This window comes from uncultured Marinobacter sp. (assembly GCF_947259545.1).
In the GTDB taxonomy this organism is placed as follows: Bacteria; Pseudomonadota; Gammaproteobacteria; order Pseudomonadales; family Oleiphilaceae; genus Marinobacter.
The window spans coordinates 344401-402071 of sequence record NZ_CAMYMK010000009.1; the positions used below are offsets into that span (position 1 = coordinate 344401).

The 57671-nt window shown below is 59.4% G+C and carries 44 protein-coding genes and 1 riboswitch (2 of these 45 only partly in view); of the genes, 28 read left to right on the forward strand and 16 right to left on the reverse strand.

Annotated elements, in window-relative coordinates; all coding sequences use genetic code 11:
• The 7 genes from surE to Q0Y21_RS16305 all read left to right on the forward strand — a co-directional run.
• Window positions 1–673, forward strand: partial view of a 5'/3'-nucleotidase SurE gene (gene surE, locus Q0Y21_RS16275; RefSeq protein WP_297797717.1) — the 3' portion only. Its footprint begins 107 nt before the window's first position; 673 of the gene's 780 nt are visible here — the last part of the coding sequence; its start codon lies off the left edge, out of view; the stop codon is at window positions 671–673.
• A 22-nt stretch (window positions 674–695) separates the two neighbouring features.
• Window positions 696–2363, forward strand: a complete 1668-nt coding sequence (locus tag Q0Y21_RS16280; protein ID WP_297797719.1) for a long-chain fatty acid--CoA ligase — start codon at window positions 696–698, stop codon at window positions 2361–2363.
• 161 nt (window positions 2364–2524) lie between these two features.
• Window positions 2525–3388 carry a branched-chain amino acid ABC transporter permease gene (locus Q0Y21_RS16285; protein ID WP_297797721.1) on the forward strand — a complete coding sequence of 288 codons (864 nt, stop codon included), beginning with the start codon at window positions 2525–2527 and terminating at the stop codon, window positions 3386–3388.
• A gap of 2 nt (window positions 3389–3390) precedes the next feature.
• On the forward strand, window positions 3391–4422 hold the full coding sequence (locus Q0Y21_RS16290) for a branched-chain amino acid ABC transporter permease (protein ID WP_297797723.1): 1032 nt from the start codon (window positions 3391–3393) through the stop codon (window positions 4420–4422).
• Entirely contained in the window at window positions 4415–5185 is a 771-nt protein-coding gene (locus tag Q0Y21_RS16295) for an ABC transporter ATP-binding protein (protein WP_297797724.1), read from the forward strand. Before Q0Y21_RS16290 ends, Q0Y21_RS16295 begins: the two co-directional genes overlap by 8 nt.
• On the forward strand, window positions 5172–5879 hold the full coding sequence (locus Q0Y21_RS16300; RefSeq protein ID WP_297797726.1) for an ABC transporter ATP-binding protein: 708 nt from the start codon (window positions 5172–5174) through the stop codon (window positions 5877–5879). The genes Q0Y21_RS16295 and Q0Y21_RS16300 overlap by 14 nt, the downstream gene beginning before the upstream one ends.
• A 53-nt stretch (window positions 5880–5932) precedes the next feature.
• Complete coding sequence (locus Q0Y21_RS16305; RefSeq protein ID WP_297797728.1) at window positions 5933–7081, forward strand: ABC transporter substrate-binding protein; 1149 nt, start codon at window positions 5933–5935, stop codon at window positions 7079–7081.
• 70 nt (window positions 7082–7151) lie between these two features.
• Here Q0Y21_RS16305 and Q0Y21_RS16310 read toward each other — a convergent pair whose 3' ends face one another.
• The 4 genes from Q0Y21_RS16310 to Q0Y21_RS16325 form a co-directional block, all read right to left on the reverse strand.
• On the reverse strand, window positions 7152–7607 hold the full coding sequence (locus tag Q0Y21_RS16310; protein WP_297797730.1) for a MaoC family dehydratase: 456 nt from the start codon (window positions 7605–7607) through the stop codon (window positions 7152–7154).
• Window positions 7608–7637: 30 nt separating this feature from the next.
• Window positions 7638–8399 carry a class II aldolase/adducin family protein gene (locus tag Q0Y21_RS16315; protein ID WP_297797732.1) on the reverse strand — a complete coding sequence of 254 codons (762 nt, stop codon included), beginning with the start codon at window positions 8397–8399 and terminating at the stop codon, window positions 7638–7640.
• Window positions 8400–8532: 133 nt separating this feature from the next.
• Entirely contained in the window at window positions 8533–9675 is a 1143-nt protein-coding gene (locus Q0Y21_RS16320) for an acyl-CoA dehydrogenase (protein WP_297797734.1), read from the reverse strand.
• 10 nt (window positions 9676–9685) lie between these two features.
• Window positions 9686–10882 (reverse strand): acyl-CoA dehydrogenase family protein, encoded by a 1197-nt coding sequence (locus Q0Y21_RS16325; protein WP_297797736.1) that lies wholly within the window; start codon window positions 10880–10882, stop codon window positions 9686–9688.
• A gap of 330 nt (window positions 10883–11212) precedes the next feature.
• Here Q0Y21_RS16325 and Q0Y21_RS16330 point away from each other — a divergent pair, with 330 nt between their 5' ends.
• Window positions 11213–12520, forward strand: a complete 1308-nt coding sequence (locus tag Q0Y21_RS16330) for a DcaP family trimeric outer membrane transporter (RefSeq protein WP_297797738.1) — start codon at window positions 11213–11215, stop codon at window positions 12518–12520.
• 130 nt (window positions 12521–12650) lie between these two features.
• Here Q0Y21_RS16330 and Q0Y21_RS16335 read toward each other — a convergent pair whose 3' ends face one another.
• Window positions 12651–13694 (reverse strand): AraC family transcriptional regulator, encoded by a 1044-nt coding sequence (locus tag Q0Y21_RS16335; RefSeq protein WP_297797740.1) that lies wholly within the window; start codon window positions 13692–13694, stop codon window positions 12651–12653.
• Between the two features lie 115 nt (window positions 13695–13809).
• Between Q0Y21_RS16335 and Q0Y21_RS16340 the strand changes: the two genes are divergently transcribed.
• The 3 genes from Q0Y21_RS16340 to Q0Y21_RS16350 are packed head-to-tail and all read left to right on the forward strand — an operon-like array spanning window position 13810 to window position 18571.
• Entirely contained in the window at window positions 13810–15417 is a 1608-nt protein-coding gene (locus Q0Y21_RS16340) for an FAD-binding oxidoreductase (protein WP_297797742.1), read from the forward strand.
• Window positions 15414–17018 (forward strand): glycerol-3-phosphate dehydrogenase/oxidase, encoded by a 1605-nt coding sequence (locus Q0Y21_RS16345; protein ID WP_297797744.1) that lies wholly within the window; start codon window positions 15414–15416, stop codon window positions 17016–17018. Before Q0Y21_RS16340 ends, Q0Y21_RS16345 begins: the two co-directional genes overlap by 4 nt.
• Window positions 17015–18571, forward strand: a complete 1557-nt coding sequence (locus Q0Y21_RS16350; RefSeq protein ID WP_297797746.1) for an FGGY-family carbohydrate kinase — start codon at window positions 17015–17017, stop codon at window positions 18569–18571. The genes Q0Y21_RS16345 and Q0Y21_RS16350 overlap by 4 nt, the downstream gene beginning before the upstream one ends.
• A 73-nt stretch (window positions 18572–18644) precedes the next feature.
• Here Q0Y21_RS16350 and Q0Y21_RS16355 read toward each other — a convergent pair whose 3' ends face one another.
• The 3 genes from Q0Y21_RS16355 to Q0Y21_RS16365 form a co-directional block, all read right to left on the reverse strand.
• Window positions 18645–19718: a peptidoglycan-binding domain-containing protein gene (locus Q0Y21_RS16355; protein WP_297797748.1), complete on the reverse strand. Its 1074-nt coding sequence runs from the start codon at window positions 19716–19718 to the stop codon at window positions 18645–18647.
• A 259-nt stretch (window positions 19719–19977) separates the two neighbouring features.
• Window positions 19978–21147: an acyl-CoA dehydrogenase gene (locus tag Q0Y21_RS16360; RefSeq protein ID WP_297797750.1), complete on the reverse strand. Its 1170-nt coding sequence runs from the start codon at window positions 21145–21147 to the stop codon at window positions 19978–19980.
• A gap of 99 nt (window positions 21148–21246) precedes the next feature.
• Window positions 21247–22452, reverse strand: coding sequence for a 3-oxoadipyl-CoA thiolase (locus tag Q0Y21_RS16365; RefSeq protein WP_297797752.1), 1206 nt, complete (start codon window positions 22450–22452; stop codon window positions 21247–21249).
• Between the two features lie 200 nt (window positions 22453–22652).
• On the opposite strand from Q0Y21_RS16365, the gene Q0Y21_RS16370 reads away from it, so the two are divergent.
• Entirely contained in the window at window positions 22653–24005 is a 1353-nt protein-coding gene (locus tag Q0Y21_RS16370; protein WP_297797754.1) for a hypothetical protein, read from the forward strand.
• Between the two features lie 33 nt (window positions 24006–24038).
• Here the strand turns inward: Q0Y21_RS16370 and Q0Y21_RS16375 are convergent, their stop codons facing one another.
• Window positions 24039–24968, reverse strand: coding sequence for a glyoxylate/hydroxypyruvate reductase A (locus tag Q0Y21_RS16375; protein ID WP_297797756.1), 930 nt, complete (start codon window positions 24966–24968; stop codon window positions 24039–24041).
• A gap of 284 nt (window positions 24969–25252) precedes the next feature.
• Between Q0Y21_RS16375 and Q0Y21_RS16380 the strand changes: the two genes are divergently transcribed.
• The 6 genes from Q0Y21_RS16380 to Q0Y21_RS16405 all read left to right on the forward strand — a co-directional run bounded on the left by Q0Y21_RS16380 (window position 25253) and on the right by Q0Y21_RS16405 (window position 34385).
• Window positions 25253–26077, forward strand: a complete 825-nt coding sequence (locus Q0Y21_RS16380) for an IclR family transcriptional regulator (protein ID WP_297797758.1) — start codon at window positions 25253–25255, stop codon at window positions 26075–26077.
• A gap of 293 nt (window positions 26078–26370) precedes the next feature.
• Window positions 26371–28464, forward strand: coding sequence for a 3-hydroxyacyl-CoA dehydrogenase NAD-binding domain-containing protein (locus Q0Y21_RS16385; protein WP_297797760.1), 2094 nt, complete (start codon window positions 26371–26373; stop codon window positions 28462–28464).
• Between the two features lie 48 nt (window positions 28465–28512).
• Entirely contained in the window at window positions 28513–29697 is a 1185-nt protein-coding gene (locus Q0Y21_RS16390) for an acetyl-CoA C-acyltransferase (protein ID WP_297797762.1), read from the forward strand.
• A gap of 174 nt (window positions 29698–29871) precedes the next feature.
• The gene (locus tag Q0Y21_RS16395; protein WP_297797764.1) at window positions 29872–31674 is read left to right on the forward strand and encodes an acyl-CoA dehydrogenase; all 1803 of its coding nucleotides are present in this window, start codon (window positions 29872–29874) and stop codon (window positions 31672–31674) included.
• Between the two features lie 161 nt (window positions 31675–31835).
• Window positions 31836–32942: a Zn-dependent alcohol dehydrogenase gene (locus Q0Y21_RS16400; protein ID WP_297797766.1), complete on the forward strand. Its 1107-nt coding sequence runs from the start codon at window positions 31836–31838 to the stop codon at window positions 32940–32942.
• Between the two features lie 27 nt (window positions 32943–32969).
• Window positions 32970–34385 (forward strand): aldehyde dehydrogenase family protein, encoded by a 1416-nt coding sequence (locus Q0Y21_RS16405; protein ID WP_297797768.1) that lies wholly within the window; start codon window positions 32970–32972, stop codon window positions 34383–34385.
• 138 nt (window positions 34386–34523) lie between these two features.
• On the opposite strand, the gene Q0Y21_RS16410 is transcribed toward Q0Y21_RS16405, so the two are convergent.
• Window positions 34524–35045, reverse strand: a complete 522-nt coding sequence (locus Q0Y21_RS16410; protein ID WP_297797770.1) for a QsdR family transcriptional regulator — start codon at window positions 35043–35045, stop codon at window positions 34524–34526.
• Between the two features lie 115 nt (window positions 35046–35160).
• Between Q0Y21_RS16410 and Q0Y21_RS16415 the strand changes: the two genes are divergently transcribed.
• The 5 genes from Q0Y21_RS16415 (at window position 35161) to msrB (ending at window position 40114) form a co-directional block, all read left to right on the forward strand.
• Entirely contained in the window at window positions 35161–36141 is a 981-nt protein-coding gene (locus tag Q0Y21_RS16415) for a nitronate monooxygenase family protein (RefSeq protein WP_297797772.1), read from the forward strand.
• Between the two features lie 135 nt (window positions 36142–36276).
• Window positions 36277–36585, forward strand: coding sequence for a hypothetical protein (locus Q0Y21_RS16420; RefSeq protein ID WP_297797775.1), 309 nt, complete (start codon window positions 36277–36279; stop codon window positions 36583–36585).
• A gap of 36 nt (window positions 36586–36621) precedes the next feature.
• Window positions 36622–37335: a response regulator transcription factor gene (locus Q0Y21_RS16425; protein WP_297797777.1), complete on the forward strand. Its 714-nt coding sequence runs from the start codon at window positions 36622–36624 to the stop codon at window positions 37333–37335.
• Window positions 37336–37338: 3 nt separating this feature from the next.
• Window positions 37339–38820 (forward strand): ATP-binding protein, encoded by a 1482-nt coding sequence (locus Q0Y21_RS16430; RefSeq protein ID WP_297797779.1) that lies wholly within the window; start codon window positions 37339–37341, stop codon window positions 38818–38820.
• A 118-nt stretch (window positions 38821–38938) separates the two neighbouring features.
• Window positions 38939–40114 (forward strand): peptide-methionine (R)-S-oxide reductase MsrB, encoded by a 1176-nt coding sequence (gene msrB, locus Q0Y21_RS16435; protein WP_297797781.1) that lies wholly within the window; start codon window positions 38939–38941, stop codon window positions 40112–40114.
• On the opposite strand, the gene Q0Y21_RS16440 is transcribed toward msrB, so the two are convergent.
• The 4 genes from Q0Y21_RS16440 to Q0Y21_RS16455 form a co-directional block, all read right to left on the reverse strand.
• Window positions 40103–40828 carry a 3'-5' exonuclease gene (locus Q0Y21_RS16440; RefSeq protein WP_297797783.1) on the reverse strand — a complete coding sequence of 242 codons (726 nt, stop codon included), beginning with the start codon at window positions 40826–40828 and terminating at the stop codon, window positions 40103–40105. The two genes, msrB and Q0Y21_RS16440, sit on opposite strands and share 12 nt — an antisense overlap.
• Entirely contained in the window at window positions 40818–42695 is a 1878-nt protein-coding gene (locus Q0Y21_RS16445) for a putative nucleotidyltransferase substrate binding domain-containing protein (protein ID WP_297797785.1), read from the reverse strand. Before Q0Y21_RS16445 ends, Q0Y21_RS16440 begins: the two co-directional genes overlap by 11 nt.
• Before the next feature lie 123 nt (window positions 42696–42818).
• The gene (locus tag Q0Y21_RS16450; RefSeq protein ID WP_297797787.1) at window positions 42819–45851 is read right to left on the reverse strand and encodes a parallel beta-helix domain-containing protein; all 3033 of its coding nucleotides are present in this window, start codon (window positions 45849–45851) and stop codon (window positions 42819–42821) included.
• Window positions 45852–45867: 16 nt separating this feature from the next.
• Window positions 45868–48318 carry a membrane dipeptidase gene (locus tag Q0Y21_RS16455; RefSeq protein WP_297797789.1) on the reverse strand — a complete coding sequence of 817 codons (2451 nt, stop codon included), beginning with the start codon at window positions 48316–48318 and terminating at the stop codon, window positions 45868–45870.
• Window positions 48319–48536: 218 nt separating this feature from the next.
• Between Q0Y21_RS16455 and cobU the strand changes: the two genes are divergently transcribed.
• Window positions 48537–49061 carry a bifunctional adenosylcobinamide kinase/adenosylcobinamide-phosphate guanylyltransferase gene (gene cobU, locus Q0Y21_RS16460; RefSeq protein ID WP_297797791.1) on the forward strand — a complete coding sequence of 175 codons (525 nt, stop codon included), beginning with the start codon at window positions 48537–48539 and terminating at the stop codon, window positions 49059–49061.
• A gap of 6 nt (window positions 49062–49067) precedes the next feature.
• On the opposite strand, the gene cobC is transcribed toward cobU, so the two are convergent.
• Entirely contained in the window at window positions 49068–49676 is a 609-nt protein-coding gene (gene cobC, locus Q0Y21_RS16465) for an alpha-ribazole phosphatase family protein (protein WP_366517695.1), read from the reverse strand.
• 6 nt (window positions 49677–49682) lie between these two features.
• Window positions 49683–50747 carry a nicotinate-nucleotide--dimethylbenzimidazole phosphoribosyltransferase gene (gene cobT / locus Q0Y21_RS16470; RefSeq protein ID WP_297797794.1) on the reverse strand — a complete coding sequence of 355 codons (1065 nt, stop codon included), beginning with the start codon at window positions 50745–50747 and terminating at the stop codon, window positions 49683–49685.
• A 276-nt stretch (window positions 50748–51023) separates the two neighbouring features.
• On the opposite strand from cobT, the gene cbiB reads away from it, so the two are divergent.
• The 4 genes from cbiB to Q0Y21_RS16490 form a co-directional block, all read left to right on the forward strand.
• The gene (gene cbiB, locus Q0Y21_RS16475; protein ID WP_297797839.1) at window positions 51024–51965 is read left to right on the forward strand and encodes an adenosylcobinamide-phosphate synthase CbiB; all 942 of its coding nucleotides are present in this window, start codon (window positions 51024–51026) and stop codon (window positions 51963–51965) included.
• Window positions 51962–52987: a threonine-phosphate decarboxylase CobD gene (cobD, locus tag Q0Y21_RS16480; protein WP_297797796.1), complete on the forward strand. Its 1026-nt coding sequence runs from the start codon at window positions 51962–51964 to the stop codon at window positions 52985–52987. The genes cbiB and cobD overlap by 4 nt, the downstream gene beginning before the upstream one ends.
• Before the next feature lie 11 nt (window positions 52988–52998).
• Window positions 52999–53212, forward strand: a riboswitch (cobalamin riboswitch).
• Between the two features lie 150 nt (window positions 53213–53362).
• Window positions 53363–55165, forward strand: a complete 1803-nt coding sequence (locus tag Q0Y21_RS16485; protein ID WP_297797797.1) for a TonB-dependent receptor — start codon at window positions 53363–53365, stop codon at window positions 55163–55165.
• A 22-nt stretch (window positions 55166–55187) separates the two neighbouring features.
• Window positions 55188–57671, forward strand: partial view of a cobaltochelatase subunit CobN gene (locus Q0Y21_RS16490; RefSeq protein ID WP_297797799.1) — the 5' portion only. It continues 1731 nt past the right edge of the window; 2484 of the gene's 4215 nt are visible here — the first part of the coding sequence; it begins with the start codon at window positions 55188–55190; its stop codon lies beyond the right edge, outside the window.

Sequence of the window (57671 nt, forward strand, 5' to 3'; positions counted from 1 at the left end):
CTGGGTGGTGGCGCCGGAGCACGATCGCAGCGGTGCGGGCCAGAGTATTTCCATCCATGACCCGCTGCGGGTGTACGAAAAAGGGGAGAACCGCTACGCCGTGTCCGGCACTCCGGCGGATTGCGTTTTGTATTCGCTGGCCCAGTGGTTTGGGGAAACCCCGCCGGACCTGGTGCTGTCCGGAGTGAACTGCGGCGCCAATATCAGTGACTCGGTGCAGTACTCCGGAACGGTGGGTGCGGTGCTCAGCGCGGAACACATGGGCATACCCGCCATTGCCCTGAGCCAGGCTTTTTTGAGCCGGGAAGGCATTGACTGGTCGCCGGTGTCGGCATTCGGTGAGCAGATTGTCCGCAAGCTCTGGCAACCCGGTGAGAACCGTGCCTGGAATGTGAACTTTCCAGCTTGCGATGCCGGTGTGATCCGGCACGCGCAATGGTGCCATCAATCCACCGGTTCCATTCAGCGGCCGCGGCTGCTGGCGGGGCAGGATGCCCGAAGCCTGCCCTACTGGTGGTTGGGTTTTGATCGCAGTTCCCGCCACATCCTGGCACCGGAGGAAGATGTCACCGTCCTGCGCGAGAAGGCCATTGCCATCACACCATTGCGTCATCGGGCTCTCTTGCCCGGCGATACCGAACGATTTGAGCTGGCCGCCATGGCGGCCCACTGACTTGTATGAGGGGATCACAACAATGACATTTACACGCCATCACAACGTCTGGCCCAAAGAGTTACCGAAGACCATGACGCTGCCTGATACCAGCGTTTTCACCAATCTGGAAATTTCCGCCCTGCGGTATCCGGAGCACACGGCCACCATCTTTTACGACGCGCCCATGAGCTACCGCCAGCTGTTGGCTGAAGTGGAAGCGATGGCTGGCTATCTTCAGGCGCAGGGTGTGAAAAAGGGTGATCGGGTTCTGCTCTACATGCAGAACTCGCCCCAGTATGTGATCGCCTACTACGCCATACTCCGTGCTGACGCGGTGGTGATTCCGGTCAACCCGATGAACCGGGCCGCCGAGCTGGAGCACTACATTGCCGATACTGAGGCGAGCGTGTGTCTGGCCGGGCAGGAGCTGGCAGGTTTTATCGCACCGATGCTGGAAAATACGGGGCTGGAGCAGGTCGTGGTGGCGTCCTACAACACTTACGTTAACAAGGACACCGACCTGGATCTGCCGGCGGAGGTGGCCGCCCCGGCCTGGTCAAAGCACGTTCCGGGCGTTGTGACCTGGGAGCAGGCGCTGGCATCGGAGCACAAGCCGACGGCGCACACTGCCGGTCCGGACGATCTGGCGGTGATTCCCTACAGCTCCGGGACCACCGGCGCGCCCAAGGGCTGCATGCACACTCACCGCAGTGTCATGGCCACGGCCGTGCATCGTGCATTCTGGAATCTGAGCACCGCCAATACCGTCCAGTTGGCAACGCTGCCGTTCTTCCATGTGACCGGTATGACCAGTTCCATGAACAGCCCCATTTTCAGTGGCTCGACCACCGTCATCATGACCCGCTGGGACCGAACCACGGCGGCCCGGTTGATTGAACGCTACCAGATCAGCGGCTGGACCAACATCGTCACCATGGCGGTGGATTTCCTGTCGAACCCCGATATTGCGAAGTACGACCTGAGTAGCCTGAACACCATTGGCGGTGGTGGTGCGGCGATGCCGGAGGCCGTTGCCTCCAAGCTCAAGACGATGACGGGATTGGACTACATTGAGGGCTACGGTCTGTCAGAAACCATGGCTGCCACCCATATCAATCCGCCGGATCACCCCAAGGCCCAATGCCTGGGCATTCCGGTATTCGATGTCGACAGCCGCATAATCGATGTGGACACCCTGGAAGAGAAAGGTCCGGGTGAGGTCGGTGAAATTGTTTCCAACGGCCCTCAGGTGACCCGGGGATACTGGAATCGTCCGGCCGAAACCGAAGCCGCCTTCGTGGAAATCGACGGCAAGCATTTCTTCCGTACCGGCGATCTGGCCTATTACGACGAAGAGGGTTACTTCTTCATGGTGGATAGGGTCAAACGGATGATCAACGCCTCGGGTTTCAAGGTCTGGCCTTCGGAAGTGGAAGGGCTGATGTACCGGCATCCGGCGATCCACGAGGTGTGCATTATTTCCTCGCCGCACCCCAAGCGTGGAGAAACCGTCAAGGCCTGCATTGTGCTGACGCCGGATGCGGATGGAAAGACCACCGAAGCGGACATTGTCAGTTGGTGTAAGGAGCAAATGGCGGCATACAAAGTGCCTGAACTCATTGAGTTTGTGGATGAACTGCCGAAGTCACCCACGGGCAAGCTGATGTGGCGGGCGCTGCAGGAAGAGGAGTGGAAGAGCAAGGCCTGAGGCCAATTTACAGTCTCAATGTTTCGCAGTGCGGAAGCATATTCTAAATATTGACATGCGAGACATTCAGTGCAATTGTTTCATCATGCTGATGCAGGGCCACAAGGCCCTGCCCAGAACCGCATAACTCGCTACAACAACAAAACAGCGGAGGAGCACACTTGAACCTTTTCTTTCAGCAAATCATCAACGGGTTAACCCTGGGGAGTATCTACGGTCTCGTAGCCCTGGGGCTGACCCTGGTCTACGGGATACTCCACATCCCGAACTTCGCACACGGTGCGTTGTATATGGTCGGGGCCTTCATGTCCTACTTCTTCATGGTCGACCTGGGAGCGCATTACTGGGTTGCCATGGCCGGATCGGCCATTGTAGTCGCCGCCCTGGCCGTACTGTGTGAGCGCCTGGTATTCCATCCCCTGAGGCATTCACCGCCGATCCACGACAAGATTGCCGCTATCGGCATCCTGCTGTTCCTGGAAGCGGTGGTGCAGATGTTCTGGGGCTCGGATTTCCGCCGCATGTCTTCGCCGTTCACCGGCATCCTGAACTTCGACGGGCTGATTATTCCTGAACAGCGTCTGCTGATCATTGCCGGCGCATTTGTGCTGGTGGTGGCCCTGCAACTGTTTCTGCGCAAGACCATGACCGGTGCGACCATCATCGCCATGGCCCAGAGCCGCGACGGCGCCTTCCTGGTGGGGATTGATGCCAACCGTGTGGCGATGATGACCTTTGCGATCTCGGGCGTGCTGGCTGCGTTTGCCGCCACCCTTTACGCGCCGATCAACCTGGTGTACCCCGCCATGGGCCACCTGGTCATCATGAAAGCCTTCGTAATCATCATTCTCGGCGGTATGGGCAGCATTCCCGGTGCCATTATCGGCGGCATGATTATCGGCTTCGCCGAGGCCCTCGGTGGGTTCTACATCTCCACTTCCTACAAGGACATCATTGCCTTCGGCCTGCTGGTGCTGATCCTGTCCGTTCGTCCACAGGGCCTGTTCGCGAAGGGGGCGCACTGATCATGTTTAAATTCGCATCCATGTTGATGACGCCAGCCGCCAAGTACCTGATGCTGGCCTTCGCTGTGCTGTTCCCGCTGGTAGCGGCGAACGAATATCAGGTGTACGTGATGGCCACCGCCTTTGTCTGGGCGATAGCGGTCTACGGCCTTAACATCATTACCGGTTTCTGCGGCCAGCTGAACCTGGCCCACGGCGGTTTCTTTGCCATCGGTGCCTACACCCTGGGCCTGCTGACCGCCGACTATGGCTGGAGTTTCTGGCCGGCCTTCCTGGCTGCACTGGTCATGACCGCCGCGCTCGGGTTTCTGGTGGGTATCGTGTCCCTGCGACTGAAAGAGCATTACTTTGCCATCTTTACCCTGTGTGTGGGGTTCATCATCTACCTGTTGATCGACAAGTGGGAAGAGCTGACTCATGGCGCCATTGGCGTTCGTGATATTGCCGCGCCCTATGGCTTCGGTGTGGTGGATTTCACCGACACCACGCCGTTCTACTATCTGGTGCTGGCCTTTCTGGTGTTCGCCATCTGGTTCATGGGGCGGTTGTCGAAGTCGCTGCTGGGGCGGACGTTCATCGCGATTCGCAACGGAGACGAGCTGGCCCAGTCCCTGGGGATCAACCTGATGCGCAACAAGGTCCTGGCGTTTGTACTGTCCACCACCTACGCCGGTCTGGCGGGTGCTCTGTACGCCGGGATGGTGCGTTTCATCGGTCCGGATGAGGCCAACATCCAACATACGTTCGACATGATCACCTATCTGCTGGTGGGCGGCATTGGCACCATCATGGGGCCGCTGCTGGGCACCATCGGTATTGTGTGGATCACCCAGTCCCTGCAGTTCCTGGAAGAGTACCGGATGATCATCTTCGGTCCGCTGCTGGTGCTGCTGGTGATCTTCTTCCCGAGGGGTATTACCGGTTCTTTCCTGACCTGGATGCACCGCAAGTCCCAGGCTCTGGTGCCTGGAAAAAAGCGTGAGGAAAGCAAGGTGAATACGGTTCAACCCAGGGAGGCGGAAAGCAATGCTTAAGGTAGAACATCTGACCAAAATGTTTGGCGGTCTGGCCGCGGTGAACGATGTCTCGGTGGAATTCGAGACGGGCAAGATCAACGCCATTATCGGACCGAACGGGGCCGGGAAAAGTACCTTCTTCAATCTGATCTCCGGTATGCACGAGCCGACGTCCGGCCGCATCCTGCTGGACGGTGTCGATGTCACTACACTGCCCAGCGACAAGGTCGCACGGCTGGGTGTCGGACGGACTTTTCAGACCACCAACCTGTTCGAGCAGGCGACCGTGCTGGATAACCTGATCGTGGGGCATCGGCTGCGGACGCGCTCCGGATTGTGGGATGTGCTGATCAACAGCAAGCGCCTGCAACGGGAAGAAAAATCCGCGCGAGAGAAAGCGATGGAAGCCCTTGAGTTTGTGGGGCTTACCCACGTGGCGGGTCAGTTTATTGCCGACATCACCCAGGAAGAGCGCAAGCGCGTGGCCTTTGCCCTGGCGCTGGCCACCGACCCCAAGATCGTGCTGCTGGACGAACCAGCCGCCGGAATAAACCCGGAGGAAACGGTCGGTTTTGCTGCGCTGATGCGCAAGATGGTCGACGAGAAGGGACTGACCGTCTGCCTGATCGAGCACAAAATGGACATGATCATGAGCCTGGCGGACAAGATCATGGTGCTGGACCACGGCGAAAAGATCGCCGAGGGCACACCGGAGGAAGTGCGTAACAATCCGGTGGTGATCGAGGCCTATCTGGGAGGTGATGAAGATGCTGCAGCTTAATCATGTTGATGTCTGCTACGGCAGCTTCAAAGCCCTGACGGACATTTCGATGTCCGTGGATACCGGAGAGCTGGTGGTGCTGCTTGGGGCCAACGGTGCGGGTAAAACCAGTCTGTTCAACGCCATCAGCGGTCTGGTCAAACCCGCCGCCGGTGACATTCTTTTCGAAGACAAGCAGCTCAACGGAATGAAAGCCAGCGCCATTGTTTCCAACGGTGTGGTGCAGTGTGCCGAGGGGCGCAAGCTGTTCCCCGAGATGAGCGTGATGCAGAACCTGATGATGGGGGCCTATGTGCACCGTCGTGATCGTCAGGGCAACCGGAAACGTCTGAATGAGGTGCTGGAGCTGTTTCCGATCCTCGGAGACAAGGCCAATGAGTCGGCAGGATCGCTGTCCGGCGGCCAGCAACAGATGGTGGCTATCGGTCGCGCCATGATGAGCCGTCCGCGCTTGTTGATGCTGGACGAACCATCCCTGGGCCTGGCCCCGTTGGTGGTCAAGCAGATGTTCGAAACCATCAGGCAGATTAACAGTCTGGGCACAACCGTGCTGCTGGCTGAACAGAATGCTTTCGCGGCCCTCAAGATTGCCAATCGCGCGTACGTCATGGAAAACGGCCACCTGGTGATGGAAGGTGACCGGGAAGCGATGCTTGGCAATGAGCAGGTTCGCAAGGCGTACATCGGGGCCTGATCGGCCTCAAACAACAATTACAGAGACACGCACAACACAACCAGGAGACAACAATGAAAATAGCCAAAAAACTGGGTCAGGCTGTCGCGGCGGTGACCCTGGGCGTGAGCCTGTCCGCCGGTGCCATGGCGGGCGAAGTGAATATTGGGTTCACCGGTCCGCTGAGCGGTGGTGCAGCTCTCTACGGCGAGAACACCCTGTCCGGACTGCGGATGGCCGTGAAGGAGATCAATGCTGCAGGCGGTTTTGATCTGAACGGCGAGAAGACCACGGTCAACCTGGTTTCCCTGGATGACCGGTACTCGCCGGCTCAGGCGGCCACCAACGCCAAGCGACTGAAGCAGGAGTCCAACGTTGCGGCGATCTTCGTGCCCCATTCCGGTGGTATTTTTGCTCTGCAGGACTTTAACGAAAAAGATGATTTCCTGCTGATGGCCTACTCCAGCGTGCCGAGCATCACTGAAAAGGGAAACAGCCTGACCCTGCGCATTCCGCCCACCTTTGATGGCTACGTCAAAGCCTTTACCGACTATGCCCTGGAGCATCAGGGCAAGAAGCTGGGCATGGGTGGAGCCACCCATGAGTACGCCAAGATCTGGAGCTCCATGGTCAAGAAAGAGTGGGAATCCAAGGGCGGTGAAGTCGTTTCGGATACCCCCATGGACTACAACAAGTCGGCGGATTTCTTTACCGGCGTCAGCCGTATCATCTCCGAAGGTCCGGATGTGATGTTTGTGGGCGGTGCCTCCGAGCCGACCGGTCTGGTAGTACAGCAGGCACGCCAGATGGGTTTCCAGGGCGGCTTCATCGTCATGGATCAGGCCAAGATTGATGAAGTGGCCAAGGTCGCTGGCGGCCTGGATATGGTGGAAGGCGCTATCGGTGTGGTGCCGCTGAGCGTGTATGAAACCGATGCAGCGAAAGACTTCATCGAGCGCTACCAGGCCGAGTACGACAAGATGCCCGGGTCCGAAGCAGCTTTCAACTACCTGGCGCTGCACGCTCTGGTGGAAGCTATGGATGCCACTGATTCCACGGATCCGAAAACTCTGCGTGCAGCGGTTGACGGTGCGCTGAAAAACATGGATGCCAGCAAGAACCCGTACGAAGTCATCGGTGTGACCGAAAACGGCGGGTTCATTACTGATCCTACCTTAGCGGTGGTGAAGAACGGCAAGATCGTTGAGGAGGAAATTGACTGATCAGGCGTTCGCGTTTACTGAACGAAAAAGGGGCCTTATGGCCCCTTTTTTCCTTCGTGGCGTCGCCGATCTAGGCGACATACATCACCAGATTCTCCGCCACACAGGCGGGTTTGTCCTCGCCCCGGATCTCCACCGTAGTATTGTAGGCAGCCAGCGTGCGCTGTTCATCCACTTTGGTGACGCTCTGAAGCTCTACCCGGGTGCGGATATCGGAGCCGGACCTGACCGCTGCCGGGAATCTCAGCTTATTCATGCCGTAGTTGATGCTGGCGCTGGTACCGCTCACCGACATTAATTGCTGATTGAGCTGGGGGATCAGGGACACGGTGAGGAATCCATGGGCCACAGGGCTTTTCCAGGGGGCTTCCCGCTTGGCCCGTTCCACGTCCACATGAATCCACTGGTGATCCCCCGTTGCATCGGCGAATGCCTGGATCATATCCTGGCTAATGGTCTTCCAGGGGCTGTGGCCGATAACCACGCCGGTATAGCTGTCCAGATCGTTTAACGCGATGGATACCATCAATTACTCCTCTTGTTTTTGGCAGTGGATTCAAACGGCGTAACCCGGATTCTTGCTGTCCAGCAGTCGCACCAGTGCCGGCCATGTCAGTGCGGACGCGCCACCCAGCGCCTGAGACTGGTCGGCAGTGGTCTGAATAGCTTGTTCCGAGGGCAGGTAGGTCGGGCCACAGCTTTGGGCCTTGACCTGGATCTCGCAGGCTTTCATCAGGAAATACAGGTAGGTAAAGGTTTCCGGTACATCCTTGCCGGCCGTGAGCACGCCGTGGTTGCGCAGCAGCATCATCGACTTGTCGCCCAGATCCCTGATCAACCGCTCCCGCTCGTCGAGATTGAGGGCGACGCCCTCGTAATCGTGGTAGCTCAGGTGATTCAGGCACAGCATGGCGGTCTGGCTCAGAGGGAGTAGACCATCCCGATGGGCGGATACAGCAACACCATCGGAGGCGTGCAGGTGCATCACCGCGCCTGCGTCCTCACGCCCCATGTGTACGGCGCTGTGGATGGTGAAGCCGGCCGGGTTCACGCGGCTGACATTACCGGACTCCACTACCTGCCCGTCCTGATCCACCTTCACCAGCGAGGACGCAGTGATTTCATGGAACAGCAACCCATAGGGGTTGATCAGAAAATGGTGATCCGGGCCCGGTACCCGGGCGGACAAATGGGTGAACACCAGGTCGTCCCAGCCGAACAGGGCGACCAGTCGGTAGGCCGCGGCCAGCTCGGTGCGTACCTTCCATTCGGCGTTTCTCAGGTCCTGTTGCTGTGATTGATCGCTTGTTGTTGTCATCGTGATGTCCTCAGGCTAAGACAGAATGTTTCCTGCAGTGTACTGCATAAAAAAGGGGGGTGGCTGACGCCACCCCCGCAAAAGACCTCTGACTGGATATAGTGAGGCCTCAGGGACACAAGTCCAGAGCGTGTTAGCTGGCTTGCAGCAGGGAGGCGTAACGTTCCAGGTGGAAATCGTCATCGCCCAACTGGTGATTGATGGCGATCAGTCGCTTGGCGTAATGGGCAAAATTGTATTCCCAGGTCATGCCAATACCACCGTGGGACTGGATGCCGGATTCGGAGATAAACTGACCGGCACGACCAATCACATTCTTGGCAGCGGCCAGCACGCGACGACGCTCATCGCTTTGTTCGCTGTCGGCGACGCTGGCGGACAGAATGGCCATGGAGCGTGCCTGCTCCAGTTCGGACATCATGTCTACCATGCGATGCTGCAGCACCTGGAACTTGCCGATAGGCACGCCAAACTGCTTGCGCTGCTTGAGGTAATCCAGGGTCAGCTCGTTGGCCATCTCCATCACACCTACGGCTTCGGCGCACAGTGCGGCAATCGCGCGGCCGGCCTGATATTCGATGACGTCAGCGGCGTTGCCTTCCTCGCCCAGCAGCGCGTCTGCGCCGACCTGAACGTTGTTAAGGGTAATGTCGCAGCCCTTGGCACCGTCGATGGTGGGGTACGTGCGGCGTTCAACACCGGCAGTGTCCGGGGACAGCGCAAACAGGCTGATGCCGTCGGTGTCGCGGGTATCACCAGAAGTGCGGGCGGACACCACGATCAGGTCGGCACAGTGGCCACCGATCACAACCGCCTTGCGCCCGTTCAGGACATAGCCTTCGCCTTTTTTCTCAGCGCGGGTTTCCACGTTGTTCAGGTCATAGAAGCTCTGGGGTTCCTGCAGGCCGACAGCGGCTTTCAGTTCGCCGCTGGCGATGCCGGCCAGCCAGTTTTCTTTCTGGTTGTCGTTGCCGGCCTGATCGATAAGGCCGCCACCCAGAATAACCGACTGCATGTACGGTTCCAGGCACAGGCCGCGCCCCAGTTCCGCCATCAAAGACTGAACTTCCACGCCGCCACCGCCGAAGCCGCCAAGTTCTTCGGAGAACGGCACCGCAGTCAGCCCCAGCTCGCTGAGCTGCTGCCAGAAATCGGCGCTGAAGCCCAGGTCGGTCTCGCTGAATTCCAGGCGCTTTTCAAAACTGTATTCACCGCGCACCAGACGCGCCACGGTGTCCTGCAGCATTTGCTGCTCTTCATTGAGTCGGAAATCCATGGTCGCCTCCTTAAAGCCCGAGAATCATTTTCGACACGATGTTCTTCTGGATCTCGTTGGATCCGCCGAAAATCGACAGCTTGCGGTTATTAAAGTACTGGGCCGACAGTGGGGCGGCGTTTTCGTCCGACAGGAATTCGCCCTCGTAATTCAGATCCAGCTCTTCCTCGACAAATGGCAGGGCGTAGGGGCCAATCGCCCGGCGTGCCAGATCGTTGATGGCCTGGCGGATTTCGGTGCCCTTCACTTTCAGCATCGAGCTTTCCGCGCCGGGTACACCTCCCCCTTCAACTGAGGCGATGATGCGCAGGTTGCTGATTCCTGCGGCCGTGAGATCAATTTCTACCCTGGCGATACGCTGGCTGAACGTCGGATCCTCGATCAACGGTTTGCCATTTTTCAGACGACGGCTCGCCAGTTGCTTGAGGTGCGACAATGCCGCCTTGGACATGCCAATGCCGGCCAGGCCGGTGCGTTCATAGGTCAGCAGGTACTTGGCGTAAGTCCAGCCCTTGTCCTCTTCACCAACGAGGTTTTCAACCGGCACCTTCACGTCCTCGAAGAACACCTCGTTGACCTCGTGCTCGCCATCCAGCGTGATGATGGGGCGCACGGTAATGCCCGGTGTGTCCATGTCGATCAGCAGGAACGAAATACCTTCCTGGTTCTTGACCTCGGTGTTGGTGCGTACCAGGCAGAAGATCATGTTGGCGTGCTGGCCCAGAGTGGTCCAGGTCTTCTGGCCGTTGACAATGTAGTGATCCCCATCGCGTACGGCACGGGTCTTCAGGGACGCCAGGTCGGATCCGGCGCCGGGCTCGGAATAACCCTGGCACCACCAGTCCTCGCCACTGAGGATGCGTGGCAGGTACTTCTGCTTCTGTTCTTCGTTACCGAACTTGATGATCACCGGTGCCACCATGTTCACCCCGAACGGGATGGAGCGGGGAACACCGTAACGGCAGGATTCTTCGTCCCAGATGTGCTTCTGGACCGGAGTCCATTTCACACCGCCGTACTCTTCCGGCCAGTGGGTGGCGTACCAGCCCTGTTCGCTGAGAATTTTCTGCCACCGCTGATGATCCTCTTTGGACAGGCGGCGGAACCCTTTGACTTTGGCGGCGATGTCCGCCGGCAGCTTCTCATCCAGGAACGCCCTTACCTCGTCACGGAAGGCAAGTTCCTCGGCCGTGTAGTTCATGTTCATCGGATAAACCTCATCAGTGCATTACAGCGAAAATATATACCGCATAGCAGAATTACTCAATGATCATTCAAAGCTAGCTTCCCTGTCAATGATAGTGAAACAAGAAAACACACAGTAATTACGACTTTCATCAGAATTTGGTTTCAAAACCTTGTTGATGGCAAATTCATCGTTTATATTCGAAACCACGGAAGCTGGTACTGCTATGCGAAATTAATAATTCACTAAATACCGCACAGTGAAACAGCGTGATTGATTTGGTGTGAGTCTGTACCAGCACCGGAATTTCAATAACAAAGACATGCAATCAACTCCGTCAAGAGGTTTGAGATGACAACAACAACGCGTTTCCATGCACGTCCACTCCCCCGTGCCATTGCCCTGGCCGGCCTCCCGCTGATCGCTCTCGGATCCGGATCTGCCCTGGCGCAGAGCTCCGAACTGGACGAACTGCGTGAGCGGGTACAACTGCTGGAAAGCAAACTGGAGGGTGCCGTATCGACGGCACCTGAGCTGCAGGACGACAACCCCTATCTGCTGCGGGATGGTGACGGGATCAAAATCGGAAATACCACGATCTCATTCGGTGGTTTTATCAAAGCTGATGCTATTTTTGGTTCCAACGGGAACGGCAGCATGAACAGTTACAGTGTAGGCCTGCCACGAACCTTTGCGAAAGCGGCGGCTTCAGGAGAAAGCGACTGGAAGACCGGTTTTTCTGCTCGTGAATCGCGCATCAGTATTGGTACCAAGACTGAGGATGTTGCCGGTCATACGCTGACCACCTATGTGGAGATGGATTTTAACAAGGAGATGAACGACGGTAATGAAGTCGTTTCCAACAGCTATTCTCCGCGTTTGCGCCAGGCCTATGGCTCCTGGAACAACTGGGACTTTGGTCAGACCTACACCACCTTTACCGATCTGGCCGCCATGCCGGAAGTTCTCGATCAGGGTAAGCAGGCCGCATTTATATACGTAACCCAGCCGATGATTCGCTACAACATGGCCGCGCCGGGCGGGAAGCTGATGATGTCCCTGGAGAACCCCGAAGACGGATTCTCCGACAACTCCTATGATGATCAGTCTTACCCGGACCTTGCCATGCGCTACCAGATTCGCGGCAATTACGGGTTCTACTCCATCGCCGGTCTGTTGCGTAGCATTGAAGATGATGCCGCTGACGAAACCAAGATCGATGGCGCGGTCTCTCTGAGTGCTCGAATTCCTACCATTGGCCGTGATGACCTGCGCCTGCAATACAGCTACGGCGCGCTTGGTCGCTACATGGGCCTGTTTACCTACCCGGACGTGGATCTGGCTGCGCAGGCCATGGGCGACGTGGAACCGCTTAAAAGCTATGGTGCAACAGCCGCTTACCGTCATTTCTGGTCGCCCTCATGGCGTAGCAACCTGATCGTTTCCCATACCGAAATTGTTGACGACCTGGCGGCGTCTCCGGCCGGTACGTTGAGTTACTTTGATTCCTCGACGTCGGTTCACGCCAGCCTGCTGTGGTCCGCTCACAGCAATCTGACCCTGGGCCTGGAATACGCCTACTGGAACTTTGGAGAAATTGCCACCAGCAGCAGCGAGCACTACGAGCAGGTTATTGCCTCTGCGAAGCTGAGCTTCTGATCAAAGTGGCAGCGCGATAATGCGATGATTCTCAGGTGCTTTTGCACCCGTTGCTTTGCCCCGGAGTGTTTCCCCCGCTCCGGGGCTTTTTTGTGGCCGGCACTCGGCAATGTGGCGTGAGATACGGCTACTAGGGCGTGGAGTGTTCATGGGCTTTTGTCCGGAAATCGCCAGGTGTGTTGCCAGTCCAGTCCTTGAATCGCCGGTGAAAGGACCGCACCTCGCTGAAGCCCAGACGCACTGCAATGTCCTGAATACTGAGATGGGAATTGGTGAGGTAGTCTCGCGCCAACTCGTGCCGGATGTCATCGAGCAGCCGCTGATAGGACAGGCCTTCCTCGCCCAGTTTGCGCTGCAGCGTCCGCGACGTCATGGCCAGTTGTTCGGCCACCCTATCCTGTCGGGTCACTCCCTGTCGCAGTTGTTGATAGATAGCGTGCCTGACGCGTGTAGCCAAACCATCGCGGTCCCCGAGGCTCTCCATGCGCGTCCGGGCGTGCTCCTCCAGGGTTTGTCTCAGGTCCGGATCCGGTTGACGCAGGGGGGCATTCAACAGTGACTGGTGGAAGCGGATGCGACTGTCCGGTTGGTCAAACAGCACCGGGCAGCCCCAGCGCTCGCGATAGGCGTGCTCCAGCCCGGCACCGGGAGAGGGGTGCTCCAGATCCACCCTCAGTGGTGCCGGTTCGTCATGACCTGCGAGCCAGCGGGCATACTGTATCCAGGAAGCAAATACGTTATCGATCATGTGCGGGCGCACCGCCGGGTCAGTGTAGGCGCAGGCCCAGACCAGGTGTGTTTCATCCCCCTGACGCAACACCCGGGTCACCCCCATGTCGCCCACCAGTTTCTCGTAGGGGGCAATCCGTTCGATCGCCTCTCCCAGAGTTGCACAGCTCATGGTGATGTAGCCCAGCACGTTGTAGGAGCCAGGCTGGACATAGTCGCCACTGTACAGCCCCAGTAACGGGTTGCCGGTCTGATCAGCCATCTCACGGATCAGAGTCTGGAAGCGGTTTCCGGGCACATGGCCCTGGGACAGGGTTGGCAGATCGGCAGGCAGGCCGGCTGCGTGGCACAGGGCTGCAACGTCCAGGCCCTCGTCCTGTGCCAGGCGAAGATACTGTTGTACGGCGGTGACTGAGGCGATGCCAAGACTGTTATCTGTCGTCATTTGTTCATTCAGTTGTCGCTGATCGACCGTGACAGGATTGTGGTAAACGGTAAGACTCTACACCCTGGTGTAACCGTATAAGTGTAACCGCATTAGCGACAACAAGGAGCCAAAAATGCGACGTTGGAACGGCTGGGGTGATGATCAATTCAATCTGGAGCTGCCCGTCAATGGCGCGGCCTTTCTCGCCGAGCGGATCGGCCGCGCGCAGCCGCTTCCCGATGCCAGTCTGGAATCTGTACTGGCCAGAGTGCCCGAAACCCGATTGCCGCATCACGACAAGGTGGCGACAGACGCCGAGACCCGCGTCCGCCATGCCCGGGGGCAGAGTCTGGCGGACTGGCTGGCCATGCGCAGCGGTGAGTTTGGCGTTTTCCCGGACGGGGTCGCCTTCCCGGAGAGCTCGGAGGATGCCCGGGAGCTCCTGGAATGGGCTGCGCATACCGGCGCTATTGTCATTCCCTACGGCGGCGGAACCAGTGTGGCCGGCCATATCAACCCCAACGAATCCGACAAACCGGTCCTTACCATCAGTCTGGCGCGAATGAATCGCTTGCTGGACCTGGATCACCAGAGCCATATTGCCACCTTCGGTGCGGGTACACCGGGGCCGTTGCTGGAAGCCCAGCTCAAGGCGGAGGGATACACCCTGGGGCATTTCCCGCAGTCTTTTGAACTGTCGACGGTCGGTGGCTGGGTGGCGAGCCGGTCCAGTGGCCAGCAGTCCCTGCGCTACGGACGCATTGAGCAGTTGTTTGCCGGCGGGCGCATGGAAACCCCGCGCGGTTCGCTCACCATTCCCACGATTCCGGCCTCTTCGGCAGGACCGGATATCCGCGAGATGATCATGGGCTCGGAAGGGCGTATGGGATTGATCACCGAGGTCAAGGTGCGGGTCACACCGCTGCCGGAGAAGGAAGGCTTCCACGTCGTTTTCTTTCCCAGCTGGGCGGCCGCCCGCGATGCGTCCCGGAGTCTGGTCCAGTCGCGGGTGCAGCTCTCCATGATCCGGGTAAGCAACGCCAGGGAAACCGAAACCCAGCTGGCACTGGCCGGGCATGAGAAGCTGATCGGGACGCTGGAGAAATTCCTGGCTTTCCGTGGCGTGGGCGACGGCAAATGCATGATGACTCTCGGTCTGACCGGCAGCAAAACTCAGTGCCGCGCCGCCCTGCGCGAAGTCCGGCGCATCTGTAAAACTCACCGGGGGGTCTATACCGGTACCCATATGGGCAGCAAGTGGGCCGAAAAACGGTTCACCATGCCATACCTGCGCGAAGCCCTCTGGCAAATGGGCTACGCCGTGGACACCCTGGAAACCGCCACGGACTGGGACAATGTGGACAACATGATCAATCGGGTGGAGGACAACCTTCGGCATGGCCTGTCTGAAGACAATGAGGCGGTGCATGTGTTCACGCACCTGTCCCATTTCTACACCCAGGGCTGCAGTATCTATACCACCTATGTCTTCCGCGCCGCGGATGACTACGCCACGACCCAAGCTCGCTGGCAAAAGCTCAAACAGTCGACGTCGCAATTGATCGTTGAGAATCGCGGCACCATCAGCCACCAGCATGGGGTCGGCAAGGACCACGCGCCATACCTGCCAGTGGAAAAAGGCGAGCTGGGTATGGAAGCGATTCGTTCCCTGTGCGGCCTGTTCGATCCCGATGCGCGTCTTAATCCGGGTACCTTGCTGCAGGAGGACTCCAAGTCATGACGGATGCCAACTTGCCGGCCTGGCCGCGTGAGTCGGTGCTTGATCGGTTGCGTGGAGGCGAGGAACATTATGATCTGGTGGTCGTCGGCGGTGGTATCACCGGGGCGGGTATCATACGGGAAGCGGCCCGGGCTGGTCTCAGGACCCTGTTGATGGAGCAGCGGGATTTTGCCTGGGGCACCTCCAGCCGCTCTTCCAAAATGGTCCATGGCGGTCTGCGTTATCTCGGAAGCGGGCACTTCGGGCTGACCCGGGACGCGGTGCGCGAGCGTCAGCGGCTGTTGCAGGAAGCCCCGGGACTGGTGGACCCATTGCCGTTTGTGATGCCGCATTTCCGTCGGCAGTTCCCCGGTCCACGACTGTTTGGCGCCTTGCTGTCGGTGTATGACTGGATGGCAGGAGGGCGCAATCACGAGTACCTGAAAGGCGACCGGGTTCTTGAGTGGGTGCCTGGCCTTAACCGTGATGGCCTGTATGGTGGCACCCGCTTCGCCGATGCGGTAACCGATGATGCCCGCCTGGTCCTGCGTACGCTGCACGAGGCGGTGGGTGATGGCGCTGAGGTACTCAACTACGTGCGTGTGGAGAAAGTGGAGCGTGACTCTGGCCCGGTGAAACGCCTGCATGTCAGCAACCGGATGAATGGCGAGTCCCTGACAGTCAGCGCCGATCTGGTGGTCAATGCCACCGGTGCCTGGACCGACAACCTGCGGGCCCAATTGGGCGCGGAGAAGACCATTCGCCCCCTGCGCGGCAGCCATCTGGTCTTTCCCTCCTGGCGCTTGCCTGTCGCTTGTACCGTTTCCCTGTTTCATCCGGACGATGGCCGTCCGGTCTTCATTTTCCCCTGGGAAGGGGTGACGGTGGTCGGAACCACCGACCTCGATCACTCGCTGACTCTGGACAGCGATGCCCGGATCACGCCGGAGGAAGTGGATTACCTGCTGGCGGTCGTGGGCCGGGTTTTCCCGGACAACGGTGTCGGCACCGCCGATGTGCTGAGCACCTGGGCGGGTGTCCGTCCGGTGGTGGGAGGAAGCGCCAAGGAACCCTCAAAGGAAAACCGGGAGCATGCCATCTGGGATGATGGCGGCGTGATCAGTGTTGCCGGAGGCAAACTCACCACGTTCCGGCTGATCGCCCAGGATGTCCTCACCAAAGGGCTGCCTTATCTGGACAAACTGGAAACCGCAACGTCTGATGCCCCCATCTTCCGGCGGCAATCGAGGCCCGGGCTGCGACCGGCATCGGTTTCGAGCCGTCAATGGCAGCGCTTGCAGGGCCATTATGGTAATCGGCTGCCAGAGTTACTGGCCGCTGGCCCCCTCGAGCCAGTGGCGAACACTGACACCCTCTGGGCCGAGCTGGTGTGGAGTGCCGCCAATGAAAGCATCCAGCAACTGGACGACCTGCTCCTGCGACGGACCCGGATCGGACTGTTGCTCCCCCGGGGGGGTGAGGCTGTCCTCGATCGTTTGCAGGCGCTTTGCACTCCGGTGCTGAACTGGTCCGCTGAACGCTGGCAGGTGGAGAGGAAACAATACCTTGAGCTTTGGCAGCAGGCCTACAGTCTGCCGGATGAAGGGAAGGGCGCATCATGACGGCTCCATTGATTCTGGCCATCGATAACGGCACGCAGAGTGTGCGGGCGTTGCTGTTCAACCTGGAGGGCGAACTGGTTGGCAAGGGCAAGGAAGAGATTGAGCCTTATTTCTCTGATCAGCCTGGCTGGGCCGAACAACACCCCGACTATTACTGGCAAAGTCTGGGCAAGGCGTGCAACAAGCTCTGGGCGGATACGGACGCCATCCCGGAAGAGGTCAAGGCGGTCACTGTCACCACTCAGCGTGGCACCGTATTGAACCTGGATCGCAACGGTGACGTTCTGCGCCCGGCCATTACCTGGCTGGACCAGCGCCACGCCCGTGTGGATGGCCCGGTGCGCGGGCCATGGGGCTGGTTCTTCCGGCTGCTGGGGTTGCAGGACACCATCCGACGGTTTCGGGAAAATGCACAGGCCAACTGGATTGCCCAGAATCAGCCAGAAATATGGAACCGCACGGACAAGTTTGTCCTGCTTTCCGGTTATCTCAACTGGCGCCTGACCGGCCGGATGGTGGACTCTGTCGGCAGCCAGGTGGGTTATATCCCCTTCGACTACAAGCGTCATACCTGGGCCGGCAAACGGGACTTCAAATGGCAGTTGATGCCGATCAAACCGTCCATGCTGCCGGAACTGGTGCAGCCGGGCGAGAAAATCGGGGTACTGCAGTCAGAAGCGGCCAGTCAACTGGGCCTCCCCGAAGGATTGCCGGTGATGGCCGCAGCGTCGGACAAGGCCTGTGAAATCCTGGGTTCCGGCGGTTATGCGCCGGACATCGGCTGCATGAGCTATGGCACCACGGCCACCATAAACACCAACAGTGCCCGATATGTGGAACCGATTCGCTTCATGCCGCCATACCCGTCAGCAATTCCCTATCATTACTGTACTGAGGTGATGATCTACCGTGGTTTCTGGATGGTGAGCTGGTTCAAACGAGAGTTCGGACAGCGGGAGCAACGCATTGCCGAGGAACGGGGTATCCAGCCGGAAGCCTTGTTCGACGAACTGGTCAATGAAGTGCCACCGGGTTCCATGGGACTCACTCTGCAGCCGTATTGGTCACCGGGCGTTCGTCAGCCGGGGCCGGAAGCCAAGGGGGCGATCATCGGTTTTGGCGATGTGCATACCCGCTCCCATATCTACCGCGCGATTCTTGAAGGGCTGGCCTATGCCCTGCGTGAGGGGAAGGAACGGATCGAGAAGCGTACCGGGGTGCCGATAACGCGTTTGCGAGTGGCCGGCGGCGGCTCCCAGAGTGATGCCGCCATGCAACTGACCGCGGATATCTTTGGCCTGCCGGCGGAGCGTCCTCATACCTATGAAACATCGGGTCTGGGGGCGGCGATCGATGCCGCGGTTGGGTTGGGGTATTACCCGGACTTTGAGACTGCGGTGAAGAAGATGACGCGGGTGGGGCGTGTATTTGAGCCGAACCCGGAAACCAAGCTGCTGTATGACAGGTTGTATCGGGAAGTTTACCAGGGTATGTACGGGCGTTTGCAGCCGTTGTATGCACGTATTCGCGATATCACCGGTTATCCCAGATAGACAAGGCGACGGCCCTGTCGCCCAAAAAAAAACCGCGACCAAGGTCGCGGTTTTTTTCGTCCGGAGTCTGAAATCAGAGTTCAACCCCGAGGTGCTCCAGAGACGCGATAGTGAGGTTGCCGGAAGGCAGGTTATTATCCTTCTGGTAGGCGATCAGAGCTGCGCGGGTCTTGGAGCCGTAGACGCCGTCAATCCATACCGGATCGTAGCCTTTGTCTTCCAGGGCCTGCTGCAGGCGCTGAACCACGCCCTCAGTAACGTTGGTCTCGCACAGGATTTCACGCCACTCCATGTCGGCGTCGGAAACCTTCACGCTCTTGGGAACTTCTGCGTAAACGGCGGGGATGGTGACCTTCTTTTCCTGGGGCGGTTCGACTTGCTGGACCACCTTCACGGTTTTGTACTCGGCGGGAATCGTGACTTTCTCGGTGTGGGCCGGTACATCCACTACACGTTTGGTGACAGTCTCATACTCCGCAGGAATTTCCACGGTTTCGGTGCGCTCCGGGCGAACGAGTTCCTTGCGCTCGACCGTCTTGTATTCTGCAGGTACTTCCACCAGACACATGATTTCCCCGGTGGATTCGTCGATTTTCTCGATCGGGCCCCGGCCTTTCTTCCAGGTGCTGTACGCTGGTTTAATCAGAACTTTCTCGGTGACGGTTTTATATTCCGCGGGCTTGGTGACCAGCTTGCTGGAGGCTTCCTTAACCAGTACCCGCTCGGTCACGGTCTTGTAGGTTGCCGGGATCACCTTGAGCTCTTCGTAGGCTTCGTTAACCAGTACCCTTTTCTCTACGGTTTTGTACTTTGCCGGTGTGGTGGTCACCTTGGTGTCTTCTTCAGAGACCATGACCCGCTGCATTTCCGTTTTGTAGGTTTCCGGAATCACAACGCGGGCATAACAATGACCGGGCTTGGCATTGGGCGGCAACAGCTGCGATTGGGTTTGTGACTCTGGCTCAGATGAAGACGATTGTTGCTGGTTATTCAGCTGCGCGCGTAACTGCTGATTGGTCTGCTCCAGATTTTGTTGCCGGTTCTGGAGCTCCCGGTATTCCGGGGTTTCTTCCACAGATTGGGTGGAAGCGCAGCCAGCGGTTATGGCTGCAATCAGGGCAGTGGTTATCAGTCGGGATTTCTTCACGGGTTTCTCCTTAACCTGAAGAGAATGCTTGAAGTAGAGGCGCCGGCCTCTTGGGGGCGCCGGATATCAGGGATGTAGAGCCATGCCTTTGTTAAGTCGTGTCAAAGAGTAGCATTATCAATTAATCGGAAAAGTGCTTCGGAGGGGGCCAAAAGGGCCAGAATGTTTCTGGTGAGCTGTTTGTGAGACGTTTCGTTGTGTGTGTTTCATAAAAAAGGCAGAGCCGGAGCTCTGCCTTTTGGGGTTCCCTCAATGGGGATCAGCTGAATGCCTGGATCCCGGTTTGGCCGCGGCCCAGAATCAGCGCGTGGACGTCGTGAGTACCTTCGTAGGTGTTCACCGCTTCCAGGTTCATCACGTGGCGAATCACATGGTACTCGTCGGAGATGCCATTGCCGCCGTGCATGTCACGGGCAACGCGGGCAATGTCCAGGGCCTTACCGCAGTTGTTGCGCTTGAGCAGGGACACGGAATCCGGAGTGGCAACGCCATCATCCATCATGCGGCCAAGCTGAAGCACCGCCTGCAGGCCAATAGTGATTTCAGTCTGCATATCCACCAGCTTCTTCTGGATCAGCTGGTTGGCAGCCAGGGGCTTGCCGAACTGCTTGCGCTCCAGGGTATAGTTGCGGGCCGCGTGCCAGCAGAACTCGGCGGCGCCCAGGGAGCCCCAGCTGATGCCATAGCGGGCCTTGGTCAGGCAGCTCAGCGGGCCTTTCAGGCCTTCGACGTCCAGCTTGTTCTCTTCCGGTACAAACACTTCGTCCATAAAGATGGAGCCAGTTTCGGAGGCCCTCAGTGAGAACTTGCCTTCTATCTTCGGTGTTTCCAGGCCTTTGGCGCCTTCACGTTCGATCACGAAACCGGTCACTTTGCCATCAAGCTTGCCCCAGACCACGCAGATGTCGGCAATAGGTGAGTTGGTGATCCACATCTTGGAACCGCTCAACAGGTAGCCGCCGTCGACTTTCTTGGCGCGGGTTTCCATGCCGCCCGGGTCAGAGCCATGGTTGGGCTCGGTCAGGCCAAAGCAGCCCACGTACTCACCGGAGGCCAGTTTGGGCAGGATACGCTTTTTCAGTGCTTCCTGGCCGTAGCTGAAAATAGGGTACATGACCAGTGAAGACTGCACGCTCAGGGCTGAACGGTAGGCCGAATCCACCCGCTCCACTTCACGGGCAATCAGACCGTAACAGACGTGGTTGAGGCCGGGGCCGCCGTATTCTTCCGGCAGGGTAGCGCCGAGCATGCCCAGTTCGCCCATGTCGGTGAAGATGGAGCGGTCGAATTTCTCGTGACGGTTCGCCTCAATAATGCCCGGCATCAGGCGCTGGTCACAGAAGGAACGGATGCTGTCCCGAACCTGCCGCTCGGTTTCATCCAGTTGCTTGTCGAATCGCAGCAGGTCATCCCAGGGTGCGGAAGCCATGGTGGTATCTCCTCAGAAAGTTAGTCAGTAGCTTGTTCAATCGGATGCTTGTTCAATCGGATGCTTGTTCAATTGGGTGCTCTTTCAATCGGATGCTCTTTAAGAGGTAACCCGTTCAATCACAGCAGCAATGCCCTGGCCGACGCCAATGCACATGCTGATCAATGCGTAACGGCCACCGCTGCGCTCGAGCTGTCGGGTGGCGGTCAGTGCAATCCGTGCGCCGGATGCTCCCAGGGGGTGGCCAACAGCTATGGCGCCACCATTGGGATTCAGCCGGGGATCGGTCGGGTCGATGCCCAATTTGGTGGTGCAGCCGAGAACCTGAGCGGCGAAGGCCTCGTTGATCTCGATCACGTCCATATCGTTGATGCCCAGACCCGCCCGGGCGAGGGCTTTCTCGCTGGCCGGGACCGGGCCGTAGCCCATGACCCGCGGTGGAACCCCGGCAATGGCTGCGGAGACGATGCGGGCACGGGGCTGGATGCCCGCTTTTTCGCCGGCCTCGCGAGAGCCAATGATCAGGGCGGCGGCGCCATCGTTAATGCCGGAGGCGTTACCTGCAGTCACCACCCCACCTTCAAACAGGGAGCGCAACCCTGAGAGTGCCTCCACCGTGGACTGGGGACGCGGGTGTTCATCGTTGCTCACGCTGACCGGTGGTTTTTTCCGGCCCTGGGGCACCTCAATGGCAAGTATCTCTTCATTATAGAAGCCATCTTTCAGGGCGGCGTCGTAGCGCGCCTGGCTCTGGGCGGCGAACTGATCCACAGCCTCCCGGCTCAGGTTCAGCTCCCGCGCAATGTTGTCGGCGGTTTCGGGCATGGTGTCCGCGCCGAATTCAGCTTCAATCCGGGGGTTGGGAAAGCGGGCTCCAATGGTGCTGTCGAAGGCACGGAAGTCCCGGCTGAAAGGGCTTTCACTCTTGGCCATGACGAAAGGAGCACGACTCATGCTTTCGGCACCACCGGCCACAAACAGCTCGCCCTCGCTGCAGCGAATCGCCCGTGAAGCGTCGATGATGGCTGCCAAGCCGGAGCCGCACAGGCGGTTGACGGTCAGGCCGCCGGTTTCTACGGGCAGGCCGGCCATCAGTCCGGCGTGGCGGGCCAGATTGCGGGCGTCTTCGCCGGCCTGATTGGTGCAGCCGGCAATAACATCTTCGTAGGCCTCGGCGGCAAACGCGTTGCGCTCGACCAATGCTTTGATAACACTGGCCAGCAAATCATCCGGGCGCACTTTTGCCAGCGCGCCGGCGTGTCGACCGAAGGGGGATCTCAACCCGTCGTAGATGAATGCGCTCATGGCATCTCCCGTTTCATCAGCAGACATGTTTCCCATTGTGGTCTTCCCAGTATAAGGAGGAAAGGGATGGGGGTTGTCATGTCATTAACGTTGATATAGTTTCGTATAGCGGAATTAAGTTTTGTATATTGGTTGCTAAAGACTAATCCGGGTCTGTGTGAAATGCAACCGATACCATCATCGAAGGGCGCTAATCTGTTATGAGCCGTTTTCTGGTTCCTGTTGCGGTTTTGCTGGAACTTGTGGCGCTTTGCTTCTCCAGCGCACATCTCAGCGCATTCGCCGGCGTGTTATTTGTACTTTACTTCATGTGCGCCCTGTGGCGACTGCAGGCTTATTCCCGCTACCTGTTCCTGATTTCCCTGCTGGTCATTGGCTATCTGGGTGTTGTCGGCCAGCTGGGTGCCGGAGATCTTATAAGGGCCGCCTCCAATGCCGCCTTTTACGCCGCGTTTCTGGGAAGCCTGGGAATGATGCAGTGCCTGGTGCGGCGGCTGGAAGTATTGCAAAGAATACATGACGTGTTGTTGGGTGGGCGCCCGGCCATGTTGTACCCAAAGTACGCGGTGGTGAGTTGTGGCATCGCGTCGGTACTGAGTTTCGGGGTGATGAACCTGCTCTGCGGCACCCTGGCGGATACCTTGCGGCAGCGAAGTATTACCGGAGTTTCGCGTCTGCGCTGGCTGCGCAGCGTACTGATCAGTACATTGCGGGGGTTTGCGCTGGTGCCGCTGGTCGCGCCCACCAGTGTTGCGGTCGCCATTATTACCCGGGAAGTACCCACCCTGAGCTGGTCCGGCCTGCTGCCCTATGGTATTGGCAGCGCGGCATTGCTGGTGCTGGTGGGGTGGGTGCTGGAGCACAGGCGCTTTCGCCTGGTCAGCAGCGAGCGTGAACCACTGGAGACCTGGCCGGCCGGAAGTGCGCGATTATTGCTATTGGTGCTGACCATTTTCACGGCCATGGGGGTGCTGGTCCAGTTCACGGAGTTGAAGGTGTCGGTGGCGGCCATGCTGACGGTGACGGTGGTGACCCTTCTTTATATGTTCTGGAACGACCGCTCAGTGACCGCTGTGGCGCGGGAGGCCGCTGACAACATGCTGGGCATGAGCAACGAGATGTCGATTTTCGCCGGGTCCGCCGGCCTAGGTGTGGCGCTGGTGGCGGTCATTCCGGCAGACGCCCTGGCAGGCATGGCATCTGGTGAGCTTGGCGTATTGTTGCTGGCGGTGTGTGGGTTGCTGATGATGCCCATGCTATCGGCCGTAGGGATTATTCCTATCACGGTGCTGAGTGTGCAGGCGGGATTGATGCCCCAACTGGTGGCGGAAGGGGTTGATCCGTTGCCGGTTGCGGTAGCGCTGGTCATCGGGTTCTCCCTGGCCATGATGCTGTCGCCGTTCGGCCCGGCGGTGATGTTGTTGTCACGGTTTGGTCAGGTGTCACGTTGGGTGGTGGCGTTTGGCTGGAATGGAGTCTTCGTCCTGCTGTCCCTTCCGTTGTTGCTGCTAATGTTGTGGGGTGTGTTCGTGGTGGCGCCGGCCATGGGCTGATACCAGAATGACCGGCGCGATTGCCTGACGTTTTCAGTATCCCCGGCTGGTGTCCACGATGCCGGTAATCGACTGACCGTTATGGTGCGCACGGATTTTGCCGGTAATCTGCTCCAGCGTGGCGTGCCGCAGGGTGCGCGCCGAAATGTGTGGCGTGATGGTGATCTCCGGACGCTGCCAGAACGGGTGGTCCGACGGCAGCGGCTCCTGGCGGAACACATCCAGCGAGGCCCGTGCCACATGATGGTCATCGATGGCTCTGAGCAGGTCGTCCTCTACCAGATGCTCCCCCCGACCAACGTTAATCACCACGGCACCAGGCATCAGTTGGCTGAGATGCGTGTAATTGAGGATATCCCGGGTTTCATCGGTCAGCGGCAGGGTATTCACCAGCACCCGGGTTGATTGCAGGAAATTGGGCAGGTGGTCGGCCCCGGCAAAGGTCGTAACCCCTTCAAGGTCATGCTCGCTACGGGCCCAGCCGTTGACGCGGTAATCCAGGTCCGCCAGTGTGCGCGCTACCCGTTTGCCAATGTGACCAAGGCCCATCACCCCGATCGGCCAATCACTGCGCTTGATCGGACGGTGAATTTTCCAGATGCCTTCACGTTGCTGTTCCCGATAGGTTTCCATACCCCGGCTGGCTTCCAGGAGCTGGTGCAGCACATATTCCGCCATCTGCACGGACATGCCGGCATCTTCCAGGCGCACTACGGGCAGGTGGGGCGGCAGGTTGGGCACGGCCAGCAGGCCATCAATGCCGGCGCCCAGGTTAAACACTGCCTTCAGACTCTTCTCGCGCTCAAACAGTTCCGCCGGTGGCTGCCAGACAATGGCGTAGTCGGCGTTAACGGCTGGGCCGTTGGCGTCCCATACATGAATCTCGGCCTCCGGAAGCAGCTCCTTGATGGGTACAGTCCAGCGTTCTGGCTTGGGGTCTCCTGCTACAAATAGTACCTTCATGTGCTCTCCGGGGATCGTCAGGTGCATTAAACTTGTTTGCCATGTTCCGCTTAGCAGAATAATATACCGAAATAGATCCGTAAACCCGGGGGTTCGTATGGAAATCGCGGAAGAAATATGAAACATAAAGGAAGAGTGTTTCATATTTGGCACGGCTTTTGATAATGGTTTCTGGTACTTGATATCTGCAGCGATTAAAATACCGCAACTTTTCTTCTATCTGACTATTATCCGGATATGCCGGGCGCACCGGATCAGGCGCAGCTGTTGGAGGTCGCCAGTTTATGACAAAAGCACAGATCACTTCACCGGAACTGTTGGCGGCATCCGGCGACGGCGAACCGGTAAAGCCGGAAAAGGATCGCAAGTTCGTAGAGGCGCTTTCCCGTGGTCTCGACGTGCTTCGTGCCTTCAGCCAGGGCTCGGTGATTCTGGGTAACCAGGACATCGCGCGTCTGACCGGACTGCCGAAGCCCACCGTTTCGCGCATGACCTACACCCTGACCAAGCTGGGCTATCTCAGCTACAACGCCCAGCTGGAAAAGTATCAGCTCAGCTCCGGCGTGCTGGCTTTGGGTTACGCCTATGTGTCCAATCTCAAGGTGCGCCAGTTGGCCAAGCCCTACATGGATGAGTTTGCACGTCAGACCAACATGTCTGTCGGCCTGACCTGCCGCGACCGCCTGCACATGATCTATGTAGAGAACCGGCTGCCCCCGGAAGCCTCATTGCTGCGCATGGACATCGGCCTGAAACTGCCCATGGCCACCACATCGGCGGGCCGCGCCTACTATTGCGCTATCTCCGACAAGGGGCGCAAAGTCATTGATGATGCCATGGAAGCAAAGTATGGCGATGCCTGGCCGGAGAAGCGGGAAGGTCTTGAGCGTTCAATGGAAGACTATAAGCAGTACGGCTTCTGCCTTTCCCTGGGAGAATGGGATCGCAACATCAATTCCGCGGGCGTGCCGATTCACCTGCAGGACGGCACCATCATGGCGCTGACCTGTGCGGCGCCATCCTATCTGATTCCCGGCGAAAAGCTGCGGGAGTCCATTGCCCACCAGTTGGCGATGCTGGCCAGCGATATTGAATCGCTTGGTGTTTGATTCTATCGGCTAACTGAAGAAGCCTGGGGCCGGACGGGGATCTCCCTCCGAAACCGTGCGGAGCCATGGATGGCGGAGCCGAGCGTACAGGGATGTATTTACAGCGTGTTTCGGAGGGAGATCCCCGTCCGGGCCTCCCCCACAAGCTGATATACCCGAAAACCTCAGGACCCGTCCTGGGGTTTTTTTATGCCTGCATTTTAATCCATGGTTGAAACCTGCCGAAAACTTGTATTAAATCGTACTTATGTTTCGCTTGATAAAACTACATTCCATATAGGCGAGGGGAGATTATGTCTGAGGTCGTAACTTACAACCGGGAAGGCGCCATTGGCGTCATCACAGTGAACTACCCGCCCGTGAACGCGCTGGGTCACGCGGTTCGTGCCGGTCTGGTGGCTGCGCTTGAGCAGGGGCAGAACGACGCAGACGCCAAGGTCCTGTTGCTGGTTTGCGAAGGCCGCACCTTTATTGCCGGCGCCGATATCCGCGAATTCGGCAAGCCGATGCAGGAGCCGGGACTGGCTTCCGTTATAGATCAGTACGAAAACAGCGACAAACCGATTGTTGCCGCCATTCACGGCACCGCCCTCGGTGGTGGTCTGGAGACCGCGCTTGGCTGCCATTACCGGGTGGCCCTGAACAGTGCCAAAGTTGGCCTGCCGGAAGTGAAGCTGGGACTGTTACCCGGTGCTGGCGGTACCCAACGCCTGCCGCGCCTGACCGGTGCCCAGAAAGCCCTGGAAATGATCACCTCCGGTGAGTTCGTGAGCGCCAAAGACGCCCTTGCTCAGGGCATCGTTGATGCGGTTGAAGACGGCAGCGATATCAAGGCCGTTGGTCTGGCATACGCTCAGACAGTTGCCGATGAAGGCAAGCCGGTCCGCCGAGTGCGGGATGTAACTGACAAGGTAGAAGCTGACAAGGGCAGTGAGATTTTTGACCAGTTCCGCGCCGGTCTGCAAAAGAAAGCGCGTGGCCTGTTCTCTCCGTTCAAGTGCGTGGATGCGGTGGAAGCGGCCTTCAGCCTGCCGTTCGATGAAGGCATGAAGCGCGAACGCGAACTGTTTATGGAATGCATGGAATCACCGCAGCGTGCCGGGCTGGTTCATGCCTTCTTTGCCGAGCGCGAAGTTTCCAAGGTAAAAGGCCTGTCCAAGGACGCGCCGGTCCGTGACGTTAACAGTGTGGGCATCATCGGGGCTGGCACCATGGGTGGCGGTATCGCCATGAACTTCGCCAACGCCGGCATCCCCGTGACCATTGTGGAAGTGAAGCAGGAAGCCCTGGACAAGGGGCTCGGCATCATCCGCAAGAACTACGAAAACTCCGCGAAGAAAGGTCGCATCACACAACAGCAGGTTGAGGAGCGCATGGCGCTGATCAGCGGCAGCCTGACCTATGACGACTTCAGGGACGTGGACCTGGTGATTGAAGCCGTGTTCGAGAACATGGCCATCAAGAAGGAGATCTTCGGCAAGCTGGACGAGGTTTGTAAGCCTGGTGCCATCCTGGCGTCCAACACTTCCACTCTGGATATCGACGAAATTGCCTCTGCCACCAAGCGTCCGGAAGACGTGGTGGGCATGCATTTCTTCAGCCCGGCAAACGTCATGAAGCTGCTGGAGAACGTGCGTGGCAGCAAGACCTCCGACGAGGTGAAGGCCACGGTGATGGCCGTTGCCAAGAAGATCAAGAAGGTCGGTGTGCTGGTTGGCAACTGCTACGGATTTGTTGGCAACCGTATGCTGCACAAGCGTGGTGCGGAAGCTATGGCACTGGTGAACGAAGGTGCCAGCCCACAGCAGGTGGACAAGGTGTTGACGGATCTGGGGTATCCCATGGGTCAGTTTGCGATGTCGGATCTGGCCGGTATCGACGTGGGCTATCGTATCCGCGAAGAACGCCGTAATGCAGGTGAAGACGTACCGGCGAGCTGGATGGACAAACTGGTGGAAATGGATCGTCTGGGCCAGAAGACTCAGGCTGGTGTCTATAAGTACGAGGAAGGCAGCCGCAAGCCGATCCCGGATCCGGAAGTGGATCAGTTGATTGCCGAGTTCCGCAAGGAGCAGGGCATCACTCCGCGTGAGATCAGCGATCAGGAGATCCTGGAGCGCTGCATGTATGTGATGATCAACGAAGGCGCCAAGATTCTGGAAGAGGGCATCGCCGATCGTTCGCTGGACATCGATGTGGTGTGGATCTACGGCTACGGCTTCCCGGCCTACCGTGGTGGTCCCATGTTCTGGGCGGACCAGGTTGGTCTGGACACTATCCTCAGCACAGTCAAGAACTTCCACGACTCCCTCGGTGGTGAGCAGTGGAAGCCGGCGGGCCTGCTGGAGAAATTGGTCAGTGAAGGTCGTAGGTTCGGCGATCTTTAGAACTTCGCCTAACCGGATCTACCCGTACTGTTTACGAAGGAAATTATTATGTCTGACGCCGTTATTGTCTCAACTGCGCGTACCGGTCTCGGTAAATCCTACCGTGGCGCCCTGAACAACACCCACAGCGTGGACCTGGCTGGTCACGTTATCCAGCACGCGGTTGAGCGTGCGGGTATCGACCCGAGCATCGTTGAGGACGTGATCCTCGGCGCTACCTTCCACGAAGGCGCCCAGGGCAAGAATATGGCGCGTCTGGCGGCGATCCGCGCTGGTTTGCCGGTGACCACCGCCGGTGTCTCCATCAACCGCTTCTGCAGCTCCGGTTTGCAGGCCATTGCCATGGCGTCCCAGCGCGTGGTGTCCGAGAAGGTACCGGCCATGGTGGCCGGTGGTGTGGAATCCATTTCGCTGGTGCAGAACGACAAGCTCAACAGCTTTCATGCTACCAACGAGTGGCTGATGAAGAACAAGCCCGAGCTGTACCTGTCGATGATTGAAACCGCCGACATCGTTGCCCAGCGTTATGGCGTCAGCCGTGATTCCCAGGACGAATACGCCCTGATTTCCCAGCAGCGCACTGCCGCTGCTCAGGAAGCGGGCAAGTTCGACGACGAAATCGTGCCTTTCGACGCCACCATGATGGTGAAGGACAAGGAAACCGGGGACATCAGCTATAAGGATGTCACGCTGACCCGTGACGAGTGCAACCGCCCCAACACCACGCTGGAGGGTCTGCAGGGGCTGAACCCGGTTCGTGGAGACGATCAGTTCGTCACGGCAGGTAACGCATCCCAGCTCTCAGACGGCGCGTCCGTGTGCACGGTGATGAACAGCACCTACGCGGAGAAAAACAACATCGAACCCATGGGTATCTTCCGTGGCTTCGCTGTTGCTGGCTGCGAACCGGATGAAATGGGTATCGGTCCGGTATTTGCCATCCCGCGTCTGCTGGAGCGCACCGGCCTGAAGATGGATGACATCGATCTGTGGGAACTGAATGAAGCCTTCGCCTCGCAGGTGGTTTACTGCCGTGATCGTCTGGGTATTCCCATGGACAAGCTGAACGTGAACGGTGGTTCTATCGCTGTGGGTCATCCCTACGGTGTCACCGGCTCCCGTTTGACCGGGCACGCCCTGATTGAAGGCAAGCGCCGCGGCGCGAAGTATGTGGTGGTTACCATGTGCATCGGCGGTGGCCAGGGCGCTGCTGGCCTGTTTGAAGTGGTTTAAGCAAGGTATAACGGTGCAGTCAGGCCGGTCATGGGGTGGGGGTACCTTTTCTGACGGGATAAAGGTGTCTGAGCGAAGCGAGTTCTTTTCCCATAAGAAAAGGTACCCCCACCGCAGGACCAGACTTCAGACTGGCAGGCTACCGTGTTAATCCATGCCAAGGGTAACGAGGCCATGCAACAAAAAATCATCAATACCCAGGACCTTGCGTTCCAGTTGTTCGAGCTCCACGACGTCGAACAGACCCTGGGTTATGACCGCTATGCGGAACACAACCGTGAAACCCTGCAGGCGGCCCTGGACCTGGCACTGAAAGTGGCCGCCGAAGAGTTTGCGCCCCATGCCCGCCTGGTTGATGAAGAAGAACCCAGGTTCGAGAACGGCCGGGTAGAAATGCGCCCGGAAGTGAAAAAAGCGCTCGACGTGCTGCGCGACACTGGTCTGATGGCCGCCGGTCAGGATTTTGAACGTGGTGGCATGCAGCTGCCTGCTGCGGTGGCCCAGATGTGCGTGGGGCTGCTCAAGGGCGCGAATGTTGGCACTCAGGGTTACGCTGGCCTGACCATCGCGGCAGCGAACCTGATCAAGGCCCAGGGCAACGAGTACCAGCAGAAGAAATACGCCGAACCGATGATGGCCGGTCGGTTTTTCGGCACCATGTGCCTGACCGAGCCCCATTCCGGCTCTTCCCTCGGTGACCTGCGTACCCGGGCGGAACCGCAAGACGACGGCAGTTATCGCCTGTTTGGCAACAAGATCTTCATATCCGCCGGCGACCATGAGCTGAGTGACAACATCATCCACATGGTGCTCGCCCGCCTGCCGGATGCCCCTCCCGGGGTGAAAGGTATTTCCCTGTTTATCGTGCCCAAGATCCTGGTCAATGAAGACGGCAGCCTTGGCGAACGAAACGACGTTGCGTTGGCGGGGTTGATTCACAAGATGGGGTACCGGGGTACGACCTCCACCATGCTCAACTTTGGTGAGAAGGATGGGGCTGTTGGTTACCTGGTGGGCGAGCCCAACAACGGCCTGGCGGCCATGTTCCACATGATGAACGAAGCCCGCATCGGCGTCGGCCTCGGTTCAGTCATGCTTGGCTACACCGGCTACCTCCACGCCCTCGACTACGCCCGTGATCGCAAACAGGGCCGCCCGGTTGGGGAGAAAGACCCCAACACCCCACAAGTGCCATTGATCCGTCACGCCGATATCCGCCGTATGCTTCTGACCCAGAAAGCCTACGTGGAAGGCGGTCTGGCGTTGTGCCTGCAAGGCGCCATGCTGGTGGACGAGAAAAAACACGGGGCCACCGATAGCGATCGCCAACTCGCGGCCGGTCTGCTGGATCTGCTGACACCAGTCATCAAGTCCTGGCCGTCCCAGTTCTGCCTGGAGGCCAACAGCCTGGCGATCCAGGTGTATGGTGGCTACGGCTACACCCGCGAGTACCCCGTTGAGCAGTTCTATCGAGACAACCGGCTCAACCCGATTCACGAGGGCACTCACGGCATCCAGGGCATCGACCTGCTGGGTCGCAAAGTCTCCATGGCCGGCGGCAGGTATTACGAAGAACTGATGGAACGCATAGCCGCTACCATCGGCGAGTCCCGCGATATCGAACGACTGGCACTGTGTGCCGACCATCTGGACCGGGCCGTGAAATCCCTGGCCACCGCGACGGACGCCATCAACGCCGAGAAAGCCAACGGCAACGTGGAAAAAGCCCTGGCCAACGCTTCGCTCTACCTGGAAGCCTTCGGCCACACCGTCGTCGGCTGGCTCTGGCTGCGACAGGCCATCAAGGCCCTTGCCGGACTGGAAGGAAATGGTGAGCAGACAGCGGAATTCTACGAGGGTAAGGTGAAAGCCTGTGAGTATTTTGCGCGCTATGAATTGCCGAAAGTGCTCAGCCTGTCCGGTTTGCTGAGCGCAGTGGATACAACGGCGCTGGGCATACAGGACTCTGAGTTCTAGCGGATATTGAGTTTGTCAGAACGGTCGTGGGGTGGGGTGCCTTTTCTGGCGGGAAAAAGATGTCTGAGCGCAGCGAGTTATTTTTCCCATAAGAAAAGGCACCCCACCCTGCGGCCAGCCCCAAAACAAGAAGGCTAAGTAAAACCGAGGAGCAAAACAGAATGGACAGAAAGGCAAAGGCAGTCGTCTGCCGCGAATGGGGCCAACCCGTTCAGGTAGAGACCATCACCGTGGAAGGCCCCAAACGGGATGAGATTACCATCAAGATCGGTGCCTGCGGCGTCTGCCACAGCGACCAGTCCGCCACCACCGGAAAAATCCCATACCCCGCGCCCCTCGTCCTTGGTCACGAAGCCGCCGGTGTCGTCATCGAAGTGGGCGAGGGTGTCACCGCCTTCAAGGAAGGTGACCACGTCGTCAGTTCCTTCATCTCCATGTGCGGCAAGTGCCGCCAATGCGTACGTGGCCGCCCTGTACTCTGTGAAAATGCCCGCAAGGCCATGTTTACCCTGCCCGATGGCACCGTTCGCACCAAAGGCGCGGATGGCGAAGACCTCAACGTCTTCGGCGCCTGCGGTGTAATGGCCGAATACGCCACCATGCACGTGGACAACTGCGTCAAGGTGGACGAATCCGTACCGATGCAGAACGCCGCCCTGGTGAGCTGCGCGGTGATAACTGGCGTGGGTGCCGTATTCAACACCGCGAAAGTCGAGCCCGGTTCTCGCACGGCCGTCTTCGGTATTGGCGGTGTCGGCCTGAACGCCATTCAGGGCTGCGTCACCGCTGGCGCGGAAATGATTGTTGCGGTGGACAACAACGAGAAAAAGCTGGAAATGGCCCGTGAGTTCGGCGCCACCCACACCGTCAACATCAGCGAAGTGGAGGACGGCGCCAAGGCCGTGAAGAAACTCACTGGCGGTGTCGACTACGCGTTCGAATGCGTCGGCGCCGGTCCGGTGGTGGAACAGGCCTACAAGTGCCTGGGCCGTGGCGGTACCGCCGTGGTGGTGGGTGTCTCGGACCCGAAGGACAAGACCTCAATCACCACCCTGACATTGCCCGCGGACGAGCGGGTGCTGAAGGGCAGCTGGCTGGGCTCCGCCCGACCACAATACGACTTCCCCCGTATCCTGGGGCTGTACAAGGCGGGCAAACTCAAGCTCGATGAACTTGTCACCCGCACCTACCACATTGATGATGCCCCCCAGGCGTTCGATGATATGTTGGCTGGCAAGAACGCGCGTGGCGTCATCATTTTCGAGTGACGGTTTCAGAGACACAGGAGTGAGCAAATGAACGATCTCAGCAAGAATTACATTAACGGCCAATGGGTGAACTGGACTGGCGACACCATTGATGTGCACGAATCCGGCACCGGTGAGGTGATTGCCAAAGTCCCGGCCTCCGGCCGCGAAGAGATGGAACAGGCCATCGCCGCTGCCGATGCCGCCTTTGCAACCTGGTCCGACAGCACCCTGGAACAGCGCATCAAGGTGCTGGAACAGCTCCACGCAGGACTGAAAGAGCGCGCAGGTGAAATCGCGGAAACGGTATGCCGTGAAGTGGGTATGCCGATCAAACTGGCCACCGCTATCCAGGCCGGGCTGCCGGCCACGATCACCAAGACCTACCTGAACCTGCTGCCGGACTTCCCGTTCAGCGAGCAGTCCGGTAACTCGGAAGTGCAGTATGCGCCCGTGGGCGTGGTGGGCTGCATCACGCCATGGAACTACCCGCTGCACCAGGTCATCCTGAAAGTGGTGCCGGCCATTGCCGCCGGCTGTACCGTGGTGCTCAAGCCCTCGGAAATCGCCCCCCAGAGCGCCTACATCCTGGCAGAAATCCTGGACGGGACCGACCTGCCCAAGGGCGTATTCAACCTGGTGTGTGGTGAAGGCCACACCGTCGGCGACACCCTGATCAAACATCCGGACGTCAGCATGGTGTCCTTCACCGGCTCCACCCGCACCGGCAACCTGATTGCCCATGCCGCTGCCGATGACTTCAAGCGCATTGCCCTGGAAATGGGGGGGAAATCCGCCTCGGTGATCCTGCCGGACGCGGATCTGGCGGCAGCGGTGAAAGGCACAGTAAACAACTGCCTGCTCAACTCCGGCCAGACCTGCACCGCGTTGACCCGTATGCTGGTGCCGGCGGAACAGCACGACGAAGCCTGTGAGTTGGCAGCCGCCGCCGTCGCCAAAATGACCCCGGGCAATCCGCTGGAAGAAACCACCCGCCTGGGCCCGCTGGCCTCGGCGCAACAGCGTGACAAGGTCATCGACTACATCAAACTCGGCATCGAGGAAGGTCATACCCTGGTCGCAGGCGGCCCGGAAGCGCCAGAAGGCTGTGACAAAGGCTACTTCGTCAAGGCTACGGTGTTCGGCAACGTCAAACCGGACAGCCGCCTGGCCCAGGAAGAAATCTTCGGCCCGGTGCTGTGCGTGATTCCCTACAACGATGAAGCGGAAGCCATCCGCATCGCCAACGGCACCCAGTACGGACTGTCCGGCGCGGTCTGGTCAGCGGACGCCGACAAGGCGAAACAAGTGGCGAGCAAGCTGCGTACCGGTCAGGTGTTTGTAAATGGTGGCGCCTTCAATCCCATGGCTCCATTCGGCGGCTTCGGCCACTCCGGCATTGGCCGCGAGTTCGGCAAATGGGGGCTGGAGGAGTTTCTGGAGGTTCGGTCGCTGCAGTTGTAAGGGCCGAGAGAAACACTCTGAAGTCAGGTCGGTCACGGGGTGGGGGTACCTTTTCTGCCGGGAAAAAGATGTCTGAGCAAAGCGAGTTATTTTTCCCGGCAGAAAAGGTACCCCCGCCGCGGGACCAGCCCCCCGGTTCTAGGCCTTCCCGCCAAGCAGAATCCGCACTGCCGTACAGGCGTCTTCCAGCTCCTCATCCCGGGGCTCGCGGCCGTTGATGATGTCGCTGTACAGGCAGGATTCGGCCAGGCGCACCATGAAATAGGACAGGCTGTTGACGTTCAGGGGCGGTTGGATATGACCTGATGCTATCTGGTCCCGAAGCGTGCGGGTATTGGCTTCCACCGTACGGCTGTGAATTGTGGACTGGGATGAGGTCAGGATCTTCAGCGCGTATTCGGGATCCTGGTGGATAAATCGCCGCAGAGGTTCGGAGTGGAGCAGGGTCGAGTTAACGTGTCGGTACACCCCAACCACGAAATCTACACCTTGCCCGGGGGTTGTACTCAGGGCTTCCAGTCTCAGGGGTTCGTAAAGTGACCAGAGCACTTCCCCCAACAGTAAATCCTTGTTGCCAACCCAGCGAAACAGGGTGGCCCTTCCGATATTCAGTTCCGCGGAGAGGGATGCCAGGTGAATTCTTTCGCCCTTCAGCCACATCCGCCGCGCACGTCGTAAAGCGTCCGCTGGAGTTGCCCTTGTTGTTATTTTTTCTGCCACTGCAACCTCGTATCGCTATTTGATTTCATTCTAACGACAAAACAGGAAACCCGCTATGAAGACCAGAATCACCGAATTGTTTGGTATCCGTCACCCGATCATCCAGGGTGGCATGCACCATGTTGGCTATGCTGAGCTGGCAGCTGCCGTCTCCAACGCCGGCGGTCTCGGTATTATCACCGGACTGACCCAGCCTACCCCGGAAGACCTGTCCAGGGAAATTGCACGTTGTGCCGAGATGACTGACAAGCCATTCGGCGTCAACCTGACGTTTTTACCATCCTTCAAGGCGCCTCCGTACCCGGACTATATCCAGGCCATTATCGACGGCGGTGTGAAAGTGGTGGAAACCGCCGGACGCAGCCCCGAGCAATACATGCCGCAACTGAAGGCAGCCGGGATCAAGGTTATCCATAAATGTACCTCAGTGCGCCATGCTCTGAAGGCCGAAAAAATCGGCTGCGATGCCGTCAGCGTGGATGGTTTTGAGTGCGGCGGTCACCCCGGGGAGGATGATATTCCCAACTTTATACTGCTGCCCCGCGCGGCGGAGGAGCTTACCATTCCATTCGTCTCCTCCGGCGGCATGGCCGACGGCCGTAGCCTGGTGGCGGCCATGGCCCTGGGCGCCGATGGCATGAATATGGGCACCCGTTTTATTGCCACCACGGAGGCTCCCGTTCACAACAACGTCAAACAGGCCATCGTTGAGGCCGATGAACGGCAGACACGGTTGATCATGCGTAACCTGCGCAACACCGAACGGGTGATGAACAACGCCGCCGTGGAGGAAATCATCCGCATCGAGAAAGCGAAGGGCGAGGCGGAAACCATTGATGATATCCGTCACCTGGTAACCGGTGTGAAGGGCCGGCTGGTGCTGCAGGAAGGCAAGATGGACGAGGCGGCCTGGAGTTGCGGCATGGTGGCGGGTCTGATCCACGACATTCCCAGTTGCGAAGAACTGATCGGCCGCATCATGGACGACGCCGACAACATCATCCGTCAGCGTCTGCTGGGTAGTCTGGAGGAATGATGCCGGCGTGACAGATTTGTGAACTTTCCGCTATACACTGTTTAACACCCTGTGATTATCCCGTGATGGCGCGCCTCCAGGATGGATGCCGAACCTGCCAGTCCGGCAGGCCAAAACCCTTACGGAGAGATCACAATGAACAAATTCACGACAATTGCAGCCATGTGCCTGTTCGGCCTGATGGCCAGTGCGGTCCAGGCGGATGAAATGGCGTCCGACGATGGCATGATGGACGACGACATGAAGGGGGCAATGGCTCACGAGGATATGAAGAAGGATGACATGTCCGACTCCATGGGCGATGGTATGAAAGACAACATGTCCGGAGACGATATGGGGATGAAGGACGATGGCATGGGCATGAAGGACGACAAGACCATGCATGACGACATGAAGGATGGCATGAAGGGCGATGGCATGGGCAAGTCGGATTCCATGAATTAACCGCGCGCCTCGGCGGGGCGCCAGAGCCAGGAACCTATGACACGAAACGTACTGATTGTTGAGGATAACCCGGGCATTGGGGAGCTGGTACGTATGCACGTGGCCGACCTTGGTATGAACCCCATTCTGTGTGATCGGGGTGACACCGGGCTTGAGCGTTTTCGTGAAGGGGGCATCGACCTGGTGGTTCTCGACCTGATGCTGCCCGGACTGGACGGCCTCTCGGTTTGTCGCGAGATCCGCTCCGGCCCGGGTTATGTGCCGGTACTGATGCTGACGGCGAAAAGCACGGAACTGGACCGGGTGCTGGGCCTTGAAATGGGGGCGGACGACTACCTCACTAAGCCTTTCAGTGTGGCTGAGCTGGCTGCGCGGGTGAAAGCCCTGTTCCGGCGTGTGGATGCCATGGCGTCGGCACCGGCCGACAACGCCGGTCATGAAGAAAAGAGTGGCGAGCTGAGTACCGAAGGGTTGCGTATCGACCCGGATCGCCGCCGGGTGTTTGTGCGGGAGCAGGAAGTGGAACTGACGGCCCGCGAGTTCGACCTGCTCTGGCACTTTGCCAGCCATCCTGGGCGGGTATTCAGCCGTGCCCAGCTACTGGACAAAGTCTGGGGCTACAACCATGAGGGCTACGAGCATACCGTCAACACCCATATCAACAGGCTACGTGGCAAGATCGAGAAGGATCCTGCCCGGCCGGAGTTTATTGAAACCGTGTGGGGGGTGGGCTATCGCTTCCGGGACTGAGCCATGGTGAGGACACTCTACACCCGGCTGGCTCTGGGCCTGTTCCTGCTGTTACTGGCTGTCGGCCTGCTGTACGCCTTTATCAGTCTATACTCATTGCGGGAGTACAACGCCTCGGTGAATCAGGAGCTGCACCGGGACCTGGCAAAAAACCTGGTGTCGGACAGGAATCTGGTCAGCGAAGGAGAGCTTGACCGCAGTGCCCTGAAAGAACTCTTCGCGCTGTATATGACCATCAACCCCAGTATTGAAATCTATCTGCTGGATCTGGATGGCACCATCCTTTCCTACTCCGCAGACCCGGCCAAAATCAAGCGCAAGCAAGTCTCACTGGAACCCATACACCGGCTGATGGACGACATGAGCCGCTATCCCGTGCTGGGCGATGACCCGCGGAGCCATGACCGGCAGAAAGTGTTTTCCGTGACCCCGGTACCATCCATGGACAATCCGGAAGGCTATCTCTACGTGGTGCTCCGGGGTGAAGAATACGACGCTGCGGAAACCATGGCCCGGGGCGGCCAGCTGCTGGAACTGAGTGCCTGGGCCCTGCTGCTCAGTCTGGCGGTGGTCATGATTGCGGGGTTGGCGGTCTTCCGCCTACTGACCAGGCGGCTGACTTTGCTGACCCGGCTGGTGGAGGCATTTGAGCACAGTGACATGAGTCATCCGCCGGTCAGTACCTGGCGTGACAGGCGCCCCGTGGTCCGTGACGAGATCGACTACCTGGGCGCCACCTTTGATGATATGGCCCGTCGTATTGCTTCCCAGATTGAGCAACTGACGGAAAAGGACGCCCAGCGCCGCCAACTGGTGGCTCAGGTGTCCCATGATCTGCGTACGCCACTGGCCTCGATGCAGGGTTACATTGAAAGCCTGAAATTACGGCGCGACCGTCTCAGTCCGGACGAGCAGGACCGTTTTCTCGACATCGCCCTCAAGGAAGGCCGTCGCCTGAGCCGCCTGGTGGATGAGCTGTTCGAGCTGGCGGCACTGGAAGCCCGGGAAAAGCAGCCGGTGCCAGAACCCTTTCCCCTCGCTGAGCTGGTGCACGATGTGGTCCAGAAGCACGGGCGGGAAGCCCGCAACAGGCAGCTGGATCTGACCGTCAATGGCGACCCGGATCAGCCGCTGGCCTATGCGGACCTCGCCATGACCGAGCGGGTGCTGGACAACCTGATCGGTAATGCCATTGCCTACAGCCCTGCCGGCGGGCGAATCGAAGTGGTTTTCGGGCAGGCGAACGGCCGGCCGCAAGTCTGTGTGCGGGACAGTGGTCCTGGCATTCCGGAGCAGGACCTGCCCCACATCTTCGATCCCTTCTATCGCGGTGAATCTTCTGATGGGACTGGCGGCCATGCCGGTCTGGGGCTCGCCATTGCCCGCAGGATTATGACCCTCCAGGGCGGTGATATTGACGTTGCCAACCTGCCGTCCAGTGGCGCTTCGTTTTGTATTCGGTTACCGGTGACGCCTTCAAGCTGAGCCGTGTGCATCCGCATTGATCTCTCTGACGTTATACAAACGTAATAAACTGGAGAAAGTGGTGTGATTAATTCCGTGCAGACTGGTCACAGTAATCAAAGGGCAAGAGGTTAAAGTTATGAAACGGTATCTGTTACTGATGTCCATGGCGGTGGCCATAGCGCTGACCGGTTTCCAGGTGGGTGCTTCCAGCGATTCGGACTCAAAATACGCACCCGACGATCCTGACCTGGCGATAGCGACTTTCGCCGGCGGGTGTTTCTGGTGTGTGGAAGCAATGTATGAGGAAAAAGTACCGGGGGTCGTCGAGGCGGTATCCGGGTACAGCGGTGGCGATGAGAAGGATCCCACCTATAAGCAGGTTTCTGGCGGCAGTACCGGCCACACCGAGGCTGTCCAGGTCTATTATGACCCGGAGGTCATCACCTACGAAGGCCTGCTCCAGGCTTTGTGGCGCACTGCAAACCCGACCGACGCGAAAGGCCAGTATGTGGATCGGGGCAGCCAGTATCGGCCCGCGATTTTTTATCACAATGAAGAGCAGAAGCGTGCGGCCGAAGCCTCGGTGAGGGCGCTGAAAGAGTCCGGCCGTTACGACGACCCGGTGGTGATTGAAATCGTACCCTTCAAGTCTTTCTACGACGCCGAGGAATACCACCAGGATTATTACAAGAAGAACCCGGTACGGTACAAGTTCTATACCTTTAATTCCGGCCGTTACCAGTTCATCGAGAAGGTCTGGGGTGAAGAGCAGGAAGTTGATTACTCTCAGTATCAGCCTGAAGAGGACACCATGAAGAACGATGCGCGAGATCTGCAGTCTTTTGTGAAGCCGGACGACAAAGAGCTCAAACGGATGCTGACCAAGGAGCAGTATTACGTGACTCAGGAAGATGGCACCGAGCGGGCGTACGCCAATGAATACTGGGATGAAAAACGCCCGGGATTGTATGTGGATGTGGTGTCCGGAGAACCGCTGTTCTCCTCCAGGGACAAGTACAAGTCCGGCACTGGGTGGCCCAGCTTTACCCGTCCGATTTCAGAAGATGCGGTCGTGGAAAAAGAGGACCGCTCCCTGTTCATGACCCGCGTTGAAATTCGCAGTGCCATTGCAGATTCACACCTCGGGCATGTATTTAATGATGGCCCGGCACCCACTGGTTTGCGCTACTGCATGAACTCGGCCGCCCTCCGCTTTATCCCGCTGGAGCAAATGGAGGAAGAGGGCTATGGCGAGTACATCAGCGACGTGAAACCGGCCAGCGATAACTCGATGGCGGCGTCACAGCCATAAGTCCTTGACTGCGGTGTCTGGATTGAAGTGATGATGAATCTGGGCCTGTAGTAACTCCGCCGTGGCAATGGCGTCAATCAGCGCATTGTGAGGCGGGTAGTGGGGCAGGCCGTAACGGGTCCGGCTATCGGCGAGGCGGATGGATACGGGCTTCATGCCCCTGAACTTTTGCCATCGGGTTGGCCGTCGGTTGGGATGAAGATGGCCCTCGATGGCCATGGTGTCGATGACCGGAAAACGGATGCCTTCGTTCAGTCGCCATTGCAGGGCTACGTTGAAAAATGGCCGTTCGATACTGCGGTAATGGACCACGGCAATCCTTCCGGCCATGGCCTCCAGTATCTCATCCAGTACGTCCCCCAAATCCGGCGCCTTGTCGATGTCCGTGTGTGTAATACCGTGAATGGTGATGGAGGCCTGCTCCAGCGGCAACTGGGGGCGGACAACCCAGTGGCGGCCCTTGCCGACCTGTATCCCGTCCAGGGAAAACGGCACCAGGCCAATACTGACTATGGAATGCCTATCGGGATCCAGCCCCGTGGTTTCAAAATCCAGTGCCACCAGGGGAACATCGGCCAGGGGCATGTCGGGCGCTACACAGCCGGCCTGGTAAAAGGCTTTGAGTCGTGAATCCTTGGCGTTTTCTGCGAGTTGGTCGAACAGTTCGGGCCAGGTCTCGCTGGTTTCTGAGATCGGCTCTTTGTTATCCGGCATGCCGACCCACCTGGCTGTGATACCGGAATTTCAGGAATTTCTGCGCGTTGCTGACGACCTGAAACGCGTCTTTCAGATGGCTGCGTTCAAACGGTGACAGGTCTTCCGGGCGAACATTGTTGTCCGGCTCCCGCCCGGCTTCGATGGCCAGTGCCTGGTGGCGGATGCGGACGATGGAAATGAATTCCAGGGCGTCCCTCAGGTTGCCCACACCGTCTTCCGGAATCAGCTTGGTTTCGGCTATGGCTTTGAGTCGGTTGAAGGAGTTCTGGGCGCGGGACCCGCAGGCCAGGGCATGCACCCGGATCAGGTCTGACAAAGGAGCGGTGCCCCGACGTTTCAGGTTGAAGGTCTTGTTTTGCTTGCCGTCTTCCTCCATCACAAAGGTACGGAAGAAACCCAGAGGGGGCGTGCGGTTCAGCGCGTTGCGGGCCAGCATGGCGAGGAAACGCTGGCTGTTGCTGGCCTTTTCCGCCACCAGGGTTTTTAGTTCTTCGGCGAATTCGGTGCGACCGTAAATACCGTCAAGATCAAAGAAGATATTGCTGTTCAGCAGGGCTTCCGCCTTGGGATTGTCGATCCAGTCGATAAAGTAGGACTTCCACACCTTCAGCGGCTGACGCCACTTCTCGTTGGTGGCCATGATGTCACCGGTGCAGTAGGTATAGCCACAGGCATCCAGCCCGTCGCTGACGAACTTCGCCAGCGCGAGGAAATAGGCGTCATGTTCTTTGGGATCAAAGCTGTCATCCAGGATCATGGCGTTGTCCTGGTCGGTCACCACCAGTTGTTCATCCCGTGCCATCGAGCCCAGGGCCATGAAACAGTAGGGGACCGGTGGCGGGCCCAGCTTCTCTTCGCCAAGCTCCAGCAGACGCTGGGTGAAACTGCGTCCAATGCCGGCCATGGCGCTGCCAATCATATGGGAGTTGGCGTCTTCATTGACCATGCGGACAAAGCTGTCACGGACATCGCGGCTGACCTTCTTCAGATCCTTGATGTTCTGCTGGTGATATATGTTGCTGACCAGGAACAGGCTGCTCTGGCTCTCATACTTGACGATGTCCGAGAGGGCGATGACACCCCGGACTTCATCGTCATCCATGACCGGAAGATGGTGCACATTGTTGTGAAGCATGGTGAGCATGGCTTCGAAGATAAAGCTTTGAGCGCGGGTGGTGATCAGGTTCCCGCTCATGATTTCGCTGATCGGCGTCTCCGAGGGTAACGCTTCGGTCACGGCGCGGGTGCGCAGGTCCCGGTCGGTGATGATGCCCTTGAGTTTGGGGCGGTCGTCTTCCTCGTCCATCAGCAGCAGTGCAGATACCCCCTGATCAGTCATGATGCGGGCGGCTTCCTGCAGACGCACAGTACAGGGTGCGGCCACCGGCTTTCGGGAGATCAGACGGGTGACCTTTGAGGTCATCAGTTCGTTTGACTTTTCCCGGCGGGAGAGGGCGGAACGGAGCCGGCTTCGGCCCTCAGTGTCCGCGAAATCGGCGAAGTTTTCGTCGTTGTCCCACAGGTACTTGAAAACAGTGTCAGGAATCCGGTAGATCAGACAATCTTCGATCGCTGTCGCAGGGAAGCGTACGGTGTTATGCATCAGCAATCCGAACTGGCCAAAGAACTCCCCTTCACTCATCCGGCTGTACAGTTCACCAGATCGGCGATAGACCTCGACCGCGCCGCTGCGCACATAGAACAGCCAGTTATTGCGTTGACCAAACTCCAGGATGGGCGTGCCGGCACGGAAATAGGAGATCTCAATGCTTGAGACCACCTTATCAAGCATCTCCTCCGCCATTTCGTCGAACGGCGCATGCTGGGCCAGATGGTTGCGGATATCGATAAGCTCTGCCTGCATGAAGTCTCCCTGAGCAGCGGTCGCGTTTGGCGTTCTCAGGAAGCAATATAGCAGTGAGGATGGGAGAGGGCCACGATAGCGGGGTGAGTACCGGGGCAGCCATTCCTGGCCGCCCCGGTGTACTCAGTTCAGAGACTGAAAGATACTGCCGTTGCCGCAGGCATCGCCATTGGCGTAGTCACTGTCCACCACGTTGTTGATCCAGTAATTGATCAGCTCAACGCCTTCCATGTGGGTGACACTGCGGGCAATGGGTGGCATGCGCCGCTGGGGATCGGTGCTGTCGGTGACCCGGCAGGAGACGATGGAACTGTCGGCGTCTCCCGGCACCACAATGTGCTGGCGACCGCAGGAACCGCCGCCGGTGGCGGTGGGCTTCTTGCAGATGCCGTAACCGGCGTCGACGTCACGGTAGTGGTCCAGGTAATAACCGGTGTTGGACGCGGCGCCACGGTCGTTATGGCAGTGCTGGCAGTTCACCTCCAGGTAGGCCCGCAGGCGCGCCTCCACATCGGCATCGGAACCGGCGGCTTCGCCACTGTCACCGGCCAGGTTCCAGTGGGGCAGGCGCTCGATGTTGGTGGCAATGCCACGACCATCGATCTGCAGGTCCGGTACATTGGTAAGAATGCCCTGATCCTGCCAGTACTTGAGCTGATTGACCCGGGGGAAGCCACCCTGACCGCTGGCACCCATGAACGCAGATTCCGGCGCATAGGCGCGGTTCAGGTTGCGGGGTTTCGGGCCGATGGGGGCGCTGCCGGATTCCACGTCATTGTTGCTGTGGCAGGTGATGCACTGGTTGGCGTTGGGGATGGCGTAGTTGTCCGTGCTGCCCGCCATCAGCTCGCCGGTGATCTGGTCCTGATAATGCCAGCTAACCGCACGGGTGCCGCCACCCATGGCCAGTTTTGCCACCGGTTGGCCTTCGCTGTCTTTCTCCCAGATATAAGCCGGACCATCCCAGAATGCCTTGCCACTCTCGCTGACCCGTTTGATCAGCAGGCGGGTTTCCACCAGTTCTTCCGTGCCCTTGCTCTCATCGGTAAAGGCAAAGGTCTTGGCGATCACCGTACCGGTAGGGAAGTGGATGGTGCCGTTGACGTTGCTGCCGCTCTGGCCATCCATGTAGACCGCTTTGGTGCCCGGTGGCACGAAGGCGACCCGGTATTTGGTGGCGTAGTCGGAGAACAGCTTGCTGTTGAGCACGAATGGCACACCACCATCATTCGGGGTGCTGCGGGGATCGTGGGGATCGGCAAACAGGTTGTACTGGTCCAGTGTCGGACAGTTCACATCCAGGGCATCCCGGTTGACGCTGCCGGGCTTGACGCGTTTGCTGCAGAGCCGGTTGATGTATTCCTCGCTGGGGGCCGGATCGATGGTACCACTGGGTTCGAACGGCGGGATTGTCACCCGGGGCAGCGGCGGTAGTAGCTTGCCAAAGCGGGCCTGGCAGTCGTGAACCGACTTGTCGGTGTCGGCCACAGCGCCGTCCAGGCCTTCGAGTACCGATTGCAGACCTTCCAGAGTGAGAATGCTGGGGTCCTGCTCGGCCGCGGCCAGCACCAGTTCCAGGCCCTGGGTGCCGTGGAAATTCATGTAGGCCTGACTATCCGCTGCCAGATCGTTATCGTGGAAGCATGAGCCCCATTGAGGCAGCTTGCGCTCGCCATTGGCGTTGAACTTGTAGGCGTTGTAGTGGCACGACGGGTTCGGGTGCTCATTGGTGTGGATCGGTTTGCCATTCTCGTCCGCCGGCACCGGATCACCGTTGGCATCCACCGGGTAGGGGCAGTCTGCATCCAGGTCATCCAGCAGACCGTCCCAGACGATGTGCGCGCCCTTGCCGGGATTGGTGACGTTCTTCAGACCGATCAGGGTGGGCAGTACCGTTTCCACCTGACCTTCCAGCAGCACCTTTTCATAGTTGGGCGGGGGCAGGTCGTACCCGGAGTTCTTCATCACGTTGTTGTGGATGTGAAGGCCTTCGGTGTACGGATCCAGTTTCTTGTCCGAGGTTTTGTCCTTGCCGTCGATCAGCTCGTAGCTGGTATAGATCACGGCGGCGGTGCTGTGGTCCTCGAAGGTGTTGTTGAAGACTTCAATGTTGTCGTAGCCCAGGGTGATGAAGCCAGTACCCCGGGGCACGGCGGACACCAGGCCACTGTGGGCAAAGTTGTAGGTGTTGTTGTTGCGGGCCGTGTTGTTGAGCATCACCGAGGTATCGCCGTACTGGGTGATGTTCTCCAGGTCGTAGATCAGGAAGCCGCCGGTGTTGCACTCGGCCAGGTTGCTGTCGTACTCCCCGCCCTGGACGTTCTCGATCTCGAAGCCCATGACGTTATAAACAGCACGGCTGTTGCGGATGATGGCGGTGTTGGTCTGGCCAACGTAAATGCCTGCATCGGACGCGCCCACGGATTCGGAGTTATCCACCAGGATGTTTTCCGACTCCACCGGGTAGATGCCGTAGCGTCCGCTGGCGGAGCTGGGGATGTAGTCCGGCGTGGGGTCGCCCTCGTTCAGTGGCGGATTGGTGCACTGCACGTGCAGCCGATCCGAATAGTTACTTGCGGTAATCGGTTCACCACCGCCGGACCAGATGGCCCGCACGTTGAGCAGCGTACCCCATTTCACCCCCTTGAGTTTGAAAGCGTCCCCCGGTGAGTCGGCGATGGTCAGGTCCTGCACCGTAATTCCGCGCACGTTCAGCGCTTCCAGGCCGGTGACGTTATCGCTGTCGCGGAAGGAGAGCACTGTGCTGTCCTTGCCACACCCCTTGATCAGGACGTCTTCGGTGGCCTGAATCAGCAGGCCGTGGTTCAGTTCGATGAAGCCACAACCGAATTCCAGGGTGTCTCCCGGGCGCAGTTGGATCATTGCGCTGATCATGTCGTGGGTGGCATCGGGCCCGGGCTCCACGAGGAAGGTGCGACCGTCGCTGAAACGGTCGATCGGATTGCCGGGGTTATTGGGCTTGTTGCTGGTGTCGCCGGCCACATCGCTGTTATTCCCGGCGCTGTCGTTGGTTGCCGACGTATCCGATGAGCTGTTGCCACCGAGGCAGCCGGAGAGCAGAACGGTGGCCGTCAGCACGGGGATAAGCCCCGCCTGACAGCGTTTTACGTTGTTTAAGAGTGTCTTGGCGTTCATGACGTTGTCCTTGTTTTTATAGTGGTGCGCTTTCAATCCGTTCCCACATCCGCAGGTAGGCTTCGGCGGAGGTGAAAAGCTGATTGATGGCATCGTCAATCTGTTCAGGATCGGCATCGCTGTTGCGGATCATGTCTTCGATCTGGTCCGGGTACAGGCCGTAATGGGCGACACCGCGGCCGTCGTAAAGGCTGAATTCCCGGTCGCCGGTGCGCTGCACATCGAAGCGGACCCGACCGTCAATGGAGGTGAACGGGTAGAGGCCTTCTTCGTCCTCAGCAGTGCCGGGATTGGACGCCAGCTGTGCAATGCCGTTGACGTCCGAGGCGAAGCCGGCGCCGCCGAAGGGGCCCACCTTGAGGTCTTCGCGACGCGGGCGGTTGCCATCCCGGATCAGTTTGCGCACCCAGTCTTCACGGGTGCCGCCGAAGGACGCGGTAATGCCGCCCTGGGCCGCGATACGATCCCGCAGGGCTTCGGTGCCGCCCCAGCCGCCATGGCTGTTGATCACCGGGTAATCCAGTGGCCGGGTAATCTCCAGAATTCGGGCGGCGGCCTTGCGGCTGATGTGGTCGGTTTCGATCATCATCTTGCGTCGCACCAGCTCCTGGATCAGGAAGTCCCCCAGATCGCTCAGGCCGCGACGGTTACAGAGCTGGTCGGTGCCCCGGCGGGGGTCGAGTGCCGCCATTTCCTCCGGGGTCTCCGGGAAACGCTCCCCGAGGTAGTCCATCTGGTACAGCAACTGATCGAACAGGCCAAAAGGCTGCAGGTCGGCGTTCTGGTCTGGTTCACCCCCGGTGTATTCAACGCTTTCGGGGCATTCCTCGAACTCCACCGGGTGGCCGGTTTCCAGCAGGTTGCCGCCATAGAGAATGGGGCCGATGCCAATGCCGGTAGACAGGTCTGGCAGGTGGCCGCCAAAGGCGTTGTCGAACTTGTGAACCGGGAAGATGTTGCGAACCCCGAGCTGGTAGAACTGATCCAGCCGTTCCACGATCTCTTCCCGGGTGCATTCCGCCACCCCCAGGAACTCACCGCACTTGAAGACCTTGGACATCTCAATGCCCAGCACCACGGCAAGCTTGCCATCATCGATCACCTCGCGGGCCTGGGCCGGGCTGGTGACGATCTGGAACCAGCCTTCCCCCGGGCCGCCGTGCTGGGCATCAATGTAGTCCTGCATCTCGTACATGCGCTGGATCTGCAGCAGGATGGATTCCATGGGGTCGCAGTCGTTCTCTTTCTGCGGGTTGATGCGGCAGAGGATTTCGTTGTGCACCAGATGATTGACCAGGATTTTCATCCCCGCCAGGTGCGCCCGTTCCATCCAGCGGTAGTAACTCTGGTGATGCTGCAGGGAGTTGTAGCGGGGCCAGTCATTGAACGTGGGCCAGCCCTGGGTGTCGTGGGTGCCGATACCGCTGGTGGCCAGCTCGACAAAGCCGGTAGCGCCCCAGGGGCCGTGGACGGCCTCGCAGTCATGGAGTGCGTGGGTCACACCAAAGCGGTGGAAGGGGGCGCCGTAATTGACCCGGCCTCCGATGAACTCGTAGGCGGAGATATGGGAGTGGGCGTCGACAAAGCCGAAGACGTCGTCTTTATCGATGCCTTTCACGTTGCGGAAACGGTCCACCTCTTTCAGATAGGTGGCCGGGCCTTTCGAGTCGACGACCTCCGCATTCAGTTCCGCTTCCGGATAGTGGTCACAGCCCTCGGCCTCACGCAGGGCAAAGGCGCCGGATTCGTCAATGACAGAGGGCGACACAAGAGCCAGGCCATCGTCCGTGGCGGCCAGCATCAGGCCAGTGACGTCAGAAGCCAGGGTATAGCGCTGTTCATTGCCCTGGCGTTGCAGTTGCCATACCGCCAGATCACTGGGTGAACTCACCATGGCAAGCGAGGGACTGACGGTGGTGTCACCCAACTGATCACCGGTGAACTCAATACTCTCACCGATCGAACGCAGCGCATCTCCCAGCGGAGCCACTGGGTCCAGAATCAGGTTGGTGGTATCCCCGAGGCCGGCAACCAGGTAGGAGATCTCGCCAATGAAATTACCGGCGTCATCCAGGAATTCGCCGGCGGGGTCGCTGATGCCAAGCAGCTCAAACAGACCAACTTCCCCGGTGTTGCGTTGATAACCCGACATCATCAGGTAGGCCCCGAGACGGGTGGGGCGCATCCGGAATGCAGTGGCCTGACCGGCATCGCGGGTCGTGGAGTATTGGCCCGATTGCGGGTCGGCGCTCAGATAATTGCCTTCGGCTTCCAGGGTGTAACAGCCATTGGCGAAGCTGAAACGGTCAATCGCGGCCGGTTCCCTGAAGGTCTGTGTGTCCGAGGAAATGACAGGATCGTTGGGGGGTGTTGATGGTCCCTGTTGCGGGCTGCCTTCGTTGCCTTCTTCGGAGCCGCCGCACCCGGTGATCAGCAACGCACCAGCCAATGCCCACGCTGTTCGCATGGGTCGTTTCTTATACTTCATGTGAACCTCTCGTTCGTCGTCATTACCGGCTTGCCCGGCAATTCGTTTTTTTATTGTTGAGGCATTTCGATTATTGTTGTGATTGCCCGGAAAGACCCTGCTCCGGGGTAACGTGACAGTTTGTAGCATATTAGATAAATGTGATCTGCATCACATTGGGCCATTTTTGATCACCGATTGATCCCGAAGGAGCATTCATGGGTGTATCGCGAACTCTCGTTATGGGGGGTATCCGCTCAGGGAAAACGGCATTGGCAGAACAGCTGGCCACTGAATCCGGTGGTGCGGTGGTCTACGTAGCCACGGCCACGGTGGGGGATGAGGAAATGGCACAGCGGGTAAAACGGCATGTCGATAGCCGGCCGGATCACTGGGGATTAGCGGAGGCACCGCTCCGGCTTGCCAGTGTCCTGGAAACCTATAGAGACGAGACCTCGCCGCCGTTCCTGTTGGTCGATTGCATGAGCCTGTGGATCAGTAACCTTTTGTTTGCCGGGGAGGAGACCTTCGCTCATGAACGTGAGGCGTTTCTGGCGGCGTTGCGAAGCTATCCTGGCAGTGTCGCCGTTGTCAGCAACGAAGTAGGTCTGGGTACCATTGGCATGGACCCGCTGACCCGTCGGTTCTGCGATGAGCTCGGCTGGTTGAATCAGGACATCGCGGCCACCTGTGACCGGGTGGTGATGAGTGTTGCGGGGTTGCCGCTTTGGCTCAAGGAGTGAGGGCGCTCAGGCGCCATGACTCAGCAAGGAGCTGAAAACACCGTGCTCGGACTGGTCAATGCGCAGCCGGCTGCGACAGGCATAGGGAACCGCCATGGCTGAGAAACTCCGGTTCAGCGGAATGCCCATCACCTCGGCCAGTATCATGCGGATCACGCCACCGTGGCATACCACCAGAACGCGCTGCCCCGCGGCTTCACGACACCAGTGATGCCAGCCGTCCCGCACCCTGGCGTGAAACTCACTCATACTTTCACCGCCGGGTGGTGGATGGGCGACAGGGTCGTTCCAGAACCGGGTCAGTGCCTCCGGGGCGTCAGCCAGAATGGCGTCGGCTGTCATACCCTCCCAGTCACCGAAACTGATTTCCCGCAAGCGTTCGTCATGCTCCAGCGGAAGCTGCCGGTCGGTTGCAAGCTGTTCGGCAAACCGTCGGCAGCGCAGCAACGGCGAGGTAACCACCAGATCCCACTCATCTTTATTGGAAATGGCGGCCTGCATCTGCTGCCATCCCAAAGCACTGAGCGGGTCATCCTGGCTGCCCCGGAACATCGGGCCACCGGCGGGTTCGCCGTGGCGGATCAGATCAATGGTTGTGGTGCTGTTATTCATCATGGTCCTTCAGGACGTAGTGTCCTTATTGCTGACACCGGCATCGGTAAAACTGGCCATGTTGTTGTGCAGGGCACAGGCCGCTCGCAGCAGGGGAACCGCCACCGCCGCGCCGCTGCCTTCGCCCAGTCGCATACCGAGATCCAGCAGGGGCTTTGCGTCCAGAGCCTCCAGCACCCTGGCATGCCCGGGCTCCGCCGAACGGTGGGCGAACAGCAGCCAATCCCGCAGCGCTGGTTGTTGGTGCACGCCTAACAGCGCGGCGACCGAGACGATATAACCATCCACCAGCACCGGAATACCCCGCGCTGCACAGCCCAGGATTGCACCGGTCAGCGCGGCAATTTCAAAGCCGCCAAGAGAAGCCAGGACCGTCAAAGGATCGGTGCTGTCACCGTGTCGTTCCAGTGCCCTTGCCACCACCTGACTTTTACGGGAAATCCCTGCTTTGTCCAGCCCCGTGCCGGGACCGACCAGCTGCTCCGGTGACTGATTTAGCAATGCACAGGCCAGGGCCGCAGCACTGGTGGTGTTGCCAATACCCATGTCGCCGCCGATAAATAACCGACATCCGGCGTCAGCAGCACGTTCTGCCGCCGCGTCGCCACTGGCAAGCGCTGCGCACACCTGGTCTTCGGTCATCGCGTTGTTCACTGCCAGATTGGCCGTCGCCGGTGCGATTTGTTCATCACGAACGCCGGGTAACACCGTTACCTCGCCGACAGTGCCCAGGTTCACCACCTCCAGCGACGCATTCAGCTGTTTTGCCAGCACGCTGATGGCCGCGCCACCTGTAGCGAAGTTGGCGATCATCTGTGCCGTTACTTCCTGTGGAAACGCGGATACGCCTTCTTCGCATACACCGTGGTCGCCGGCGAACACGGTGATCCGCACCGGGTCCACCCTTGGCTGTTCGCACTTTTCTAAACCAGCCAGCTGGATGGCCAGTTGTTCCAGTTGTCCCAGAGAACCCGGTGGTTTAGTCAGAACCTGCTGGCGTTCTGTAGCTTGTCGGGCAATGAGTACATCTGGTTTTGGCGGTTGTTGTGTCCAACTTCTGGGCAGGTAAGGCATGAATGAGTCCTGGCCGGGGAAAACAACAAATGGTCTACCCGGTCCGAAAAGGTGTCAAGGCCGACGGTGACTCGGTTAAACTCCTGCCTGATCACGAACGCCCATAGTCCGGGGAATTGGTTGGGTAGGGCTCTCCAAAACCCTGCGGAGCCATGGATGGCGGAGCGGAGCGTACATGGATGTATTCACAGCGTGTTTTGGAGAGCCCTACCCAACCAATTCCTGGCTCCCAAGTTTTGTCTGCTTAAGAGAGATGCTGCCGATTTGAACGCCTTTATGTTCCCCGTGATTGTTTGCCTTCTTGCTGTGCTACTGGATCGCTGGCTCGGTGAACCACGCCGTTGGCATCCGCTGGTGGGGTTCGGGCGTCTGGCTGCGTTAGTTGAACGGCGGTTGAATCGGTCGCCGGAGCACACGGGCCGGTCAATATTCTTGGGGCTGTTGGGTGTATTAATCGTCGTGTTGCCTGTGCTGGTGGTCGCCGAGTCGTTGCGATGGGCGCTGGATGGCTGGACATACCTGCTACTGCAAGCTGTGGTGTTGTATTTTGCTCTGTCGATCAGGGGGCTGACAGAACACGGCCGGGCAGTGTCGGATGCGTTGCATAGCGGCGATCTTGAGCAAGCACGGGAGCAGGTAGGCCGGATTGTGAGCCGCAAGGCCAGTGAGCTGGACGAACAGGGTGTGGCATCGGCGGCAAGCGAGTCGATGCTGGAAAATGGGGCGGATGCGGTGTTTGCCAGTTTGTTCTGGTTTCTGGTGGCGGGGATTCCCGGTGTGTTGCTGCATCGGATGGTGAACACGCTGGATGCCATGTGGGGCTATCGCAATGAACGTTATCTGTATTTCGGGCGGGTGGCCGCCCGGCTGGACGATGTCATGAATTGGGTACCTGCCCGGCTGACCGCGCTGACTTATGCCTTGCTTGGCAACACCCGCCTGGCCTGGCGTTGCTGGCGGACCCAGGCGCCGGATTGGGACAGCCCGAATGCCGGGCCGGTGATGGCGGCCGGGGCCGGGGCTCTAGAGGTATCTCTTGGTGGTCCGTCGCCCTATGCTTCAGGCCTAAAGCAAAGACCGGTTCTGGGGCACGGACCAACGGCCAGCGCGGACACGGTGGATGGTGCGCTCCGTCTGGTATGGATGGGTGTCTGGCTGTGGCTCGGTGTACTCGCTCTGTTGGCTGTAGCAGGACTTCTTTCGGGGGCAGGGACATGACTGCACCAGAACACGGGGGACGACTCAACGCAGCGGCAAAACGCTGGGCCATTCCGCGCGACCGGTGGCTTGATTTGTCCACCGGTATTAATCCCCACGGCTGGCCGGTGCCGGATCTGCCGCCGGAAGTCTGGCAGCGGTTACCGGAGCCGGATGATGGCCTCGAAGCCCTGGTGCGGCAGTGGGCGGACGCTCCGGCTGACGCCGCCTGTGTGCCGGTGGCTGGCAGCCAGGAGGCAATCATGGCGTTGCCCCAGATGCGGGCCTCGTGCCGTGTGGGCGTTCCCCGTCCCGGCTACCGGGAGCACGGTCACAGCTGGTCCTGCGCCGGGCATCACGTGGTCGGCCTGGATTGGGCACGGGTGACTGGTGAGGATGAATCCTGGCTGGACGATCTGGATGTGCTGGTCTGGATCAACCCTAACAATCCCACTGGAGAGACCATCGAACCAGAGCGCCTGTTGCGCTGGCATCAGCGGCTACAGCACCGGGGTGGCTGGCTGATTGTCGATGAGGCGTTCGTGGACGGATGCCCCGAGCTGAGTCTGGGGTTCGCCACCGGGCGGGAGGGTCTGGTGGTGTTGCGATCTGTCGGTAAGTTCTTTGGTCTTGCGGGCGTGCGGGCAGGCGCGGTGCTGACCGCGCCAGAACTGGCTGAACGCCTGCGGAAAATGATTGGTCCCTGGACGGTCAGTGGACCCGCCCGTTACGTGATGGGGCTGGCGCTGGCAGATGAACATTGGCAAGTCGCCACGACCGAGCGGTTGTTGGCGGGCAGTCAACGGCTGGGACGGTTGCTGGCTGCTCACGGCCTGGACGGTTCCGGGGGAACCCTGCCGTTTCGCTACGTTCAGCATCCACGCTCGGCAGAACTCGCCGACGCACTGGCCAGGCAGGGCATTCTTGTTCGCCAGTTTGATCAGCCGCCGGCCCTGCGGTTTGGATTACCTGGATCCGAAGCAGAGTGGGAACGGCTGTCGCAGGCGCTGGAGGCTTGCCGAATGTCATTGACCAATCGTTAACCGATTGCTAGCCTTGCCGCACTTTTTCAGGTGCCCCGTGCAAAGCGACACAGGGGTGAAACGGGAAGCCGGTCAGATTCCGGCGCTGCCCCCGCAACGGTAATTGAGTCAACGGTGATCGAATGCGCCACTGTGCCCCTGAGGGTATGGGAAGGCGATCACCCGGGTTTGCCCAAGGCAGACCGCTCATAAGCCCGGAGACCGGCCTGAAATTGCCAGACGTTGCGGTGGGCGACAGTATGGCAGGTGCCGGCTACTCCGACCTGACCTGGATGCTTCCCGAACACCTGCTTCTTCTCCCGTTACCCGATTGCCTGCCCCAACGTCATTACCTAATCCATTCGTGCGGGCGAGCACGAGTATGAGGACGTTGAGATGAAGTACGCACTACCGACCGTAACCCTGTCTGCGGCAACCCTGTTGATCACTACCCAGCCCGCCCTGGGCGAGGAAGTCTCCGAATCCACACTGAACCCGATCGTGGTCACCGCGACCCTGGGCCCGAAAACCCGGGGCGAAAGCGATTCCTCTGTTACGATCATTGATGAAGAGACCATCGAACGCCTGCAGCCTCAGACTTTCGAGGAGCTGCTGGTAGGACAGCCGGGCCTGGATATCACCAGCAACGGCGCGTTCGGCAAGAACATCAGCGTTTACACCCGGGGTACCGGGAGCGAATCCACCGTATTTCTGGTGGATGGTGTGCGTCTGCGCTCGGCCACCAGCGGCAGTGCCGCGTGGCAGTATTTCCCGCCGCAGATGATTGAGCGCGTGGAAATTGTGCGGGGTTCCCGCAGTAACCTGTATGGTGCCGATGCCGTTGGCGGCGTTATCCAGGCCTTTACCCACAGCGCGCCGACGGGCAATGAGGGCTGGGTTCAGGCTGGTGGCGGCAACTTCAACACGCAGGAGTATATCGCCGGAGCCGCCGGTACCGAAGGCCGCATGAAATACAGTCTGAGCGCCAGCCATCTGGAAACCGACGGCACCGCCATCGTGGAAGGCGGCGAAGACAAGGGCTTTCGTAACACCTCCGCCCTCGCATCCGTAGCCCACCAGTTTGACTCCGGCGGCGAGGCGGGCATTGTCCTCATGCGCGCCCAGGGCAATACCGAATTCGAGGGCGGTGACACCGACTTCGCCATCCAGACCCTCGGTTTCCGTCTGGACACACCGATCAGCGACTACTGGCGCAGCCGCATCCTGTTGGCGGAATCCCTCGACGAATCGGACAACCGCGATACCTTTGGCGACAGCACCTTCGACACCAAGACCCGCAGCGCCCGCTGGGAGAACCAGATCAGCATTGGTCGTCATGAGTACATCGTGGGGGGCGAACTGCTGGTGGATGAAGTTGACAGCACCACGGAATACGACGAATCGAGCCGCACCAACGCTGCCGTTTTTGGCCAGGCCCTGCTGAATTTCGGTCCGACCGATTTTCAATTGAGCCTGCGGGCAGACGACAACGAGGCCTTTGGTCGCGAGGAAACCGGAGCCGTGGCCATGGGCGTTGACCTGGACCGGAACCATCGGGCCCGGGCGAGCTACAGCACGTCCTTCCGCGCACCCACCTTCAACGACCTCTACTTCCCCGGCTTTGGCAATGCGGACCTGCAACCGGAAACCGCTGGCAGCGTGGAGTTGGGTATTGGCGGGCAGTACCACAACTGGTTCTGGGACGCCGCCATTTATCAGACCGACGCTGATGACCTGATTGTGTTCACCATGAAGGACGGACGTTTTGCCCCGTTCAATGTGAACGAGGCGCGTATCCGGGGTGCCGAGCTCAGCGCTGGCCTGGAGCTGGACGCGTGGACCGTGCAGGCGTCCGCCTCGGTCACTGACCCTCGGGACGAGGAGACCGACAACCGCATTCGTCGCCGCAGCGCCAAGCAGTTCCGGGTGGATGTGGACCGGGCCTTTGGCCAGGTTTCCCTGGGCACCACCGTGAAGGGCCAGGGCTATCGCTACGACGATGCAGAAAACGAGAACCGGATTGCTGGCTTCACCACCTGGGATTTGCGGGCGAAGTGGCAGATCGACAGCCATTGGACCACCAACCTGACGGTGGACAACGTTCTGGACCGGGAATACGCCACGGCATTGCGCTTCGATGGAAGTGAGTACATTGCCGCCGGTCGCACCGCGATGTTGACCCTACGCTACGACATCTGATTGATTGCGGGGAGGCAAAGGAATGAACCACACGCGTCCAGTCCGGATCATCAATGGCCCGGTACTCGCATTCCTGCTGGCACTGGCATTGTTGCTCTCGCCCCCGGTATTCAGTGCCACGGTCGTTGGTGTGGTCTCGGAACGCTCGGCGGCGGAAATGGCCGCCGGGGCGGAACGGTTCCTGGCTGCCAACCCGGACCATCGGGTGGTACTACGGACACCGGAACAACTGGCCGCCCTGGATAACCAGGCACTGGATGAACTGGTGGCCGGTGCTGATGCGCTGCTGTTGGCGGCGGTCTTCGGCGATCAGGTGGGCCGGCTTGAACAGGCGGTTCGGGATCAGGCCGCAGATCGTTCGTTTCCGATACTGGCACTCAACGGCGACCGCGCCCTGACCCGGTTGTCGCGGCTCGAAGGCCGGGCGGCACTGGGCAGACTGGATGCTTCCTCTCTCAACGACCTGATGAAAGCCCCGGATCCGGGAGCCGATGTGAAGGCCCACCGGGCGACCTTGCGCCAGCAGTTTCCGCAACAGGCCCCCTGGCTGGAAGGGCGTGCCCTGTATCAGGGGCGCACGCCGCAACACCTCGATGGTCTGTTGCGTTGGCTACTGGTGCAGGCAGGCCATGACCTGACCGTGCCTGAACTGCCACCGCGGGCACTGATTCGCTACTACCGCAACGGGGAAGCGGTCAAGGATGCCGGGGATTTGAACCTGCAATCCGGCCCGGTGGTCACCCTGCTGGATCTGGACAGCGGCGACCGCCCGGGCGACCGGGCCTTGCTGGATGCCACTTGTGCCGCCCTGGAAGCCCGGGATATCCAGTGCTTTGCCATCCTGTCCCGTTGGGGCGGTGCCAGCCTGGAAGCGGTGCGCACCCTGGATAACGCCACTGGACCGGCCACTCTTTCCGGCATCATCAGCCTGCAGGACTTCACCGTGGGCGGCGGTGAGGGACGGCGCCAGGTGACCGAGGCGCTGACCCAACTGGATGTGCCGGTAATCAAGGGGCTGCGACTGGCCTCCCGCACGGTTAACCAGTGGCAACTGTCAGTGGACGGCATTCCGGCGGACAAGGTGCATTACAAACTGGCCATGCCGGAACTCCAGGGTGTCAGTCAGCCCATGGTGCTGGCCACCGCCGAACCGGAAGTGATCGACGAACGCACCGGCGTGGCCCTGACTCTGACGCAACCGGTGGCGGACCGGGTGTCAGCCGTCGCTGATCGCCTGAAACGCTGGCAGGCCCTGCAAACCAAAGACAACGCCGACAAGCGCGTGGCCATCATCTACTACAATCACCCGCCGGGGCGCCAGAACATTGGTGCGGACAACCTGGATGTGCCTGCCTCCCTCTATGAAATGCTGACCTGGCTCAAGGCCGAGGGCTACGACACGGGCCCGCTGCCGGACAGCCCGGAAGCCCTCACGGACCTGATCCAGCAGCACGGCGTGAGCCTGCCGGACGATCCCCGGGCCCTGCGGGAGATGGCGGGCCAGGTGGCCTCCATGGACAGCGACACCTACCGGCGCTACCTGGAGACGTTGCCGGCAGTGGTCCGCCAGGAAATGGCCCACGGCCCCCTGGGCTATCTGCATGAGCGGCTGGAACAGGCCCACGGCCTGGGTGAGAAGGAACTGGCGACCGGGCTGCTGAATCGGGGCATCCGCGACCTGCGCCATCTGATCGAGCACGTCCAACACCCCAATCGCAAGAATGCCCTGACCCGGCTGGATGAATACGAGGCCCTCTGGCAGCGTCGCCTGAACGAAGGCGGTCACCAGGAGGCGCTGGTAGCCCGCCGGAACGCCCTGGCAGACACCGGTATCCCCGGCCTCAAGGGCTGGGGCGAGGCGCCAGGGAAATCCATGGTGGTGGACGACCGGATGATCTTCCCGGGCCTGCGATTCGGCAACATCTTTATCGGCCCGCAACCACCGCGTGGCTGGGAGGTGGATGAGGAACTGCTGCACGCCAACACCACCTTCCCGCCCACCCATCAATATGTGGGGTTCTACCACTGGCTGCGGGATCACTATCAGGCGGACGCCCTGGTGTACGTTGGGCGCCACTCCACCCGGGAATTCCTGCCCCGCCGCCGCGCCGGGCTGACCGGGGATGATTACCCGGACCTGCTGGGTGGCGACCTGCCACTGATTTACCCCTACATCGTTGACGGCGTGGGCGAGGGCATACAGGCCAAACGCCGTGCCTTGGGCGTGATGATCAGCCACCTGACCCCGCCGCTGGCAGCCACCGAACTCTACGATGAGCTGCTGGAACTGCGGCAACTGGTGGAAACCTGGGAATCTGCCAACGAGCCCGACAGCCCCACCCGGGAAAGGGCCCTGGATATGCTGCGGGAGAAAATCCGGATACTGGACATCGGCGAGGACCTGGAGCGGGAAATCGCTGGCGAGATGGGGCTGTCGGAGGACGAAGTGTCCCTGGACGAACTGTCACCCGACCTGTTGGTCCATGAAGCGGGCCACTACGTCACC

What these genes read in the sequence shown, in the direction of transcription:
- Q0Y21_RS16280 (WP_297797719.1), top strand. Translation starts at nt 696, where the DNA reads ATGACATTTACACGCCATCACAACGTCTGGCCCAAAGAGTTACCGAAG.
- Q0Y21_RS16290 (WP_297797723.1), top strand. Translation starts at nt 3,391, where the DNA reads ATGTTTAAATTCGCATCCATGTTGATGACGCCAGCCGCCAAGTACCTG.
- Q0Y21_RS16295 (WP_297797724.1), top strand. Translation starts at nt 4,415, where the DNA reads ATGCTTAAGGTAGAACATCTGACCAAAATGTTTGGCGGTCTGGCCGCG.
- Q0Y21_RS16300 (WP_297797726.1), top strand. Translation starts at nt 5,172, where the DNA reads ATGCTGCAGCTTAATCATGTTGATGTCTGCTACGGCAGCTTCAAAGCC.
- Q0Y21_RS16305 (WP_297797728.1), top strand. Translation starts at nt 5,933, where the DNA reads ATGAAAATAGCCAAAAAACTGGGTCAGGCTGTCGCGGCGGTGACCCTG.
- Q0Y21_RS16310 (WP_297797730.1), bottom strand. Translation starts at nt 7,607, where the DNA reads ATGGTATCCATCGCGTTAAACGATCTGGACAGCTATACCGGCGTGGTT.
- Q0Y21_RS16315 (WP_297797732.1), bottom strand. Translation starts at nt 8,399, where the DNA reads ATGACAACAACAAGCGATCAATCACAGCAACAGGACCTGAGAAACGCC.
- Q0Y21_RS16320 (WP_297797734.1), bottom strand. Translation starts at nt 9,675, where the DNA reads ATGGATTTCCGACTCAATGAAGAGCAGCAAATGCTGCAGGACACCGTG.
- Q0Y21_RS16325 (WP_297797736.1), bottom strand. Translation starts at nt 10,882, where the DNA reads ATGAACATGAACTACACGGCCGAGGAACTTGCCTTCCGTGACGAGGTA.
- Q0Y21_RS16330 (WP_297797738.1), top strand. Translation starts at nt 11,213, where the DNA reads ATGACAACAACAACGCGTTTCCATGCACGTCCACTCCCCCGTGCCATT.
- Q0Y21_RS16335 (WP_297797740.1), bottom strand. Translation starts at nt 13,694, where the DNA reads ATGACGACAGATAACAGTCTTGGCATCGCCTCAGTCACCGCCGTACAA.
- Q0Y21_RS16340 (WP_297797742.1), top strand. Translation starts at nt 13,810, where the DNA reads ATGCGACGTTGGAACGGCTGGGGTGATGATCAATTCAATCTGGAGCTG.
- Q0Y21_RS16345 (WP_297797744.1), top strand. Translation starts at nt 15,414, where the DNA reads ATGACGGATGCCAACTTGCCGGCCTGGCCGCGTGAGTCGGTGCTTGAT.
- Q0Y21_RS16350 (WP_297797746.1), top strand. Translation starts at nt 17,015, where the DNA reads ATGACGGCTCCATTGATTCTGGCCATCGATAACGGCACGCAGAGTGTG.
- Q0Y21_RS16360 (WP_297797750.1), bottom strand. Translation starts at nt 21,147, where the DNA reads ATGGCTTCCGCACCCTGGGATGACCTGCTGCGATTCGACAAGCAACTG.
- Q0Y21_RS16365 (WP_297797752.1), bottom strand. Translation starts at nt 22,452, where the DNA reads ATGAGCGCATTCATCTACGACGGGTTGAGATCCCCCTTCGGTCGACAC.
- Q0Y21_RS16370 (WP_297797754.1), top strand. Translation starts at nt 22,653, where the DNA reads ATGAGCCGTTTTCTGGTTCCTGTTGCGGTTTTGCTGGAACTTGTGGCG.
- Q0Y21_RS16375 (WP_297797756.1), bottom strand. Translation starts at nt 24,968, where the DNA reads ATGAAGGTACTATTTGTAGCAGGAGACCCCAAGCCAGAACGCTGGACT.
- Q0Y21_RS16380 (WP_297797758.1), top strand. Translation starts at nt 25,253, where the DNA reads ATGACAAAAGCACAGATCACTTCACCGGAACTGTTGGCGGCATCCGGC.
- Q0Y21_RS16385 (WP_297797760.1), top strand. Translation starts at nt 26,371, where the DNA reads ATGTCTGAGGTCGTAACTTACAACCGGGAAGGCGCCATTGGCGTCATC.
- Q0Y21_RS16390 (WP_297797762.1), top strand. Translation starts at nt 28,513, where the DNA reads ATGTCTGACGCCGTTATTGTCTCAACTGCGCGTACCGGTCTCGGTAAA.
- Q0Y21_RS16395 (WP_297797764.1), top strand. Translation starts at nt 29,872, where the DNA reads ATGCAACAAAAAATCATCAATACCCAGGACCTTGCGTTCCAGTTGTTC.
- Q0Y21_RS16400 (WP_297797766.1), top strand. Translation starts at nt 31,836, where the DNA reads ATGGACAGAAAGGCAAAGGCAGTCGTCTGCCGCGAATGGGGCCAACCC.
- Q0Y21_RS16405 (WP_297797768.1), top strand. Translation starts at nt 32,970, where the DNA reads ATGAACGATCTCAGCAAGAATTACATTAACGGCCAATGGGTGAACTGG.
- Q0Y21_RS16410 (WP_297797770.1), bottom strand. Translation starts at nt 35,045, where the DNA reads ATGTGGCTGAAGGGCGAAAGAATTCACCTGGCATCCCTCTCCGCGGAA.
- Q0Y21_RS16415 (WP_297797772.1), top strand. Translation starts at nt 35,161, where the DNA reads ATGAAGACCAGAATCACCGAATTGTTTGGTATCCGTCACCCGATCATC.
- Q0Y21_RS16420 (WP_297797775.1), top strand. Translation starts at nt 36,277, where the DNA reads ATGAACAAATTCACGACAATTGCAGCCATGTGCCTGTTCGGCCTGATG.
- Q0Y21_RS16425 (WP_297797777.1), top strand. Translation starts at nt 36,622, where the DNA reads ATGACACGAAACGTACTGATTGTTGAGGATAACCCGGGCATTGGGGAG.
- Q0Y21_RS16430 (WP_297797779.1), top strand. Translation starts at nt 37,339, where the DNA reads ATGGTGAGGACACTCTACACCCGGCTGGCTCTGGGCCTGTTCCTGCTG.
- msrB (WP_297797781.1), top strand. Translation starts at nt 38,939, where the DNA reads ATGAAACGGTATCTGTTACTGATGTCCATGGCGGTGGCCATAGCGCTG.
- Q0Y21_RS16440 (WP_297797783.1), bottom strand. Translation starts at nt 40,828, where the DNA reads ATGCCGGATAACAAAGAGCCGATCTCAGAAACCAGCGAGACCTGGCCC.
- Q0Y21_RS16445 (WP_297797785.1), bottom strand. Translation starts at nt 42,695, where the DNA reads ATGCAGGCAGAGCTTATCGATATCCGCAACCATCTGGCCCAGCATGCG.
- Q0Y21_RS16450 (WP_297797787.1), bottom strand. Translation starts at nt 45,851, where the DNA reads ATGAACGCCAAGACACTCTTAAACAACGTAAAACGCTGTCAGGCGGGG.
- Q0Y21_RS16455 (WP_297797789.1), bottom strand. Translation starts at nt 48,318, where the DNA reads ATGCGAACAGCGTGGGCATTGGCTGGTGCGTTGCTGATCACCGGGTGC.
- cobU (WP_297797791.1), top strand. Translation starts at nt 48,537, where the DNA reads ATGGGTGTATCGCGAACTCTCGTTATGGGGGGTATCCGCTCAGGGAAA.
- cobC (WP_366517695.1), bottom strand. Translation starts at nt 49,676, where the DNA reads ATGATGAATAACAGCACCACAACCATTGATCTGATCCGCCACGGCGAA.
- cobT (WP_297797794.1), bottom strand. Translation starts at nt 50,747, where the DNA reads ATGCCTTACCTGCCCAGAAGTTGGACACAACAACCGCCAAAACCAGAT.
- cbiB (WP_297797839.1), top strand. Translation starts at nt 51,024, where the DNA reads ATGTTCCCCGTGATTGTTTGCCTTCTTGCTGTGCTACTGGATCGCTGG.
- cobD (WP_297797796.1), top strand. Translation starts at nt 51,962, where the DNA reads ATGACTGCACCAGAACACGGGGGACGACTCAACGCAGCGGCAAAACGC.
- Q0Y21_RS16485 (WP_297797797.1), top strand. Translation starts at nt 53,363, where the DNA reads ATGAAGTACGCACTACCGACCGTAACCCTGTCTGCGGCAACCCTGTTG.